The 54,636-nt window shown below is 50.2% G+C and carries 62 protein-coding genes, 3 tRNA genes and 1 pseudogene (1 of these 66 only partly in view); 29 read left to right on the plus strand and 37 right to left on the minus strand.

Features of this window, described 5'->3' with window-relative positions:
• Window positions 1–92: 92 nt before the first annotated feature.
• Window positions 93–355, minus strand: a pseudogene (locus FDX01_RS05825) (integrase); the annotation flags it as partial.
• A gap of 254 nt (window positions 356–609) precedes the next feature.
• Here FDX01_RS05825 and FDX01_RS05830 point away from each other — a divergent pair.
• Window positions 610–828 (plus strand): cold shock domain-containing protein, encoded by a 219-nt coding sequence (locus tag FDX01_RS05830; protein WP_096757531.1) that lies wholly within the window; start codon window positions 610–612, stop codon window positions 826–828.
• 312 nt (window positions 829–1,140) lie between these two features.
• Here FDX01_RS05830 and FDX01_RS24085 read toward each other — a convergent pair whose 3' ends face one another.
• From FDX01_RS24085 to ompC, 3 genes are all read right to left on the minus strand, one after another.
• Complete coding sequence (locus tag FDX01_RS24085) at window positions 1,141–1,440, minus strand: YnfU family zinc-binding protein (protein WP_283205034.1); 300 nt, start codon at window positions 1,438–1,440, stop codon at window positions 1,141–1,143.
• Window positions 1,441–1,617: 177 nt separating this feature from the next.
• A complete protein-coding gene (gene cspA / locus FDX01_RS05840) occupies window positions 1,618–1,830 on the minus strand; it encodes an RNA chaperone/antiterminator CspA (RefSeq protein WP_096757530.1) in 213 nt (70 codons plus the stop codon).
• Window positions 1,831–2,526: 696 nt separating this feature from the next.
• Window positions 2,527–3,702 carry a porin OmpC gene (ompC, locus tag FDX01_RS05845; RefSeq protein WP_117341893.1) on the minus strand — a complete coding sequence of 392 codons (1,176 nt, stop codon included), beginning with the start codon at window positions 3,700–3,702 and terminating at the stop codon, window positions 2,527–2,529.
• A 399-nt stretch (window positions 3,703–4,101) separates the two neighbouring features.
• Here ompC and FDX01_RS05850 point away from each other — a divergent pair, with 399 nt between their 5' ends.
• The 3 genes from FDX01_RS05850 to FDX01_RS05860 all read left to right on the plus strand — a co-directional run bounded on the left by FDX01_RS05850 (window position 4,102) and on the right by FDX01_RS05860 (window position 6,749).
• The gene (locus tag FDX01_RS05850) at window positions 4,102–4,797 is read left to right on the plus strand and encodes a phosphohydrolase (RefSeq protein ID WP_137399404.1); all 696 of its coding nucleotides are present in this window, start codon (window positions 4,102–4,104) and stop codon (window positions 4,795–4,797) included.
• 73 nt (window positions 4,798–4,870) lie between these two features.
• On the plus strand, window positions 4,871–6,301 hold the full coding sequence (locus FDX01_RS05855) for a DNA cytosine methyltransferase (protein WP_137399405.1): 1,431 nt from the start codon (window positions 4,871–4,873) through the stop codon (window positions 6,299–6,301).
• Window positions 6,282–6,749 carry a very short patch repair endonuclease gene (locus FDX01_RS05860; protein ID WP_096757526.1) on the plus strand — a complete coding sequence of 156 codons (468 nt, stop codon included), beginning with the start codon at window positions 6,282–6,284 and terminating at the stop codon, window positions 6,747–6,749. Before FDX01_RS05855 ends, FDX01_RS05860 begins: the two co-directional genes overlap by 20 nt.
• Here FDX01_RS05860 and yedA read toward each other — a convergent pair.
• Window positions 6,741–7,661: a drug/metabolite exporter YedA gene (gene yedA / locus FDX01_RS05865; protein WP_096757525.1), complete on the minus strand. Its 921-nt coding sequence runs from the start codon at window positions 7,659–7,661 to the stop codon at window positions 6,741–6,743. The genes FDX01_RS05860 and yedA overlap by 9 nt on opposite strands.
• Window positions 7,662–7,835: 174 nt before the next feature.
• Here yedA and FDX01_RS05870 point away from each other — a divergent pair, with 174 nt between their 5' ends.
• On the plus strand, window positions 7,836–8,750 hold the full coding sequence (locus FDX01_RS05870) for a DUF808 domain-containing protein (protein WP_170974185.1): 915 nt from the start codon (window positions 7,836–7,838) through the stop codon (window positions 8,748–8,750).
• A gap of 77 nt (window positions 8,751–8,827) precedes the next feature.
• Window positions 8,828–9,007: a DUF2158 domain-containing protein gene (locus FDX01_RS05875; protein WP_170973029.1), complete on the plus strand. Its 180-nt coding sequence runs from the start codon at window positions 8,828–8,830 to the stop codon at window positions 9,005–9,007.
• Window positions 9,008–9,213: 206 nt separating this feature from the next.
• Here FDX01_RS05875 and yodD read toward each other — a convergent pair whose 3' ends face one another.
• Window positions 9,214–9,441, minus strand: a complete 228-nt coding sequence (yodD, locus tag FDX01_RS05880; RefSeq protein WP_096757522.1) for a YodD family peroxide/acid resistance protein — start codon at window positions 9,439–9,441, stop codon at window positions 9,214–9,216.
• A 163-nt stretch (window positions 9,442–9,604) separates the two neighbouring features.
• On the opposite strand from yodD, the gene dsrB reads away from it, so the two are divergent.
• Window positions 9,605–9,793, plus strand: a complete 189-nt coding sequence (gene dsrB / locus FDX01_RS05890; protein ID WP_170974186.1) for a protein DsrB — start codon at window positions 9,605–9,607, stop codon at window positions 9,791–9,793.
• 55 nt (window positions 9,794–9,848) lie between these two features.
• Here the strand turns inward: dsrB and rcsA are convergent, their stop codons facing one another.
• From rcsA to fliF, 14 genes are all read right to left on the minus strand, one after another.
• Window positions 9,849–10,472 (minus strand): transcriptional regulator RcsA, encoded by a 624-nt coding sequence (gene rcsA / locus FDX01_RS05895; RefSeq protein ID WP_135912239.1) that lies wholly within the window; start codon window positions 10,470–10,472, stop codon window positions 9,849–9,851.
• A 281-nt stretch (window positions 10,473–10,753) separates the two neighbouring features.
• A complete protein-coding gene (gene fliR / locus FDX01_RS05900) occupies window positions 10,754–11,548 on the minus strand; it encodes a flagellar biosynthetic protein FliR (protein WP_115258834.1) in 795 nt (264 codons plus the stop codon).
• Window positions 11,549–11,556: 8 nt separating this feature from the next.
• Window positions 11,557–11,826 carry a flagellar biosynthesis protein FliQ gene (gene fliQ / locus FDX01_RS05905; RefSeq protein WP_115258833.1) on the minus strand — a complete coding sequence of 90 codons (270 nt, stop codon included), beginning with the start codon at window positions 11,824–11,826 and terminating at the stop codon, window positions 11,557–11,559.
• Between the two features lie 9 nt (window positions 11,827–11,835).
• Window positions 11,836–12,573, minus strand: coding sequence for a flagellar type III secretion system pore protein FliP (fliP, locus tag FDX01_RS05910; RefSeq protein ID WP_115258832.1), 738 nt, complete (start codon window positions 12,571–12,573; stop codon window positions 11,836–11,838).
• Window positions 12,573–12,950, minus strand: coding sequence for a flagellar biosynthetic protein FliO (gene fliO / locus FDX01_RS05915; protein WP_135912238.1), 378 nt, complete (start codon window positions 12,948–12,950; stop codon window positions 12,573–12,575). Before fliO ends, fliP begins: the two co-directional genes overlap by 1 nt.
• Window positions 12,950–13,363, minus strand: coding sequence for a flagellar motor switch protein FliN (gene fliN, locus FDX01_RS05920; RefSeq protein WP_096757515.1), 414 nt, complete (start codon window positions 13,361–13,363; stop codon window positions 12,950–12,952). The genes fliO and fliN overlap by 1 nt, the downstream gene beginning before the upstream one ends.
• Window positions 13,360–14,364, minus strand: a complete 1,005-nt coding sequence (gene fliM / locus FDX01_RS05925; protein ID WP_115258830.1) for a flagellar motor switch protein FliM — start codon at window positions 14,362–14,364, stop codon at window positions 13,360–13,362. Before fliM ends, fliN begins: the two co-directional genes overlap by 4 nt.
• Before the next feature lie 4 nt (window positions 14,365–14,368).
• Window positions 14,369–14,836, minus strand: a complete 468-nt coding sequence (gene fliL, locus FDX01_RS05930) for a flagellar basal body-associated protein FliL (RefSeq protein WP_115258829.1) — start codon at window positions 14,834–14,836, stop codon at window positions 14,369–14,371.
• Between the two features lie 104 nt (window positions 14,837–14,940).
• The gene (fliK, locus tag FDX01_RS05935; protein ID WP_137399406.1) at window positions 14,941–16,155 is read right to left on the minus strand and encodes a flagellar hook length control protein FliK; all 1,215 of its coding nucleotides are present in this window, start codon (window positions 16,153–16,155) and stop codon (window positions 14,941–14,943) included.
• Complete coding sequence (gene fliJ / locus FDX01_RS05940; RefSeq protein ID WP_115258827.1) at window positions 16,152–16,595, minus strand: flagellar export protein FliJ; 444 nt, start codon at window positions 16,593–16,595, stop codon at window positions 16,152–16,154. Before fliJ ends, fliK begins: the two co-directional genes overlap by 4 nt.
• A gap of 21 nt (window positions 16,596–16,616) precedes the next feature.
• On the minus strand, window positions 16,617–17,987 hold the full coding sequence (gene fliI / locus FDX01_RS05945; RefSeq protein ID WP_115258826.1) for a flagellar protein export ATPase FliI: 1,371 nt from the start codon (window positions 17,985–17,987) through the stop codon (window positions 16,617–16,619).
• On the minus strand, window positions 17,987–18,694 hold the full coding sequence (gene fliH, locus FDX01_RS05950) for a flagellar assembly protein FliH (protein WP_115258825.1): 708 nt from the start codon (window positions 18,692–18,694) through the stop codon (window positions 17,987–17,989). Before fliH ends, fliI begins: the two co-directional genes overlap by 1 nt.
• Complete coding sequence (gene fliG, locus FDX01_RS05955) at window positions 18,687–19,682, minus strand: flagellar motor switch protein FliG (protein WP_048211311.1); 996 nt, start codon at window positions 19,680–19,682, stop codon at window positions 18,687–18,689. The genes fliH and fliG overlap by 8 nt, the downstream gene beginning before the upstream one ends.
• Window positions 19,675–21,345, minus strand: coding sequence for a flagellar basal-body MS-ring/collar protein FliF (fliF, locus tag FDX01_RS05960; protein ID WP_115258824.1), 1,671 nt, complete (start codon window positions 21,343–21,345; stop codon window positions 19,675–19,677). The genes fliG and fliF overlap by 8 nt, the downstream gene beginning before the upstream one ends.
• A gap of 216 nt (window positions 21,346–21,561) precedes the next feature.
• On the opposite strand from fliF, the gene fliE reads away from it, so the two are divergent.
• Window positions 21,562–21,876: a flagellar hook-basal body complex protein FliE gene (gene fliE, locus FDX01_RS05965; RefSeq protein ID WP_045444321.1), complete on the plus strand. Its 315-nt coding sequence runs from the start codon at window positions 21,562–21,564 to the stop codon at window positions 21,874–21,876.
• A 54-nt stretch (window positions 21,877–21,930) separates the two neighbouring features.
• Here the strand turns inward: fliE and yedF are convergent, their stop codons facing one another.
• The gene (yedF, locus tag FDX01_RS05970) at window positions 21,931–22,164 is read right to left on the minus strand and encodes a sulfurtransferase-like selenium metabolism protein YedF (protein ID WP_000790504.1); all 234 of its coding nucleotides are present in this window, start codon (window positions 22,162–22,164) and stop codon (window positions 21,931–21,933) included.
• The gene (yedE, locus tag FDX01_RS05975) at window positions 22,161–23,429 is read right to left on the minus strand and encodes a selenium metabolism membrane protein YedE/FdhT (protein ID WP_346284008.1); all 1,269 of its coding nucleotides are present in this window, start codon (window positions 23,427–23,429) and stop codon (window positions 22,161–22,163) included. Before yedE ends, yedF begins: the two co-directional genes overlap by 4 nt.
• Before the next feature lie 122 nt (window positions 23,430–23,551).
• On the opposite strand from yedE, the gene yedD reads away from it, so the two are divergent.
• On the plus strand, window positions 23,552–23,965 hold the full coding sequence (yedD, locus tag FDX01_RS05980; protein ID WP_096757505.1) for a lipoprotein YedD: 414 nt from the start codon (window positions 23,552–23,554) through the stop codon (window positions 23,963–23,965).
• Between the two features lie 40 nt (window positions 23,966–24,005).
• On the opposite strand, the gene amyA is transcribed toward yedD, so the two are convergent.
• The 4 genes from amyA to fliD all read right to left on the minus strand — a co-directional run bounded on the left by amyA (window position 24,006) and on the right by fliD (window position 27,756).
• A complete protein-coding gene (gene amyA / locus FDX01_RS05985) occupies window positions 24,006–25,493 on the minus strand; it encodes an alpha-amylase (protein ID WP_137399408.1) in 1,488 nt (495 codons plus the stop codon).
• A 71-nt stretch (window positions 25,494–25,564) separates the two neighbouring features.
• Window positions 25,565–25,933 (minus strand): flagella biosynthesis regulatory protein FliT, encoded by a 369-nt coding sequence (gene fliT, locus FDX01_RS05990; protein WP_137399409.1) that lies wholly within the window; start codon window positions 25,931–25,933, stop codon window positions 25,565–25,567.
• Window positions 25,933–26,340, minus strand: a complete 408-nt coding sequence (gene fliS / locus FDX01_RS05995) for a flagellar export chaperone FliS (protein WP_137399410.1) — start codon at window positions 26,338–26,340, stop codon at window positions 25,933–25,935. The genes fliT and fliS overlap by 1 nt, the downstream gene beginning before the upstream one ends.
• Window positions 26,341–26,355: 15 nt before the next feature.
• On the minus strand, window positions 26,356–27,756 hold the full coding sequence (fliD, locus tag FDX01_RS06000) for a flagellar filament capping protein FliD (protein ID WP_137399411.1): 1,401 nt from the start codon (window positions 27,754–27,756) through the stop codon (window positions 26,356–26,358).
• Window positions 27,757–28,011: 255 nt separating this feature from the next.
• On the opposite strand from fliD, the gene FDX01_RS06005 reads away from it, so the two are divergent.
• The 9 genes from FDX01_RS06005 to sdiA all read left to right on the plus strand — a co-directional run bounded on the left by FDX01_RS06005 (window position 28,012) and on the right by sdiA (window position 36,470).
• Window positions 28,012–29,274, plus strand: a complete 1,263-nt coding sequence (locus FDX01_RS06005) for a FliC/FljB family flagellin (protein ID WP_137399412.1) — start codon at window positions 28,012–28,014, stop codon at window positions 29,272–29,274.
• 79 nt (window positions 29,275–29,353) lie between these two features.
• Window positions 29,354–30,556, plus strand: a complete 1,203-nt coding sequence (gene fliB, locus FDX01_RS06010; RefSeq protein ID WP_137399413.1) for a flagellin lysine-N-methylase — start codon at window positions 29,354–29,356, stop codon at window positions 30,554–30,556.
• Window positions 30,557–30,752: 196 nt separating this feature from the next.
• Window positions 30,753–31,472 carry an RNA polymerase sigma factor FliA gene (locus tag FDX01_RS06015; protein ID WP_096757498.1) on the plus strand — a complete coding sequence of 240 codons (720 nt, stop codon included), beginning with the start codon at window positions 30,753–30,755 and terminating at the stop codon, window positions 31,470–31,472.
• Between the two features lie 57 nt (window positions 31,473–31,529).
• Complete coding sequence (gene fliZ, locus FDX01_RS06020) at window positions 31,530–32,081, plus strand: flagella biosynthesis regulatory protein FliZ (protein WP_096757497.1); 552 nt, start codon at window positions 31,530–31,532, stop codon at window positions 32,079–32,081.
• 100 nt (window positions 32,082–32,181) lie between these two features.
• A complete protein-coding gene (gene tcyJ / locus FDX01_RS06025) occupies window positions 32,182–32,982 on the plus strand; it encodes a cystine ABC transporter substrate-binding protein (RefSeq protein WP_170974762.1) in 801 nt (266 codons plus the stop codon).
• A gap of 107 nt (window positions 32,983–33,089) precedes the next feature.
• Window positions 33,090–34,076, plus strand: a complete 987-nt coding sequence (gene dcyD, locus FDX01_RS06030) for a D-cysteine desulfhydrase (protein ID WP_137399415.1) — start codon at window positions 33,090–33,092, stop codon at window positions 34,074–34,076.
• 21 nt (window positions 34,077–34,097) lie between these two features.
• On the plus strand, window positions 34,098–34,766 hold the full coding sequence (gene tcyL, locus FDX01_RS06035; RefSeq protein ID WP_115258812.1) for a cystine ABC transporter permease: 669 nt from the start codon (window positions 34,098–34,100) through the stop codon (window positions 34,764–34,766).
• Window positions 34,763–35,515: an L-cystine ABC transporter ATP-binding protein TcyN gene (tcyN, locus tag FDX01_RS06040; RefSeq protein ID WP_137399416.1), complete on the plus strand. Its 753-nt coding sequence runs from the start codon at window positions 34,763–34,765 to the stop codon at window positions 35,513–35,515. The genes tcyL and tcyN overlap by 4 nt, the downstream gene beginning before the upstream one ends.
• A gap of 232 nt (window positions 35,516–35,747) precedes the next feature.
• On the plus strand, window positions 35,748–36,470 hold the full coding sequence (gene sdiA / locus FDX01_RS06045; protein ID WP_117341909.1) for a transcriptional regulator SdiA: 723 nt from the start codon (window positions 35,748–35,750) through the stop codon (window positions 36,468–36,470).
• Window positions 36,471–36,536: 66 nt separating this feature from the next.
• Here the strand turns inward: sdiA and FDX01_RS06050 are convergent, their stop codons facing one another.
• Window positions 36,537–36,761 (minus strand): DUF2594 family protein, encoded by a 225-nt coding sequence (locus FDX01_RS06050; RefSeq protein ID WP_096757491.1) that lies wholly within the window; start codon window positions 36,759–36,761, stop codon window positions 36,537–36,539.
• 458 nt (window positions 36,762–37,219) lie between these two features.
• Here FDX01_RS06050 and uvrY point away from each other — a divergent pair, with 458 nt between their 5' ends.
• The 6 genes from uvrY (at window position 37,220) to FDX01_RS06080 (ending at window position 40,761) form a co-directional block, all read left to right on the plus strand.
• Window positions 37,220–37,876 carry a UvrY/SirA/GacA family response regulator transcription factor gene (gene uvrY, locus FDX01_RS06055; RefSeq protein ID WP_096757490.1) on the plus strand — a complete coding sequence of 219 codons (657 nt, stop codon included), beginning with the start codon at window positions 37,220–37,222 and terminating at the stop codon, window positions 37,874–37,876.
• Window positions 37,873–39,705 carry an excinuclease ABC subunit UvrC gene (gene uvrC, locus FDX01_RS06060; RefSeq protein WP_096757489.1) on the plus strand — a complete coding sequence of 611 codons (1,833 nt, stop codon included), beginning with the start codon at window positions 37,873–37,875 and terminating at the stop codon, window positions 39,703–39,705. The genes uvrY and uvrC overlap by 4 nt, the downstream gene beginning before the upstream one ends.
• Before the next feature lie 55 nt (window positions 39,706–39,760).
• Complete coding sequence (pgsA, locus tag FDX01_RS06065; protein WP_096757488.1) at window positions 39,761–40,309, plus strand: CDP-diacylglycerol--glycerol-3-phosphate 3-phosphatidyltransferase; 549 nt, start codon at window positions 39,761–39,763, stop codon at window positions 40,307–40,309.
• Between the two features lie 151 nt (window positions 40,310–40,460).
• A tRNA-Gly gene (locus tag FDX01_RS06070) sits at window positions 40,461–40,536 on the plus strand.
• Window positions 40,537–40,588: 52 nt separating this feature from the next.
• A tRNA-Cys gene (locus FDX01_RS06075) sits at window positions 40,589–40,662 on the plus strand.
• 12 nt (window positions 40,663–40,674) lie between these two features.
• Window positions 40,675–40,761, plus strand: a tRNA-Leu gene (locus tag FDX01_RS06080).
• Window positions 40,762–41,002: 241 nt separating this feature from the next.
• On the opposite strand, the gene FDX01_RS06085 is transcribed toward FDX01_RS06080, so the two are convergent.
• Entirely contained in the window at window positions 41,003–41,743 is a 741-nt protein-coding gene (locus tag FDX01_RS06085) for a hypothetical protein (RefSeq protein WP_137399417.1), read from the minus strand.
• An 80-nt stretch (window positions 41,744–41,823) separates the two neighbouring features.
• Here FDX01_RS06085 and FDX01_RS06090 point away from each other — a divergent pair, with 80 nt between their 5' ends.
• From FDX01_RS06090 to FDX01_RS06115, 5 genes are all read left to right on the plus strand, one after another.
• Window positions 41,824–43,026 carry a site-specific integrase gene (locus FDX01_RS06090; RefSeq protein ID WP_137399418.1) on the plus strand — a complete coding sequence of 401 codons (1,203 nt, stop codon included), beginning with the start codon at window positions 41,824–41,826 and terminating at the stop codon, window positions 43,024–43,026.
• A 376-nt stretch (window positions 43,027–43,402) separates the two neighbouring features.
• Window positions 43,403–43,774 (plus strand): hypothetical protein, encoded by a 372-nt coding sequence (locus FDX01_RS06100; RefSeq protein WP_227524228.1) that lies wholly within the window; start codon window positions 43,403–43,405, stop codon window positions 43,772–43,774.
• A 25-nt stretch (window positions 43,775–43,799) separates the two neighbouring features.
• Window positions 43,800–44,309 (plus strand): hypothetical protein, encoded by a 510-nt coding sequence (locus FDX01_RS06105; RefSeq protein ID WP_137399419.1) that lies wholly within the window; start codon window positions 43,800–43,802, stop codon window positions 44,307–44,309.
• A 93-nt stretch (window positions 44,310–44,402) separates the two neighbouring features.
• Window positions 44,403–44,837 carry a DUF2787 family protein gene (locus FDX01_RS06110; protein WP_137399420.1) on the plus strand — a complete coding sequence of 145 codons (435 nt, stop codon included), beginning with the start codon at window positions 44,403–44,405 and terminating at the stop codon, window positions 44,835–44,837.
• 699 nt (window positions 44,838–45,536) lie between these two features.
• The gene (locus FDX01_RS06115) at window positions 45,537–45,929 is read left to right on the plus strand and encodes a hypothetical protein (protein ID WP_021536923.1); all 393 of its coding nucleotides are present in this window, start codon (window positions 45,537–45,539) and stop codon (window positions 45,927–45,929) included.
• Window positions 45,930–45,991: 62 nt separating this feature from the next.
• Here the strand turns inward: FDX01_RS06115 and FDX01_RS06120 are convergent, their stop codons facing one another.
• The 9 genes from FDX01_RS06120 to FDX01_RS06160 all read right to left on the minus strand — a co-directional run.
• Window positions 45,992–46,453 (minus strand): hypothetical protein, encoded by a 462-nt coding sequence (locus FDX01_RS06120; protein WP_021536924.1) that lies wholly within the window; start codon window positions 46,451–46,453, stop codon window positions 45,992–45,994.
• Window positions 46,454–46,623: 170 nt separating this feature from the next.
• Complete coding sequence (locus tag FDX01_RS06125; protein ID WP_032634193.1) at window positions 46,624–47,511, minus strand: GTPase; 888 nt, start codon at window positions 47,509–47,511, stop codon at window positions 46,624–46,626.
• A complete protein-coding gene (locus tag FDX01_RS06130) occupies window positions 47,504–47,911 on the minus strand; it encodes a hypothetical protein (protein WP_021536926.1) in 408 nt (135 codons plus the stop codon). Before FDX01_RS06130 ends, FDX01_RS06125 begins: the two co-directional genes overlap by 8 nt.
• A complete protein-coding gene (locus FDX01_RS06135) occupies window positions 47,904–48,830 on the minus strand; it encodes a WYL domain-containing protein (RefSeq protein ID WP_137399421.1) in 927 nt (308 codons plus the stop codon). The genes FDX01_RS06130 and FDX01_RS06135 overlap by 8 nt, the downstream gene beginning before the upstream one ends.
• A gap of 262 nt (window positions 48,831–49,092) precedes the next feature.
• Window positions 49,093–51,684, minus strand: coding sequence for a hypothetical protein (locus tag FDX01_RS06140; RefSeq protein WP_249360888.1), 2,592 nt, complete (start codon window positions 51,682–51,684; stop codon window positions 49,093–49,095).
• A gap of 68 nt (window positions 51,685–51,752) precedes the next feature.
• A complete protein-coding gene (locus FDX01_RS06145; protein ID WP_137399423.1) occupies window positions 51,753–52,355 on the minus strand; it encodes a hypothetical protein in 603 nt (200 codons plus the stop codon).
• A 31-nt stretch (window positions 52,356–52,386) separates the two neighbouring features.
• Window positions 52,387–52,575 (minus strand): helix-turn-helix domain-containing protein, encoded by a 189-nt coding sequence (locus FDX01_RS06150; protein ID WP_137399424.1) that lies wholly within the window; start codon window positions 52,573–52,575, stop codon window positions 52,387–52,389.
• A 162-nt stretch (window positions 52,576–52,737) separates the two neighbouring features.
• Window positions 52,738–53,859, minus strand: a complete 1,122-nt coding sequence (locus FDX01_RS06155) for a site-specific integrase (RefSeq protein ID WP_137399425.1) — start codon at window positions 53,857–53,859, stop codon at window positions 52,738–52,740.
• 160 nt (window positions 53,860–54,019) lie between these two features.
• Window positions 54,020–54,636 carry the 3' portion of a hypothetical protein gene (locus FDX01_RS06160; protein WP_109863215.1) on the minus strand. Its footprint extends 559 nt past the window's final position, so the window shows 617 of its 1,176 coding nt (coding positions 560–1,176); its start codon lies off the right edge, out of view — the gene reads right to left on this strand; it ends in the stop codon at window positions 54,020–54,022.

Raw genomic sequence — 54,636 nt, forward strand, 5'->3', positions numbered from 1 at the left:
AATTCAAACACTTACAGCCCCATCATTCAAGGACACACATCACACTTGGAATTACTTGGAATATTCTCCGGTAAAGGGGCGTTCAGTGTCGGTCAAAGTTTGACCTTTCTGTCGTAGATGAGCACCTGTCCTTAAGTCTTGTGTCCAGAAAAAAGCTGTTTATCTCGACTATCTCCTCGTAATCTGAAATCCCTTTAGCCTTAAGGTCATGAAAGGTGAAATCGGTCAAAATGCCTGACACTTGGCCTGCATGGTTTCTTGTCTATACCTTCATTTCGTTAAAACCTTTGTACATGTACCGATTACCGTACTGGTTGCTGATCTCGTAGGCTGATTTTGGTCGCTGTCGGGCTTTTCTATCGCAGCCCGCTACTCTGAAAATATTTCCAGCCAGCTAAAAGATCAGTTGACTGCTACAATACCGGGAGAGTCGAACGGCAAAGAATATTTTGCTTATTATCACTGTCCGTGCCTTAATGAACTCATCATTTCGATATACAGCAAACGTAAACATTTTATCGGCCAGTCCTCATTACCAGGTACTATCGCTGATACTTTTTTTAGTCTATACGTTTGTTGTTCCCTTCATCATGTGAAATTGGAGTAATTATGTCCTCAAGAATCAGAGGCTTGGTAAAATGGTTTAAGGAAGACAAAGGTTTTGGTTTCATCTCTCCGCTTGATGGAAGCAAAGATATCTCTGTTCATGTTTCGGAACTTCAGGGCGATCATTTTAAAACCCTGTTTGAAGGACAGAAGGTGGAGTACACAATTTATAACGGTAACAAAGGTCCCGCTGCTTCTAAAGTAATACTTTGTGATAAATAGATATACGCGATCGGCAATATAGCTAAGGCGTTAGGTCTGAGAAGGTAGAATTGTAAGCTTTTCTGGAGGAAAAACCTTTTAAAATCAGGCTGGTAACTTTTACATCTTTACAGGTGTGCAGAAGCGCAGACCTCCCGTATGCACAGTATAAAAGTAACCGTTAATGGGCTGCATAAACAGTAAAGAGCGCTTATGCTCAGACGGTCTACAGCAGCATCATTGCTTTGAGTTTTTATTTGCCTAAAAACATTGTTATATGTGAGGGCGTTTAATTAATTTAACGCTCATCCTATCTGCAAGAAGGCATCTGCATCATTTTAATGACTTGAACAAAGTACTGCAAAACGGGCAGACAAGTTGAGAACCTTTTTGGACACGACTAAAACTATGTTCTGAATCTTTTGAACAACTTGGGCATGTGCATTTGACTAAGTAATTACGATTAGTTTGTATTTTTTTTACGAGTGGACATAGGGATTTCCTGCTGCAAGGGATTATAACGATACATGACGATTTTGAAATTATTTGGAATACAATTTCTTTTGGCAAATAAACTACAGGTATAGTCTGTAATGAGGCTGGTAATATATGAATGAAATATATTCGCCGCATTATCTGGATTAAAAATTTAAATTATTAAGCCATGCAATAATATAGAGTGCCAGTGTTATTATAATTACACTAATAATAAACCCGCACTGGGCGGGTTCATTTTATTATCAGTAGAGATTAACTACTCAGACTATTGCCTTCATCGCTATCGTAAGCACTACTGATAACTAGCGGGCATTACAGTGGAGTGACGTTTCCAGCTGCAGGGCCTTTAGCGCCATTTTCAATGGTGAAGGAGACTTTCTGACCTTCATCAAGTGTTTTAAAATTGTCGCTCTGGATAGCAGAGAAATGTACGAATACATCTTTGCTGCCGTCATCAGGAGTGATAAAGCCAAAACCTTTATCTGCGTTAAACCATTTTACTAAACCAGTCATTTTATTAGACATAGATATTTCCTTAATTTATGAGCCACATAAGTGCGGCGACGATGGCCTGTATTTAGAGAGTTACTTATTTGGCACTTAGGAGAAGACTCATGAAGAAGGGATATCTGTAGATAGCTCTTGAACTGAGGACTGCTTTCATAAGGTCTGTTTTCCAAACCGATGTCGCTATTAAGACATATTAAAATTAATTCAGCAAGGTATATGTTATTTATTTTAACCATTTAAACGCCTGGGTGGCTGAATGGCTGACTGATAAATTCCAGAATATAACTAGTGTGGGTGCTACCTGGCACGCGACAAGAGGCATTACACCCTACTCATTTAAAGTACCCGTCCTTCTGCCACTGTGGAAAGCCTATCATTTTGTTGTTGGCTTTTACGATCACTTCCACATCGCCATCGCTGACGTTAATCAGATTGGTGGATTAGACGTGCAGAGTTGGCGCGGATTTCTCTGCCCCTATCAGCGGTCACGAAAATCGGAGTGGGGCAACTCCACCAAGGGAGAAAGTCCTCCTCTAGCCGCCATTATTCAAACGGTTAACTCAATTCCTCTCACGGCAGGTCTCACCGATGTTTTTTCTTTGAATATCCTCACAAGTTTGTCTCTGTATTGCCTGCCTGGCGCGAAAATACGCTTCGTATAAACAAAAAGCCCGCTTCATATGAAGCGGGCTTGCTGCGTATTGAGCAGAATTAGAACTGGTAGACTAAACCAAGGGCAACGATGTCATCAGTTGCGATGCCATTACTTGCATAGAAGTTGTCGTCTTCGTCCAGCAGGTTGATTTTGTAATCAACATAGGTGGACATGTTTTTGTTGAAGTAGTAAGTCACGCCAACATCCACATATTTGACCAGATCTTTGTCGGTGTAACGAGGGGTGCCATTGCTATTGTGATCCCAGCCGCCTAAGTCAACACCTTTAGATTGCAGGAAGGAAACCGCAGGACGCAAACCAAAGTCGAACTGGTACTGAGCGGTTACTTCAAAGTTCTGGGTTTTGTTGGCAATACCGCCTTCTAATCCATCTCCTTTACCATATGCAGTCATATTGCGAGTTTCAGCATACATGGCCGCCAGGTAAATGTTATTAGCGTCATATTTTGCACCGATGGTCCACGCATCAGCGGTTTCACCGCCAGCATAGCTATTGGCATGACTACTGTCGCCACGGCCACGTGCAACCTGGTTGTCAGTACGATCGGAACTGGAATATGCAGCACCCAGGCTTAAACCGAAGTCGAAATCGTAAGAGGTGGACATACCGAAACCGTCGCCATTTTCACGCGCCAATTTACGGTTCTCACCATTGCCGGTACCTTCGCCGGAGCCCGCGCTTTCGTTGTTACCTTGATACTGCAGAGCAAAGTTCAGACCTTCTACCTGACCAAAGAAACCTTTGTTACGGTAGGTTGCCACGCCGTTGGTGCGGCCGGTCATATATACGTCGGTCTGAGTGTAGGTATCGCCACCAAATTCTGGCAGCATATCGGTCCAGGCTTCTACGTCGTAGACCACGCCGTAATTACGGCCGTAGTCGAAGGTACCGTTTTCACCAAAGCCTAAGCCGGCAAAGCCCAGACGAGTCCAGGAGTTTGCGCCTTCGCCTTCAGCATTGTTGGCCATAACCTGATATTCCCACTGACCGTAGCCGGTGAGCATATCGTTAATCTGGGTTTCGCCTTTAAAGCCCAGACGCGCATAGGTCTGATCGCCGTCGCTGCCAGCGTCATCAGAAAAATAACGCAGGCCATCGACTTTGCCGTACAGATCCAGTTTGTTGCCATCTTTATTATAGATTTCTGCCGCATTTGCTGCGCCTGCAGCTAATAATGCCGGGAGAAGAAGTGCCAGAGCTTTTCTTTTCATTATGTATTCCCTTATGATAATAATTGATGTGAATATGTAGTTCTATCCAAAAGACTACGTTTTGATACTATTCTATGAAGTTCATTTATTTTAAAATATAACGTGTAACAAATCTATTTAAAAGATTTCAAAATATTTCTGTTTGGGTTTTTGTTATTTATTTAATATGTTTACGTGTTTCATATTTACCATGTAAATGATTTATTTATCATCAGGTTATGAGTTTGATGTTAATTATATTGAATTTTGATTTTATATAAATTTAATATGTTAATGTTGATTGTATTTATAATTTTTAGATTCTGGTCCTGGTCCATAATGATTAATCATTTGATGTTATAGAATGGGTGGGTTAATTTATACGGTGTATATATGGCCGTAGCGCTCGCGAGGAATAGCATGGATTTACAGTACTGGCAGTCGCAATTTGAAGCATGGTTACGTGAAAATCACCTCGGGCAGGATGCAGCCCATGACATCTTTCATTTTCGTCGTGTGTGGATGACGTCACAACAGCTGGGTGCTGATGCAACCATCGACTGGCTGGTGGTGCTGACAGCCTGCTATTTTCATGACCTTATCAGCTTGCCGAAAAACCATCCTGACCGACATCGCTCGTCGATACTGGCGGCGCAGGAAACCTGCCGCGTATTGACACAGTTTTTCCCCACATTTCCAGAAGACCGGCTGCCGGCGGTAAGTCATGCCATTGAAGCACACAGTTTTAGCGCAAAAATTTCGCCAACCACGATCGAGGCCAAAATTGTTCAGGATGCTGACAGACTTGAGGCGTTGGGGGCCATTGGCTTAGCCCGCGTATTTGCGGTTTCTGGTGCACTGGGGGTGGCATTGTTTGATGCGGAAGACCCTTTTGCACAACGGCGCGAGCTCAACGACAAGCAGTATGCACTCGATCATTTCCAGACCAAATTATTGCAACTGCCGCTGACGATGCAAACGGCGCAGGGACGGTATTTAGCGCAGCATAACGCTGATTTTTTGCTGACCTATATGGCGAAATTAAGCGCCGAGTTAAAAGGGGAGTATGAGGAGCTGGATCTCACCGCGATTCAGCCCTTTAAGGCGCATCGGTAGCCTGCACAGCTGAAACGTAAACACCTCTGTTTTATGTTAACCTGTCGCTAATCCATTTCGGCCGGTTAAATGTATGCAGGAAAATTTTTCAGTAACAGGCACCATAAACCTGATGACAGAGGATACCGGGATCGCCGTGCAGGTGATGTTGGCTAAGCTGCTTGAGATTTACGACGTGAAAACGCTGGTGGCTCACCTTAATGGCGTCGGTGAGCATCACTGGAGCCCGGCCATCTTTAAACGTGTGGTGGCGAACGAGACATGGCACCGCCTGAGCGATCGTGAATATTTCCACCTGAAGACCTTGCTACCGACACCGCCGGTGCATCATCCGCAGTATGCTTTTCGTTTTATCGATCTTTTCGCCGGAATTGGCGGTATTCGCCGCGGCTTCGAAGCGATCGGTGGACAGTGCGTGTTTACCAGCGAGTGGAACAAGCATGCGGTGCGTACTTACAAAGCGAATTACTATTGCGATCCTGACCAGCACCATTTTAATGAAGATATTCGCGATATTACGTTAAGCCATCGTGCCGGGGTGAGCGATGAGGAGGCGGCTGAACATATCCGCCAGCATGTCCCTCAGCATGATGTGCTGCTGGCCGGCTTTCCCTGTCAGCCGTTTTCGCTGGCAGGCGTCTCCAAGAAAAATGCCTTAGGTCGCGCGCACGGTTTTGCCTGTGATACGCAAGGTACGCTATTTTTCGACGTGGTCAGAATCATTGATGCCCGCCGTCCGGCAATCTTTGTGCTGGAAAACGTCAAAAACCTGAAGAGCCATGACCAGGGGAAAACGTTTCGCATCATTATGCAAACGCTGGATGAGTTAGGGTATGACGTGGCGGATGCGGCGGAAAACGGGCCGGACGATCCTAAAATTATCGATGGAAAACACTTTTTACCGCAGCATCGCGAACGTATTGTCCTCGTGGGCTTTCGACGCGATCTGAATCTTAAAAATGACTTTACGCTACGGGATATTGTCACCCGCTACCCGCAGCGACGTATTACGCTGGCCGAGCTGCTTGAACCGACCGTTGACGTGAAATACATCCTGACGCCGGTGTTGTGGAAATATTTATATCGCTACGCGAAAAAGCATCAGGCGCGGGGGAACGGCTTTGGCTACGGCATGGTATATCCTGGCAATCCGCACAGCGTAACGCGCACGTTATCTGCGCGCTATTACAAGGACGGGGCAGAAATATTAATCGACCGTGGCTGGGATATGGTGCTGGGTGAACAGGATTTTGACGATCCGCACAACCAGTTGCACCGACCACGTAGACTTACACCTCGAGAGTGCGCGCGCCTGATGGGATTTGAGTCGCCTCAGGGTTATCAGTTCCGTATTCCGGTATCTGATACCCAGGCCTATCGCCAGTTCGGCAATTCGGTGGTGGTCCCGGCATTTGCGGCGGTAGCCCGACTGCTGGAGCCAAAAATCAAACAGGCCGTCGCGCTGCGTGAGAAAGAGAGTCTGCATGGCAGACGTTCACGATAAGGCCACGCGCAGTAAAAATATGCGGGCAATCGCGACCCGCGATACGGCGATTGAGAAACGTCTGGCCAGCGTATTGACGGAGCAGGGGGTAACGTTTCGCGTGCAGGATGCGGCGTTACCTGGCCGCCCTGATTTTGTGGTGGATGACTATCAGTGTGTTATTTTTACCCATGGTTGTTTCTGGCATCACCACGAGTGTTATTTATTTAAGACCCCCGCGACGCGCACGCAATTCTGGCTGGCTAAAATAGGCAAAAACGTCGAACGCGATGCGCGGGATCGCGAGAGACTGCAGGCACTTGGCTGGCGGGTACTCATTATCTGGGAGTGCGCCATACGAGGGCGAAAAAAACTCAGCGATGAGGCGCTGTCCGAGCGCGTGGTCGAGTGGATCTGCAGCGGTGGCGCTACCGCGCAGATCGACACCCAGGGTATTCATTTACTGTAACGACTTTTCCGACGGTGCGGCGACCGCGTCTGCTTTGACCGGGAACAGGTATTTACCCAGCGTCACCAGCACCACGGCAAAAACAATCACTCCGAGTGCCAGCCACTCGATGAACGCCAGGCTTTCACCTCCCAGACCGGTACCTAATAAGACGGCAACAACCGGGTTGACGTAGGCATAGCTGGTTGCCAGCGCCGGGCTCACGTTACGGATCAGGTACATATATGCGTTGATGGCGATAATGGAGCCGAACAGCGCCAGGTAAGCGACCGCCATAAACCCAGAAAAAGATGGCATTGTAGTCAGCTTTTCCCCGGAGATAAGCGAGGCCCCCATCAGCACGATACCGGCGGCGAGCATTTCAATTGCACCGGCCATCATACCCACGGGTAAGGTAATGCGGGAACCGTACACGGAACCGAATGCCCAGCTCATTGAGCCAATCAGGATCAACACTGCACCCCAGGGGTTACCACTCAAATTCCCGCCGCTGTTAAGCATAATGATCCCGGCCAGTCCGATAGCGATGCCCATCCACTCCAGCTTGCGGGTTTTAATGCCAAAGAAATAGCTGAAGCACAGCGTAAACAGTGGGACGGTGGCGACCACCACGGCAGCGATGCCGGAAGGGACGTTCTGGTGTTCGGCGACGGTGACCAACCCATTTCCCACAGCCAGCAGCAGAATACCGATCAGTGCGGCATTGAGCAGCGGGCGTAATGGCGGCAGTTTGTGGCCGCGCAGAAGTAAAAATGCGGTTAACAAAATCCCTGCAGACAGAAAACGCACGCCGGCCATCATGAGCGGCGGCCAGCTCTCAACGCCAATACGGATAACGAAGTAGGTGGAACCCCAAATGATGTATAGCGCGAACAGCGCACTGAAAAGCGGTAACAATTGCCTGAAACGCATAATCCCTCACGGTGGAAATAAAAAGGCGCAACATAGTAAACGTCAAAACTATCGTGCTGGCGAGATTTATAATTGCCCGTTGTTGTTAAAAATTTGTTGACCATAAAGGTGAGTTTCAGCATCACGTTTTTTACTTCATACTAATGACGGAAAAAAATAATATTGAGGGTGAAAATTTTGGCAGGAAGTAGCTTACTGACCTTACTCGATGACATCGCCACGCTGCTTGACGATGTCTCCATGATGGGAAAATTGGCCGCAAAAAAAACCGCGGGCGTTCTGGGAGATGACCTGTCGCTTAACGCGCAGCAGGTATCGGGCGTACGGGCAAACCGTGAACTTCCGGTCGTCTGGAGCGTGGCAAAAGGATCTTTCGTCAACAAAGTTATTCTTGTGCCGTTGGCGTTACTGATCAGTGCCTTTATTCCCTGGGCGATTACCCCGTTATTAATGATTGGTGGGGCGTTCCTCTGTTTTGAAGGCGTGGAAAAAGTCCTGCATACGCTGCAGGCGCGCAAACATCAGGAAACGCCGGAAGAACGCCAGCAGCGTCTGGCAGAGCTGGCGGCGCAGGACCCACTGACCTTTGAGAAAGATAAAATCAAAGGGGCCGTACGTACCGATTTTATTTTATCTGCGGAGATTGTGGCGATTACGCTGGGAATTGTGGCCGATGCGCCGTTGCTCAATCAGGTTCTGGTGCTGTCAGGGATCGCTTTAGCGGTGACCGTTGGCGTATACGGCCTGGTTGGCATTATCGTCAAGTTGGACGACATCGGCTTCTGGCTGGCTGAAAAGCGCAGCGCGGTCGCTCAGGCGCTGGGTAAAGGCTTGCTGGTGGTGGCGCCCTGGCTGATGAAAACGCTGTCGGTGGTAGGAACTCTGGCGATGTTTTTGGTAGGGGGCGGCATTGTCGTCCATGGGATCGCGCCGTTGCATCATGCGATCGAGCAGTTCACCCAGCAACAGAATCCATTCATTTCAATGATGATTCCGACTCTGTTAAACCTTGTATTGGGCTTTATCATTGGTGGCATTGTGGTACTGCTGGTGAAAATGGTCGCAAAACTGCGCGGTGTTTCACACTAATTTTTGTTTACCTGATTATGCAAAAAGGCTGCTTGTCGTCTAAGGTGAAAAGGTTTCTCTTGATACAGGGGGCAGGTATGGTCTTTTCTGTCAGTGAGGAAGTCACCGTGAAACAGGGTGGCCCACGCATGATTGTCACCGGATACGCTAGCGGCATGGTCGAGTGTCGCTGGTACGATGGCTTTGGCGTCAAACGGGAAGCATTCCGTGAAGATGAACTGACGTCCGGTAAAGGGCAACAACGGCAGGATGCCTGAACATTACGTTCAGGCGTAAGTGAGTGATCTCTCAACCATTAGTTATATTTATCATTTTGGTGAGAATTATTTACTTGTCAGGCAAAAAAATTGTAGATAAGGTTGGCCTCACATCAGATTTCCTGGTGTAACGAATTTTCAAGTGCTTCTTGCATAAGCAAGCTTGATCCCGACCCACTGAGGGCCGGGATTTTTTTCGCCTGAAGTCAGCGATTGATTTCCGTCACGCTAAAATCGTGGATATCCAACTCAAACGCTTCGGCTAACTCATGCCATGTATGGTAATCACGACCGTCAACACTGACGCGATCCGGGTCATCGCGGCTGCGATGAATCTCGCTCTCGCAGATTTCGTTGATTGCCTCCAGCAGCGCGTCTACATCAACGCTGACCTCACGTTTGGCCGTCTCGCTGTACTCTTTCGCGGTTTTCATTCACCTACCTCTCAACCGTTACGGATACCGGGTGTATGCAGCAAAATCGCTGACGCACACTTTCTAAGTATAGACCGTCGAGAAAACCCGCAATCGCGCGCGCCAGGCGCTGCCAGAAAATAGAATTTGTTCTACACTGGCACAAAGCCACAGGAGGAAAATGATGAAGGTGAATGATCGGGTTACAGTCAAAACGGACGGCGGTCCTCGTCGGCCTGGCCGGGTACTGGCAATCGAGGAGTTTAGTGAAGGCACCATGTACCTGGTTTCGCTGGAAGACTACCCGCTCGGTATCTGGTTCTTTAACGAGTCAGGTCATCAGGATGGTATTTTTGTGGAGAAGGTAGACTAATCATACCGCTTGTGTCTTGATGCTGACTGGTGACATTCCCACCAGTCAGCACATACTAGCGCATATTCACAAAGATACCGTTGGTGACGTTATCGGTGAGTCGAACGACGTGATAGATCACCTGTTTATTATGCGTTTTGATCTTTCGTTTTATATTCCCCTTATGGGATGAGACGGTTTTTGCTTTGATATTCATTTGATCGGAAATCTGAATGGTTCCCTGACCCTCCATCCACATGCGTAACATGCTGGACTCGGTGCGGCTTAATGACAGTGTCGGCAGATTGACATCGACAACAATATCCACATCCTTTTTAAGAATATCGCCAAGCAATTCGTCCAGTGAATCCGGTTTAATCGACTTTGAGCTGATTAATAAATTTTTTCTGACCAGGAGATATTCATCAAAATGGACGTTGGCAATAGCCATAAATACGATAAATAATGTACTGGGATGCTGATTAATGATCTGCTTTATTTGCTGACTGTTAGCCGGATCGTGGATGAAACAGTCTTCATTAATAAACACCACAGCAGGTTGATGTGCGTCACAGGCGATACTGAGTTCATCAACGGTTGAAATACCGTTGATTTCCTTTTTTTTCACCCCCCGGCTTACCAGATACCCGGTCAACCCTAACCGGGTGTAACTGCATAAATCCATAATAATCGTTGACATGGCATACCCTCACTCAATGCGTAACGATAATTCCCCTTACCTGATTATTTCTGCACAACTAAACGGAATAATAACAACCCAAGATGACGCTTTTACTGCTTGTTTTCAGGCGGATTTACTATCCCGTAAAGTTGCGTATAATTTGCCAGGAAACTTCTTAAAGTAAAGTAAATGTTGCGTTCTGTGAGTAAGGCAAAAACAAATAAGCCGCGGCAGCGTTATCCTGGTAGATGTGGTCTATTTTTTAATTTCGGACAATCCTTAGTAAAACAGGATAAATACTATGGGTTATTATTTGTGGGCATTTCACTGATGATATCGGCAAGTAAATTAAAAATTTCGCTGAATAATCGTTCGCAGAATGGGGCAATTAATGGCATTAATGCGGCCATTAAAGAAATACCTACCGTCAGGGTCAGCGGAAAGCCAATGACAAAAACGGAGAGCTGGGGAGCCATACGATTTAACAATCCGAGCGCGAGGTTGAGCGTGAGCAGCAGCGTCATCACCGGCAGCGCCAGCATCAGCCCGTTGAGAAATATTAAGCTGCCCGCGCGCGCGAGGGCGAGGAAGGCATTACTGTTTACCGGGTGACCGCCGATCGGCAGGGTATGAAACGTGTCTACCAGCAGTGAGATCAACCATAGGTGACCGTTAAAGGTCAAAAACAGCAGCATGGCAAGTAAATCCATCAGTCGTGCCAGCACGGGCATGTTCAGTCGACTGCCGGGGTCAAAGAATGTGGCGAAAGAAAGCCCCATTTGCAGGCCAATTAACTCACCGGCCGTACGCACAGCAGCAAATGCAAATTGCATGGTGAAGCCTAACGCAATACCGATCAGGATTTGCTGCATCGCCAACCATAAAGCCGCGATGGAGAAAATTGGCACGTCATTGGCAGGTAGGGACGGGGCGATAACCACCGTTATCATCAGGCCCAACCCCAGCTTTACCCGCTTAGGTATCGCACGCTCACTGAGGATGGGTGCCGTAGAAATGAGTGCCAGTACACGCAGCAGTGGCCAGAAATACAGGTTCAACCAGTAAAGCCATTGATCGCTCGTCACCTGCAGCATGGCGGCGTCTACCCGATGATATAGGGGATATTGCTGAACAGCGTACGCACATAGTCCAGCAACAGGTTAAGCATCCACGGCCCGGCCACAATAATAGCGACAAAGACCGCGACAATTTTCGGAATGAACGATAGCGTCATTTCGTTAATTTGGGTTGCCGCCTGCAGGATGCTGATAATCAGCCCCGTCACCAGTGCAACCAGTAACAACGGTGCGGCGAGGGCAAGAGCGACTTTCATCGCCTCGGTGCCCATCATCATGACCGATTCAGGTGTCATTTCGCGCCTCTAACTGTAAAAACTTTGCGCCAGCGAACCGACAAGCAGTTGCCAGCCGTCAACCAGCACAAACAGCATCAGCTTAAACGGCAGCGCGATGGTGGCGGGCGGTACCATCATCATCCCGAGTGCCATCAATACGCTGGCGATCACCAGGTCGATTATCAGGAAAGGAATGAAAATCGTAAAACCTATCTGGAAGGCGGTTTTCAGTTCGCTGGTGACATAGGCTGGCAGCAGAATTCGCATCGGCACTGCTTCCGGTCCCTGCAACGGTCCGCTGTTTGCCAGACGCGCAAACAGTGCCAGATCGGCTTCGCGGGTCTGGCGCAACATAAACTCACGCAGCGGCTGTGCGCCTTTCTCTATCGCTTCCTGCATGGAGATCTTCTCTTCGCTGAACGGCTGATATGCGTCAACGTAGATTTTGTCGATCACCGGGGACATGATGAAAAAAGTCAAAAATAGCGCCAGTCCAAGTAACACCTGGTTTGGCGGGGCGGACGGGGTTCCCAGCGCGTTACGTAACAGACCGAAAACGATGATGATGCGGGTGAAGCTGGTCATCATCAGCAAAATGGCGGGCAGGAACGTCAGCGAGGTGATAAATACCAGCGTTTGTACCGGTAACGTCCAGCTTTGTCCGCCGCCGGGTAGTGGCTGGCTAACCAGACCGGGAAGCTGGGCCGCGGCCACTGGGCTAAACAGCCACAAGCCGAGCAGCGTGAGGGACAACAAACGGCGCATCAGGATCTCCCAGGACGCTTAAGCAAACTCTTCATCATGGACTGGAAATCCGCCGGGGGGGCCGGGTTCTCGTCGGGCACCACGGACGTAGGGGGCAGGGTATGCAGCACGTTAATCTGCGATGCGGTCACACCCAGCACCAGACGTGCGTCCTCAACCTCAACAATTACCACCCGTTCGCGCGGTCCCAATGAGGTGCTGGCCGTGACTTTCAGTCCGCGTGTACCGGCCCCTTTGGATGCAAAACCCAGGCGTTTAATGACCCAGGCCGCGGCGAGGATCAACAGGATTATGCCCAGCAGGGCGCCGCTGACCTGCACCAGCGGTGAGCCGGGAACGGCGGCGGGCTGAGAGACGGTAGCCTGGGTGTTCATCATTAACGGCTCAGGCGGCGCATACGTTCAGACGGCGTAATAATGTCAGTGATACGCACGCCGTATTTATCTGCGACGACAACCACTTCGCCCTGAGCAATCAGGTAACCGTTGATCAGAATATCCAGCGGCTCGCCCGCCAGACCGTCCAGTGCGACGACGGAGCCTTGCGTCAGGCGCAACAGCTCTTTGATGGTCATGCGAGTGCGGCCCAGTTCGACGGTCAGCTTGACCGGAATGTCCATGATCAGGTCGATGTCCTGCAGTGTACCGCTGACGTCCCCGCCGCCTAACTGCTGGAATACCGCATCTACCGAACTTTTAGCCGTGGTCGTTGTTTGCTCATTTAACGCGTCAGCCCACAGATCGTCCAATGCACCAGTGTTCTCATCGGACGGATTATTCATGTCACTCATTTGGGCTGTTCCTCATTCAGCGAATTCAAAATCGGGTTGATCAAATGTTCTACGCGTAACGCATACTGACCGTTTACGGTGCCATATTGGCTGGTCAGCACAGGCACGCCGTCCACATGAGCAATAATGCGGTCGGGTTTTTCAATCGGCAGCACATCGCCGGGTTTGAGCTTTAAAATCTGCGACAGACGCAGCGGAATGTCGGCAAAGTTCGCCACCAGCTCCAGCTCTGAATGCTGAACCTGACGCACCAGGTTATTACGCCAGTTCTGATCCTCATTGCGCGAGTTTTCCAGCGGCGGGTTAACCAGCAGCTCGCGCAACGGTTCAATCATGCTGAAGGGCAGACAGATGTTAAATTCACCGGTCAGGTTGCCAATTTCAACGTGGAACGGCGTGTTCACCACAATGTCGTTTGGTGAGGTGGTGATATTGGTAAATTTCACCTGCATTTCCGAGCGCACGTACTCCACTTCCAGCGGATTGATCGCTTTCCAGGCGTCGCTGTAGCTTTCCAGCGCCAGCTTCAGCATGCGGTTGATCACGCGCTGCTCGGTATGCGTAAATTCGCGACCTTCCACCTTCGTCGGGAAGCGTCCATCACCGCCAAACAGGTTATCGACGGCGATAAACACCAGACTCGGCGAGAACACCACCAGACCCGTACCGCGGAGCGGTTTCAGGTGGATCAAGTTCAGGTTGGTTGGTACCGGTAAGTTACGCGCAAACTCGTGATACGGCTGGATGCGGATCGCACCCACGGTAATATCCGGGCTACGGCGCAACAGGTTAAATAATCCCATCCGGAACTGGCGCGCGAAGCGTTCGTTGATGATCTCCAGCGCTTGCAAACGCTCGCGAACAACGCGGCGTTGGGTGTTGGGATCGTACGGACGAATATTGCTTTCGTTTGCAATACCGGAAATAGGTTCGTCTTTGGTGTCGCTATCGCCGTTAAGCAATGCGTCAATTTCAGCCTGAGAAAGAATACTGTCGCCCATGTCTTTACCGCAGAATAAAAGCTGTATAAAGAACGTCGGTGACAACCTGTTTCGGCTGCCCGACAACGAGCGGAGTCGCGAGCGTCTCTTTGATGGCGGCGATCAACTGCTGTTTACCTTGCTCGGTGGCGAGCGTGGCGGCATTCTGACGCGAAAACAACAGCAGCAGACGGCTGCGAACTTCCGGCAGATATTCGCTCAGGCGCGCGCGCGTCGCTTCGTCTTTCATACGCAGCGTGACCCCGATATACAGCACGCGATCCGCATCACCCAGATTGACGGTAAATGTATCCAGCGCAAAAAACACCGGGGCTGGCGGTGGGGCCGGTTCCGCGCTAACGCTGGCGGACGGCTGCTGCTGCATACGCCAGTAGCTATATCCCGCAGTTGCGCAGGCGGCGAGGGTAATTAACACCAGCAGAGGGATCCAAATAGCGCGTTTACTCTTTTTGTTAATCGCGGAGTCAGTCATCAGATACGGGCTTCCTGTTTCGGTACAGCTTATGGGCTGATTATCCCGTGTCCTGTCCCCGACAAAGCGTGGAAAAGACGCGGATAATCATGCTACCTCTGGCGTTAGGCGAAGATGTCTACTGCGCCGTCACCGCGCGCGGCGGCTTGCAGCGAGGCCGGGGCGGCCAGAGCGGCGTCATCTTCGCTGGCAAAAATGTCTTGTCCCTGAGTGCGTCCCGCCTGTTGCTGCTGAGCAGAAGACTGCTGCTGGCCAGCGAAGCTTTCGCTGCTGATGCTGCTTTGCCCCAGTTGGATCCCACTTTCAGCCAGCTGAGTCCGCAGCATCGGCAACGCTGCTTCCAGCGCGGCACGCACGTGGCTATGTGGTGACACCATTTGCAATTGCGCCTGGTTGTCATCCAGCTTGAGGGAGATTTGCACCTGGCCCAGGTCCTGTGGATGTAAGCGCAGTTCCGCGCTTTGTTGGCCCTGACGGGTGAACAGCGTGACGTGCTGACTTAGCGATTGCTGCCATTCGTGGCTACCCAGCGGGGCGCTCAGCACCGGTGCGGCTGCAGGGAGCGGCTGCGCGTGCGTTTGCGCCCCAGCCGGTGGCGTAATTGCCGCGCCAACGCTTACCGGGGAAGGAGTGCTTTCCATCTCCGCGTGGGCGGTTGCCGCCGCCGTCAGTGGGGTTAAAGTAGGATTACGTGTCTGGTCAACGCCAGCGGCGTGCATCGCGCCATCCGCTTTACCTTTTTTCACCTCACCCGAAGTTAGTTCGACGCGGTTATCCGCCGTCCCGCCGGACGAATTGCCGCGCAACAGTGTGGCCAGGGTGGAGTCTGCCGGGGCGGATGCGGTTTCACCGACGGGCGTGGTGATGGGCTGGCCCGGCAGCATCGCAAATAGCGCGCTCAGGTTCGCCAGATCCTCATCGCTGAGCGTGGTGGTCTTATCATCGTGTGGCGCGGCTTTGCCTGTCGCCGTCAGGGTATTCACCTTCAGCGACGGCGTGAGTGCCGACAGCAATTGCTGGGCATCGGTCAGGTCGGCAAGTGTCGCGTCCGTGATCCCGCCTTTTTGTGCCAGCAGATCCGTAATTTTCGCCGCCTGGCCGTTATCGCCCTGTGCTTGCAGCAACCCTTTTTGCAGTTTGCCACCCGCAGCCTGAAGATCGGCCAGCGACAGCGGGGCATCTTTTCCCTGTGCGTCGCCCGCGCCTAATGCGCCAGCCAGTAGGGCTAAAAAATTCTCGGGTGAATCAACCGCCTTTCCTGATTGAAGCCCTGCGGTGACGTCGGTGTCGGTAGTAATCAGTTGGGGTAACGTAATCATTCGGGTTTCCTCATAGCTGCGCGCTGAGCAAATTCATCCATTTTTTTCTGATCCAGGCGGTTTTCAGCCAGTAAAGCCGCCGTGGTCTGTCGGTCCTGTAGAGTTTTCCAGGCCTGCAGTCGTTGTTTTTTATCGCGCCAGCTGCTCAGCGCCAGGTCAACTTTCTGCGTCCACTGATTCAGCTGTTGGCGATGCTGGTCTATTGCTTTTTCCAGCGTCTGAATAAATTGCTGGTAGTTGATCCAGCGGTTACTGGTGATCCCCTGACCCATATCGCTATTAAGATTGGTGCGATACTCGTGCTGGTAGTCGATCAGCATCTTTAACTGTTCTTCTGCCTGCTGACAGCCGCGCCGCATTTCGCCTAATAAGATAGCGGCGTCATCGACCTCTTTTTCAGCCAGATCTTTTAGTGTTGCCAGTGCACCATGTTGTGCCATGACCTATGCTCTCCTGCTTAATCACACCCCAGGGAAAATCAGATCCAGCGCCTGCAGGGAATCTTCCCAGTCGGCCCGTTCAAAGATCCCTTGCTGTAAAAATGCCTCCAACTGCGGCCATAAGGTGATGGCTTTATCCAGCATCGGGTCGCTGCCTTTGGCATATGCGCCCACGCTGACTAAATCACGGTTACGCTGGAAACTGGACAGCAGCTGTTTAAAATTACGCACCCGCGCATAGTGTTTTTCGCTGATGAGCGAGGTCATTGCACGGCTGATTGAGGCTTCGATATCAATGGCCGGATAATGACCCGCTTCCGCCAGGTGACGGGACAGCACGATGTGTCCGTCGAGGATCGCACGCGCGGAATCGGCAATCGGATCCTGCTGGTCATCGCCCTCAGTTAGCACGGTATAGAATGCGGTAACCGAACCGCCGCCGTGAATACCGTTCCCGGCACGTTCCACCAGCGCCGGTAATTTGGCGAACACCGATGGCGGATAGCCTTTGGTGGCGGGCGGTTCACCGATAGCCAGCGCGATTTCACGCTGTGCCATTGCGTAGCGGGTGAGGGAGTCCATAATCAGCAGGACGTGCTGCCCGCGATCGCGAAAATCTTCGGCAATACGCGTGGCATAGGCGGCGCCCTGCATACGTAATAATGGGGAGACGTCCGCAGGGGCGGCAATCACCACCGAGCGTGCGCGACCGTCGGCACCGAGAATATTTTCGATAAAATCTTTTACTTCACGACCACGTTCGCCAATCAGCCCAACGACAATGACATCGGCTTGGGTATAGCGCGCCATCATGCCGAGCAGGACGCTTTTACCCACACCGGAACCGGCGAACAGGCCCATACGCTGGCCGCGACCGACGGTTAGCAACGCATTGATGGGCCGCACACCGGTATCCAGCACGTGCTCAATGGCGGTACGTTGTAGCGGGTTAAACGGTGGTGTAATTAACGCCCCGGTTTCCGTGGTGTCGGGCGCAGGCAGACCGTCGAGTGGTTTTCCGCTGCCGTCGAGCACGCGACCAAGCAGGGCGGGGCCCAGCGGCAACTGCTTGCCACTTTGCAGGCCTTCACCGGCAATGTTTTTTGCGTAAACACGTGCGCCAGGCAGAACGCCTTCGACTTCTTCGAGCGGCATCAAAAACAGACGCTGGCCGTTAAAACCGACCACTTCGCTTTCGACTTCCTGAGTGTCGTTGCCGTTTTGACGCTCAATCACGCAGGTGGCGCCCAGCGGCAGCTGTAAACCTGTAGCTTCCAGCACCAGGCCGGTGGCGCGGGTCAAACGCCCGTAGCGTCGTACCGACGGCAGCAGCGACATTTTCTCTTCGAAGTTATCCAGCGAGGTGAGCCAGCGGGTCAGACGGGTGGTCATTACACGACTCCCGGTGCGGCCAGACGGCAGAGTTCCTGCCAGCGCGTAGCGACGCTGGCATCCAAATCGCCTTCGTCGGCCGAGACTTTACACCCGCCATGATGCAGGGTTGGGTCGCCGCGCAGTCGCCAGCCGTGCAGGCTGAGGGTGGCGCCGAGCATCTCTTCCACGCGTTGGAGATCGTCCGGATGCACGCGCAGTTGGGGTTTGCCGCTAAACAGTGGTTCCTGCTGCAGCAGCTGTTGGATTTGTTTAATCAGCGCGGCGTTATCGACGATCGGCGTCTGGCCAATCACCTGACGAGCGGCTTCCAGCGCCATTTGCATCAGGCGCGAGGCAATCACGCTGTCCAGCGCATCCAGCGTATTTTGAAACTCGCTCACCAGTTGCTGCATGCGGGCGTGAATCGGCGCATGCTGCGCCCGGGCCTGCGTCTGACCTTGCTCCAGCCCCTGCGCTAACCCATCCTGATAACCCTGCTCATGGCCTTTTTGCCGACCTTCTGCCAGGCCGGCGTTATAGCCTTGTTCATGCGCCTGCAACTGCAGTTGTGCCAGCTTTTGTTCAAGCTGTTGTTCAGCGGACAGCTGTGGTTCTTCTGTGTCGTCCGTCGGCAAGGGGCTGCTGTCATCGGCCAGCACGAACGCCGCCATCGGTGGCGCGAGGTCGTCCGGGGTCCAGACTTTCCACGGCAGGTCGTTAGACATAGGTATCCTCGCCGCTGCCGATCACCATCTCGCCGGTTTCCGCCAGGCGACGCACAATCAGCAGAATCGCTTTCTGTTCGTTTTCTACCTGCGACAGACGTACCGGACCACGGTTGGCGAGGTCATCGCGCAGAATATCGGCGGCACGTTGCGACATATTGCGCAGGAACTTCTCGCGTAGAGGCTGTTCGGCACCTTTCAGGGCGATCAGCAGCGACTCGGAATCCACTTCCTGCAGCAGGCGCTGGATACTGCGGTCGTCGACGTCCACCAGGTTTTCGAACAGGAACATCTCGTCGATAATTTTCTGTGCCAGTTCGCCGTCGAATTCGCGCACGGCGGTAATGACCGCTTCTTCCTGCTGCGTTTTCATCAGGTTGATAATCTCTGCTGCCGTTCTCACGCCGCCCATTTTGCTGCGCTTCAGGTTCTGGCCGTCGAGCAGGCCGTTCAGCACTTCGGTCAGCTCCGCCAGCGCGGCCGGCTGCACGCCGCCGAAGGTGGCAATACGTAACATCACATCGTGGCGTAAACGCTCGTCGAACAGCGCCAGAATATCGGCCGCCTGGCCCCGTTTGAGGTGTACCAGAATCGTGGCGATGATCTGCGGATGCTCGTCGCGAATAAGGTCGGCGGCGCTTTGCGGCTCCATAAAGTTGAGCGTTTCGATGCCGCTGGTGGTATCGCGGGTTTCCAGAATATCTTCCAGCAGGCTGGAGGCGCGCTCTTCACCCAGCGCTTTCACCAGCACCGAGCGCAGATATTCGTTGGCGTTAATGTTCAGCGCCGCAAACTGCTCGGCTTCTTGTTCAAACTCGGCCAGCACCTCGGTGAGTTGCTTGTTGGAAATCTGGCGCACGTTGGCCATCGCCGTACTGAGGGCCTGCACTTCACGCGTGGAAAGATGTTTAAACACCTCCGCCGCGCGATCTTCGCCAATGGTCATCAGTAAAATGACGCTTTTATCGGTGCCGCTAAGATTACTCATGTTCGTTATTCATCCACTGGCGGATGACCAGCGCCACAACGCGCGGATCGTTATCTGACATTTCACGAATACGCTGGCTCATGACTTCTGCGCCCAAGCGCTGGTTCGTACGACGCTGCTGGGTCTGCTCGTCTTTGCTGAGACGAACTTCTACCGCTTCTTCGGTTTCCTGACGAACGCGCGTTTGTTCCTGCGCGACTTTCGCCTCTTCGCTACGGCGGACCAGTTGCGGACGAACGGCTTTACGCCACAGTATCCAGGCCACCAGCAGTACCAGTAACCAGCGTCCGGCAATCATCAACTGCTCAATAAAGGACTGCTGTTGCCAGAATGGCAGCTCGCCGCCCGCGTCGTCGGTTGCCGTGAAGGGTGAGTTCACCACGTTCAGGGTATCGCCGCGCTTGTCGGAGAAGCCCATGGCTTCGCGGGTCAGATCCTCAATTTGCTTCATCTGATCGGCGCTCAGCGGCAGCGGTTTACCGTCCGGCAAGGTTTTATAATTGATCACCACCGCCACGGAGAGACGCTGCACGTCGCCGACGTTCATTTTGGTATGACGAATGGTGCGGTCGACTTCATAGTTGCTGGTTTCATTGCGCTGAGTACTACGTGGGCCGGTATTCGCGTTATTGGCTGTCTGCGTGGTTTGCGCATTTTGCTGATTAGCCGGTGGTGTATTGATAGGCGCAGTATTCGCCGGTGCAGGCTGATTCGACAGGGCGCCCGGTACGCCGCCCGGTGCGCCGCTTCCTATCTGCTCGCTGACGTTGAGCTGGCGCGAACGCAGTACAGCCTGCGATTCATCACCATTCGGGCTGTACTGTTCTTCGGTTTGCTCTTTATTGGCAAAATCCAGCTGTGCGGTGACCTGCGCATGGACGTTACCGTTACCGACGATCGGTGACAGGATCGATTCGATACGACGCTGAACGCGGCCTTCGACGTCGCTGGCGTATTTCAGCTGCGCATCGTTCAGGTCACGACTGCTGGTGTTCGACTGGGTTAACAGATGACCGGCCTGATCGACCAGCGTGACGTTACCCGGCGGTAAACCGGCCACGGCGCTGGAGACCAGATGGGTAACCGCGCTAATTTGACCTTCATCCAGCGCCCGACCCGGTTCCAGATTTACGGTAACGGAGGCGGAAGGGGATTTTTGCTCACGGACAAATAATGAAGGTTTCGGCATGGCCAGATGGACGCGGGCGCGTTTAACCGGTCCGAGCGTTTCAATGGTGCGGGCCAGTTCGCCTTCCAGTGCTCGCTGGTAATTCACCTGTTCGCTAAACTGGCTGATACCAAACTTTTCCTGGTCCAGCAGTTCAAAGCCCACCGCGCCGCCTTTCGGCAGACCTTGCTGGGCCAGACGCAAACGCAGCTCATGTACTTTATCCGCGGGAACTTCGATGGCGCCGCTTCCCTCGGTGAAACGATAGGGCACGTTCATCTGCGTCAGTTGGGTGACGATGGCGCCCCCGTCCTGATCGGAGAGGTTGCTGAACAGCGTGCGGTAATCTGGCGCTTTGGCCCACAGGACCATCGCCACGACGATCGCGACGGCAGCCGCGCCCGCCACAATCAGAGGGATTCTGGGATTCGCACGCAGGCGATTTAACCACTCGAGAGGTTTCAGTGGGGTTGCAGTCGATGCTGTCGCACTCATCTCGCACCTCGTGGATTATCGTGGACGGCGTTTTTTGCAAAGTGGAACAAGACTCACTCCCGGGTCAGCAAACTCGAAAAATTGACCGTCACATTATTTGCGGTTTTAAATTTTTCTATGCGCCAAAAACCGGGGGTTTTTATCGTTATTTAGCGCCTTTATCTTATTGACGAGCTGGTAATCTCTGCTACGTAAAAAATCATCCAGGGGATCAGAATGTCGGCAATACAGGGGATTGAAGGGGTCATCAGCCAGCTACAGGCCACGGCGACGTCAGCAAAGATGCAGGATATGCAGCCACAACCGACCGTGAGCTTTGCCGGTCAGCTGCATGCGGCGTTGGACCGCATCAGTGATGTACAAACCGCATCTCGCGTGCAGGCAGAAAAATTTACCCTGGGTGAGCCGGGCATTGCGCTGAATGATGTGATGACCGATATGCAAAAAGCCTCGGTCTCTATGCAGATGGGGATTCAGGTGCGTAACAAGCTGGTGTCGGCGTATCAGGAAGTGATGTCCATGCAGGTGTAGGGACAACGTGCAGAAAATGTAGGCCGGATAAGCGCAACGCTATCCGGCGAACTGTTACTTCTGAATCAAATAACGAATGGTTGGCCCATCCTGCTGAATATCCAGCACCGTATAACCGTGATTACGCGCATCCAGCGGAATATTATTGATCGACTGCGGGCAGTCACTCACCACTTCCAGAATTTCACCTTTCTTCAGCTGCGGCATCGCTTCCAGCGTGGCGACAGCCGGGTAGGGACACGGTTCACCCACCATGTCCAGACGGTAATCAGGGACGATATTTTTCATGCGGATTCCTTAGCAGGCGTTAGCCCTGCACGGCGGAAGAAACGTTTTTCCCAGCCAATGATGAGCATCAGTGCGGCAAACAACAGCAGATAGGTCACCAGCAGGCCGCCGAGCGGACCGAAGGTGTTGAGCAGGTTCACTTTATCCCAGCTGGTGGCAAGCGCCGGGGCGAAGTCATCCCAGTAGTAGGCCAGGATAGTCGAGCCGATTACGTTGCCCAGACCGACCCACCAGTAATGCACCTGGCCTTCCACCGCGCGGTACATCCAGCCGGTTTCACACCCGCCCGCCAGCACGATGCCGAAGCCAAACAGCAAGCCGCCGATCACCGCGTTGGGACCGGCCCACATGATCTTCGCCTCCACGCCCAGTTGCACATAGCTGAAGATCCCGATGGCGCTGACCGCCATGCCGAAGATAATGGCTTTTGCCATATGGGTGCGCCCGGAAATCCACAGATCGCGAAATGCCGAGGTAAAACAGATTTGCGCCCGTTCAATCAACAGACCGAATCCCACGCCGAACAGCATGGCTAACCCGAGCTTGGGTTTATCCATGGCGGTGAGCAGCGCCCAGCCGATCATGCCGATAAACACCAGCATTCCGAGGCGAAAACGCCGACGCGCCTGCTCCGGTTTTTGCGTCAGCGGCGAGGCGGCAGAGACTTTCTGCATTTTGACCGGAATACGGAAAATCGGCAGCAGGGTGAAGCGTGCGCCAAACCATGAGCCAATTGCCGTGGCCAGCGCAAAGAACCACGCATGCAGGGAGAACTGTGGGATCCCGGTGAAGAACGCCGCGAGGTTACAGCCCATCGCCAGACGCGCGCCGAAACCGGCGATCATCCCGCCGATAATGGCTTGCATAATGCGCACCCGGCTACGCGGCATACGTAATTTCACGTTGTTGGCCCACAGTGCTGCCGCAAAGCAGCCGCCGAACATGCCGAGGATCATCATGCCGTCGATACGGGTTAACGGAGAGCCTTCGAGGTGGATCAGTTTGTAGTAACCCCACTCTTCGGCATGAACGCCAAATAACTGCAGGACTTGACCGCCCCAGCGAGTAAATTCGCCGGTTACCGCCCAGAAGGTTCCCGTAATGCCGAAATAGTAAGTGGAGAGAATACCCGCCGCGATGACCGCAGGGGCAGGGGCCCAAAATTTAATTAACCAGGCCTGTTTGAAGTGTTGCCATGACATGCGTTGTGCCTCTGAACTCAGAAGGTATGTAACAAGAAGTGTGGATATTACACCGATCCACATTTTTGCCTATCAGTAATAAGAAGTAATCCCGACGGGATCAATCTTTATCCGCCGCCGCGAAAGGCTGGCGACATCAGGGGTTTAATGCCACAATCCCCTTTTCTTCGCATGCAGGATGAATGATGAAAAAATTAGCAATCGTTGGTGCATTTCTGCTTCTTAGCGGATGCGCCGAAGTTGAAAATTATAACGAAGTGGTAAAAACGCCCGCGCCCGCCGGTCTGGAAGGCTACTGGCAGTCGAAAGGTCCGCAGCGCAAGCTGGTGAGTCCGGAAGCTATCGCCTCGCTGGTGGTGACCAAAGAGGGCGATACGCTGGATTGTCGCCAGTGGCAGCGGGTGATTGCGCTACCGGGGAAACTGACGATGCTCTCCGGCGATCTCACCAACGTGACGGTGAAGCGTGAGCTGTATGAGATTGAGCGCGAAGGTAATACGCTGGAATATGACGGGATGACGCTGCAACGGGTCGATCGCCCAACGCAGGAATGCGCCGAAGTGTTACAGAAAACGCCGTTGGCCACGCCGCTGCCGTAAGCGTTAAACCCCGGTAGCCCGCTGCTACCGGGGAAGTCCATTACAACACCTCTTCAATCACCCACACGCTGACGCTGCCGCCGTTGCAGAAAAATGTCGCTTCGCCGTTTTCATCGGTGACCACGCTTTCCTCGCGGTTTCCCAGATAGTCACGCCAGGTTTTATTGCCATAGTTCGCGCCAAGCGTAATGCTCTTCTCGCCGTCGTCACCGTTGGACAACACCACCACACAGCCGGGGTCGTCGTCGGTGCCGCTACGGCTAAAGGCGATACAATTCGGATGATCAAAATACAGCGTTTGTACGCCGTGGGCGAAACGCTGACGGGCCAGAATCAGTTCATCAAGCTGCTCAATGATCGGCATGTCGATGGGATAGGTTTGTCCATCCCCGCCGGTATCTTCATAGTGCGCGCCGTACAGATCGGGGTAGAACACCGACGGCACGCCGTTTTCGCGCAGCAGGATCAGCGCGTAGGCCAGCGGCTTAAACCACGGCTCGACTGGGGCCTCCAGCGCCTGTAGCGGTTGGGTGTCGTGATTGGCGACCAGCGTCACCGCATGGAACGGATCGGCTTCCACCAGCGTATCGGTGAAGATCTGGCTCATGTCATAATCGCGTCCCTGACGTGAAGCCTCGTGAAACTTCATTTGCAGGGGGGCGTCGAACAGCATGGTTTTCCCCTCCACCTGGTTGATGTAGTTTTGCAGTTTGTCGACTTCGTGGGACCAGTATTCGGCGACGATAAACAGCGGCTTGGGGGCTACCTCCTGCACGTGTTCGATCCACTCTTTATAAAACCAGGCCGGAATATGCTTGACGGCATCGAGGCGAAAACCGTCGCACTGGGTTTGCTCCATCACCCAGCGTGCCCAGTATTTGATCTCCTCGGTGACGGCGTGGTTACGAAAATCAATATTTTCGCCCATCAGATAATCAAAGTTGCCGAGTTCGTCATCCACCTGATCGTTCCAGCCTTCTCCGGTGTAATCATTGACGATTTTGAAAATGCCGTCTTCGGTGGGGTTCTCAATATGGTCGATGCCGCTGAAGCATTTGAAGTCCCAGACAAACTGCGAGTACTGACCCGCGCGGGCCGGGAAGGTGTAGCGCGTCCAGGCCTCGCATTCGACAATCTCATCGTCAATCTGCGTGCGGTCATCGGCGTTTACGCGCTGGACGCGAATGCATTCTTTCTCATCGGCCCCCATTTTGTGATTGACCACCACGTCCAGCAGTACCGCAATGTCGTTGTGCTTTAACGCGTCGATTGCTGCCAGTAACTGATTTTTATCGCCGTATTTGGTGGCGACGGTGCCTTTTTGGTCGAATTCGCCTAAATCAAACAGATCGTAGGAGTCATAGCCAACGGAATAGCCGCCGGACGCGCCTTTATAAGCAGGAGGCAGCCACACCATATTGATGCCGATATCGTTGAGGCCGCCTGCGCGTGCGGCCAGTTCGGGCCACAGTTGCCCGCCCTCAGGGTAATACCAGTGGAAGTACTGCAATAACGTGGGATTTTTCATCTTCCGTGCTCCAGACGCCGTTTGGCTGACCTCTGGAGTATGGAAGATTATTCAGGCGAGACGGGAAAAAATTACGGCGTGGTGGGGGCGTCGGGTACCAGCAGCATGCCGGAAAGACGGCCATAGGCATTATTCAGCGTTTTCTGCTTGGTTGACTGACCGATCAGACCGCTCAGTTCATCCAGCCTCTGTTGCAGCAATGCTTTAAGTAACTGCTCGTTATCCAGCGTCTGTTTAATATAGCCAGCCACGATGTCCTGAATACTTCGCGTTATGCCTGGTGGAGTTTCGTCTTCCATGACCACTTCAATACTTTGCAGATAGCTAACTTCCTGTTCCAGTAAAAGGTCCCATTCACCGCGCTGTGCCAGCTCCAGCAGCGAATGACTGAGTAGCGCGATGCGCTGCCAACGGTTGACGAACTCCACGGCTGAGGTCATTAACGAGACTCCTGGGAAGATGCTTTGGGGGAGATCTGTTTCCAGGCATCCGCAATGTTGCTGAGCAACCCTTCGACTTCTTCAATGGCCTGACTGTCATTGCGCAAGTTAGCTTGCAGCAGGCGGCGGATCATATAGTCATACAGCGCTGACAAATTGGTGGCGATTTCACCACCATTGTCCTGATCCAGTCCCGCTTTCAGGCCATTATCGATGATATTAATGGCCTTGCTTAAGGCCTCGCCTTTGGCGACGATATCACCCTGCTGCATAAACAGGCGAGCGCGCACCAGGGCGCTGTTCGCGCCATCAAACAACATTTCGATCAGCTGATGCGGGCTGGCGCTCATTACGGCGCTTTCCACACTGACCTGTGCATAGGCTTTGGTACCGCTCGCGGTATACATGCTTACCTCGTGTTATCAGGATTTATTCATCGCTGTAAATTGTTGGCCCAGATAGGTACTGGTGTTATTCAATTTGCTCATCATGCTATCAAGCTGGGTAAACTGTGCCGTGTAGCGCGCAACCATGTCATCAATACTGGCGCTGACGGAGAGATATTGCTTGGTCAGTTTTTTCAGCGTTGAGTTAATGCTGTCCTGCGCACTGTCGATAATGCCGTCATCGGCCAGATAGCTTTTTACTTCGGCGGCAATCTTGGTGGTGATCCCGGTTTCTTTACCATCGCCTGCCAGCAGTTCACGTACTGAAGCGGTGTTTTCGTCCAGCGCTTTTTTCAGCTTGGTATCATCGATGGACATCTTGCCGGTTTTGCCATCTTGCTTGATGCCGATTTCATTCAGGGTTTTAAAGGCACCTTCGCTGCCCGAGTTAGCAAATTGCGCCCGGATACCGGTCTGGATCGTACGTACCACGCTATCGCCTACCAGTGCGCCGTTGTCTTTATCCTGACCTTCCGCGCCCTGATCAACTTCTTTATACTTGGTCAACGTATTAAAGGTGTCGATCAGTGAGTTATAAGCATCGACCCAACCTTTGATAGCTTCCGTCGCTTTTTCATTGCTTTTAGTGACAGTTACCCGCGCGTCGGTGACTTTTTTGGTCAGTTCCAGCGTCACGCCCTGTGGGGCATCAGTCACTTTGTTGCTCTGTCGCTCAATAGGAATGCCGTTCATGGTTAACTGGGCATTTTGCGCTTCAACCAGTTCACTCATTTTACCGGTGCCGGTTTTGCTGTCGTAAGCCAGCAGATCGTTAAGCTTGCTGTCGCCGTCAACAGAGATGGTCATCTTGCTGTCCATACCTTCGGCGGCGGTCAGTACCAGTTTGAACTCACCGTCTTTCACTTTCACGATACTGGCGGAGATACCGCTGTCGGTATCGTTAATCGCCTTACTGATATCTTCCAGTGAGGTTTTATCCTGTGAAAGCTTAATTTCCAGCGGCTCTTTACGGCCCGGTTGTTCAATCTTAATGATACGTGTGGCAGATCCGTCACCCAGTGAATCTTTGTTTGAGGCAACCGTTTTGGTACTCAACGATTGCGCCTGGGCCAGCTGCGTTACGCTGATGGTATAAATTCCCGGTGCTGCGCCTGCCTCCGTGGTCACTTTCAGATCTTCGGTACTGCTGGTCACGTTACTGCTTCTGAACAGTTCGGGTTTATTTAATGCGGTATTAGCCGTCTGAAATTTTTCCAGCGCACTCTTTAACGTACCGTAGGCCGTCAGGCGGGCGGTATTATCGGTCTGTTGCTGAGTAATAGGATTTAAACGTTTTTTCTCAGCAATAGTCAGGTTGTTTAGCAACGTGTCCAGTGGTAAGCCTGATCCTACGCCCAGTGATGAAAATGAAGGCATGCTCGATTCCTTGTGATTGCAAACATTTGTTCTATGGCTTATCGGCAATCTGCGCGCAAAGTTTAATGATTGTTTTATGAAAATAATGCGCGGAATAGTGGTGCATATAGCGGGTATTTCACGGGCTAAGAAAAAAGAGGGCAGAAACTAAAAATTTTCTAAAGTTCGAAATTAACGTGCCGATACATGGGTTACGGTCAGAAACCGTGGGCAACAGCCCAATAACATCGAGTTGTAATTGATAAGGAAAAGATCATGGCACAAGTCATCAATACAAACAGCCTGTCGCTGTTGACCCAAAATAACCTGAACAAATCTCAGTCCGCTCTGGGCTCCGCTATCGAGCGTCTGTCTTCTGGTCTGCGTATCAACAGCGCCAAAGATGATGCTGCTGGCCAGGCGATCGCTAACCGCTTCACCTCTAACATCAAAGGTCTGACTCAGGCGTCCCGTAACGCTAACGACGGTATCTCTGTTGCCCAGACCACTGAAGGCGCGCTGTCTGAAATCAACAACAACCTGCAGCGTGTTCGTGAACTGTCCGTCCAGGCCGCTAACGGTTCTAACTCTGAGTCTGACCTGACTTCTATCCAGGACGAAATTAACCAGCGTCTGGCAGAAATTAACCGCGTTTCCGAGCAGACCGACTTCAACGGTAAAAAAGTTCTGAACCAGGACGGTCAACTGACTATTCAGGTCGGTGCAAAAGATGGCGAAACCATCACTATTGATCTGAAAAAAATCGACAAGGCAAGTTTAGGATTAGATAAGTTAGATGTAACTAAAGTTGCTTCAACCGTTAAAGATAAAGCTGTCGTTAACATGGATATTACCTTGGAAGATGGTAATTTCGATGACAAAAAGGCTGCTACACCGATCACTGCTAATTTAGAATTATATAAAGATACAAACGGTGCAATCTTCGCTAAAGATACTGTAGCTAATAAATATTATGCAGCGAAAGTTGATAATAACGCAGGTAAAGTTACTTTCGATAGCACGGCCGAAAGTACTCCTACAGGGACAACCACTAAAGTAGACTCCATTAAAAAGGATATTACAGCATCTACTACTGGTTTTGCTGATGGTGAATCCATTATCAAATATACTGAAAATGGTAAAACTGCATTAGCTAAGCAAGTAGTCAATAGCGCAACTGGTGAAGCAACCTTCTTCAAAGCAACGGTTGATGCAACGACTGGCGCGCTTGGTTTTGCGACAACAGCATCCGCTTTGGATATTTCGGTTGATCCTCTCGCAAAAATCGACGATGCACTGAAAACTGTTGATGCTTTTCGTAGCCAGTTGGGTGCTGTGCAGAACCGTTTTGAATCTGCCGTAACCAACCTGGGTAACACCGTGAACAACCTGTCCTCTGCCCGTAGCCGTATCGAAGACTCCGACTACGCGACCGAAGTGTCTAACATGTCTCGTGCGCAGATCCTGCAGCAGGCGGGTACCTCTGTTCTGGCACAGGCTAACCAGACCACGCAAAACGTGCTCTCTTTACTGCGTTAATCCATCGATTGGGTTACTCAGTCATTAGAGACAATAAAGGCAGCGAAAGCTGCCTTTTTTCTATACTGGAGTCTGAATAATGCAAGAAATTACCGTTACTGAACCCAATTTTGTGTCTACGTTTCAGTGCACCGGCACACAATGTCGCGATCATTGCTGTAAAGGCTGGAATATACATCTGGACAAGGCAACGGTGAATAAATATCTCTCCAGCAAAGATGATTATATAAAGAAGATCGCCAAAGAGAACATTATCCTGCTTAAAAAAGAGGTGACTACCTGGGGAATGGTCAAACTTGTTGAAGATACGGGAAACTGTCCTTATCTGACCGAGGACAGCCTCTGTCAGGTACAGAAAACGCTGGGGGCCAAGGCATTAAGTACCACATGTAAAACATTCCCGCGTATTGAACGTATTTATAAAAATGATGTGAGAAAATCGCTGAGTCTGTCGTGCCCGGAAGTGGCCGGTATGATACTTACCGATCCCAATTCAATGATTCTAAATGAAAAAAGAATTATTAAGTCTAAGACTTATTCTATGCCTGCACTTTCTCAACAACAGAAGTTGCTTAATCTTTATTGCTTAAGCCTTATCGATCAGGCCGGTCGTGATATCAACGTTGGTTTTTATGCATTGATTAAGTTTACGTTGTTTATCGAAAAGTTCAAGACGGTTGATAATACCGCTCTGGCAGAGATTGAACCCGTTTATCATGCACTTTTGACTCAGCTTCAGTCGGGCGAGTTAAGAGAAGAAATGTCAACACATGCTACAGACAGAAATATAAAATTATCGTTAGTGCTTTTACTCCAGGATTATTTTCGCAGTCTCCCGGTAAGTCGGTCTAGTGGGGTGTTAAAATATTATATTGAGTGCTTACTGAGAACGTTGACTCAAGATGGTACCCATTCTGTCGATGAGGGTGTTGCGAAACTTGAAGCTACATGGCAGCAGGTTTATGAAGAGCAGCATGCAACGGGTTTCGATCTTAAAAACTTTATGTTGTACAAAGTATGGGAAAACAATTTCCCAAATCAAAAAAACGCTGATCCATTACGTACACTCTATATGATCAGCGTCGAATACTACTTTATCAAAATTCTGATCGCGGCGAGCGCCTACGAGAGAACATACCTGGAGAAGGAAGATGCGATCAATATCGTCTACAGCTTCCATTCGCTAAGCCAGCATAATCCGACGATACATGAAAACTTCCACAAGCACATCGAGACCGTGCGTACAGGCGATGACCTGTCGATGATTCATCTCTTGACATAATTCTAACGGGGATGCGCCAAAACGCATCCCTCGCAAGCTAACTATTTGATTTATTTTTGATTATTAGTGATGAAAAATAACGTCATCAGCTACATAAGTGAAATAACCCTTCTTTTATAGCCTTATTCCTCCGATAGAACCCCCTGCAGAAACGGATAATCATGCCGATAACTCATTTAACGCAGGGCTGTTTATCGTGAATTCACTGTATACCGCTGAAGGTGTAATGGATAAACACTCGCTGTGGCAGCGTTATGTACCGTTGGTGCGTCACGAAGCATTGCGCCTTCAGGTGCGCTTGCCGGCGAGCGTAGAACTGGATGACCTGCTACAAGCGGGCGGCATCGGGTTATTGAATGCAGTTGACCGATATGACGCTTTGCAAGGAACGGCATTTACCACTTACGCAGTGCAGCGTATTCGTGGGGCTATGCTGGATGAACTACGTAGCCGGGATTGGGTGCCGCGTAGCGTTCGGCGCAATGCCCGCGAAGTGGCACAGGCGATGGGACAACTGGAGCAGGAACTCGGGCGTAACGCGACGGAAACCGAAGTGGCGGAGCGTCTGGCTATTCCTGTGCAAGAGTATCGTCAGATGTTGCTTGATACCAATAACAGCCAACTCTTCTCCTACGACGAGTGGCGGGAAGAGCATGGCGATAGTATTGAGCTGGTGACGGAAGAAAACCAGCAAGAAAACCCGTTACAGCAGTTGCTTGATGGCAATTTACGCCAGCGCGTGATGGATGCGATTGACGCATTGCCGGAGCGTGAAAAGCTGGTGCTGACGCTGTATTACCAGGAAGAGCTGAATCTGAAAGAGATTGGTGCTGTTCTGGAAGTCGGTGAGTCACGGGTTAGCCAGTTGCACAGTCAGGCCATCAAACGTCTACGCACCAAGCTGGGTAAGCTATAGGGGGTAATCATTGCCCCTGAACAATGCCGCATAACGAATTGACTACCAGGAGTTCTCATGACGGTGCAGCAATCAAAAAGACGGCCTCTAAGCCGCTACCTCAAAGATTTCAAACACAGCCAGACGCATTGCGCCCATTGCTATAAGTTGCTCGACAGGATCACGCTGGTCCGCCGCGGCCAGATTGTGAATAAAATCGCTATTGCCCGGCTCGATATGTTGCTGGACGCCGCTGCCTGGGAGCAGGAGAAAAAAGAGTGGGTGGCGTTATGCCGTTTTTGCGGTGATTTACACTGCAAGGAACAGAGCGACTTTTTTGACATTATCGGGTTTAAACAGTTTTTGTTTGAACAAACCGAAATGAGCCACGGCACGGTGCGCGAATATGTGGTTCGCCTGCGCCGTCTCGGTAATCATCTGACCGAACAGAACATCTCCCATGACCTGCTGCAGGAAGGCTTCCTCGACGAAAACCTCGCCCCGTGGCTGCCGGAGACCAGCACCAATAATTACCGCATTGCGCTGCGCAAGTATGAGCAGTTTAAAGCGCATGCACCTGTCGGCCAGATGCAGAAATCCTCCTGGACAGCCAGTTCTGATATATATTAAAAACGAATAAGGTGTAACGGAGTCGTGTTTGTAAATAGCGGTAAACGCTCTACACTACTGTCATAAATGATAGTCACTAATGACAATATTCGGGGTAACTATGAAATTAGCACGTCTGGGACGTCAGGCTCTGATGAGTGTAATGGCTGTGGCACTTGTCGCCGGTATGAGCGCAAAAACCTTTGCGGACGAAGGTCTGTTAAATAAAGTGAAAGAGCGCGGTACGCTGTTGGTTGGTCTCGAAGGGACCTATCCCCCGTTTAGTTTTCAGGGTGATGACGGCAAGCTGACCGGTTTTGAAGTCGAATTTGCCGAAGAACTGGCTAAACATCTCGGGGTGAAAGCGACGCTGAAGCCGACCAAGTGGGATGGCATGCTGGCTTCTTTAGACTCCAAACGTATTGATGTGGTGATTAATCAGGTGACCATCTCTGACGAACGTCAGAAAAAATACGATTTCTCTACCCCGTATACGGTCTCTGGTATCCAGGCGCTGGTGAAAAAAGGCAACGAAGGCGTGATTAAAACCGCGGCAGACCTGAAAGGTAAAAAAGTCGGTGTCGGTCTGGGTACTAACTACGAAGAGTGGCTGCGGCAGAACGTGCAGGGCGTCGATATCCGTACTTATGATGATGACCCGACCAAATATCAGGATCTGCGCGTCGGTCGTATCGATGCGATTCTGGTTGACCGTCTGGCCGCGTTGGATCTGGTGAAGAAAACCAAAGACACGCTGGCCGTGACCGGTGAAGCCTTCTCCCGCCAGGCATCCGGCGTGGCGCTGCGTAAAGGTAATGACGATCTGCTGAAAGCGGTCGATGCCGCCATTGTAGAGATGCAGAAAGACGGTACCCTGAAAGCCCTGTCTGAAAAATGGTTTGGGGCGGATGTGACGAAATAATCGTCATCCGAATAAAAAAGGCGCCTTTAACAGCGCCTTTTTTTATTTCATTGCGCCTGAACGTGCATAATAAAAAGAACATCACAACAACGAATACCGGAGGCTGTATGCCGCTGCATAATTTAACGCGCTTTCCACGTCTGGAATTTATTGGCGCGCCAACGCCGCTCGAATATCTCCCGCGCTTCTCTGATTATCTCGGACGCGACATTTTTATTAAACGCGATGACGTCACGCCAATGGCGATGGGCGGCAATAAGCTGCGCAAGCTGGAGTTCCTGGCGGCAGATGCGCTGCGCGAAGGGGCCGACACGCTGATTACCGCTGGGGCCATTCAGTCGAACCACGTGCGCCAGACGGCGGCGGTGGCAGCAAAGCTCGGGCTGCACTGCGTGGCGCTGCTGGAAAACCCGATTGGCACCACGGCAGAAAACTATCTCAGCAACGGTAACCGTCTGTTGTTAGATCTGTTTAATACCCAGGTTGAAATGTGCGACGCGCTGACCGACCCGAATGCACAACTTCAGGCGCTGGCTACGCGGATTGAAGCGCAAGGGTTCCGACCGTATGTGATCCCGGTCGGTGGGGCGAATGTGCTGGGTGCGTTGGGCTATGTTGAAAGTGCGCTGGAAATTGCCCAGCAGTGCGAGGGCGCGGTAGCGCTGTCCTCTGTGGTGGTTGCTTCAGGCAGCGCGGGCACCCATGCGGGTCTGGCGGTGGGGCTGGAACAGCTGATGCCCAACGTCGAGCTGATAGGGGTGACCGTTTCGCGCAGCGTCGCCGATCAAAAGCCAAAAGTGGTGACCCTGCAGCAGGACGTGGCTCGTGAACTGGAACTGACCACCTCGGCGGATATTCTGTTATGGGATGACTATTATGCGCCGGGTTACGGCACGCCAAACGAAGAGGGCATGGAAGCGGTGAAACTGCTGGCGCGTCTGGAAGGCATCTTGCTGGATCCGGTATATACCGGCAAAGCGATGGCGGGCCTGATTGACGGTATCAGCCAGAAGCGCTTTAAGGATGAAGGTCCGGTCCTGTTTATTCATACCGGTGGGGCACCTGCGCTGTTTGCCTACCATCCTCACGTGTAATGGCAAGGTAGAAAAACGCTAATGCAAGAAAGTATCCAACTGGTGATTGATTCACTGCCCTTCCTGCTTAAAGGCGCGGTATTTACGCTGCAGCTGAGTATCGGTGGGATGTTCTTTGGTCTGGTGCTGGGGTTTATCCTCGCTCTGATGCGCCTGTCGCCGCTGCTGCCGGTGCGCTGGCTGGCGCGCGTCTATATTTCTATTTTTCGCGGCACACCGCTGATCGCCCAACTGTTTATGATCTACTACGGTCTGCCGCAGTTTGGCATTGAGCTGGACCCGATCCCGGCGGCGATGATTGGTTTGTCGCTGAACACCGCGGCGTATGCGGCGGAAACGCTGCGTGCGGCCATCTCCTCGATTGATAAAGGTCAGTGGGAGGCGGGCGCCAGTATTGGTATGACGCGCTGGCAGACCATGCGCCGGGCGATCCTACCGCAGGCGGCGCGCGTGGCTTTACCGCCGCTGAGCAACAGCTTTATCAGCCTGGTAAAAGACACCTCGCTGGCGGCGACAATCCAGGTACCGGAACTGTTCCGTCAGGCGCAGCTGATCACCTCACGCACGCTGGAAGTGTTCACCATGTATCTGGCGGCCTCGCTGATTTACTGGGTAATGGCGACAGTGCTGTCCGCACTGCAGAACTATTTTGAAGAACAACTGAACCGCCAGGAGAGAGAGCCGAAATGAGTGCGATCGAAGTCAGAAACCTGGTGAAAAAATTTCACGGGCAAACGGTGCTGCACGGTATCGATCTTGAGGTAAAACCCGGTGAAGTTGTGGCGATTATCGGGCCTAGCGGCTCAGGGAAAACCACGTTGTTGCGCAGTATTAATCTGCTGGAACAGCCTGAGGCGGGCACGATTAAAGTCGGTGACATTACCATTGATACGGCGCGTTCACTCAATCAGCAGAAAGGGTTGATTCGTCAGCTGCGCCAGCATGTGGGGTTTGTGTTCCAGAACTTTAATTTGTTTCCTCACCGTACGGTGCTGGAAAACATTATAGAAGGTCCGGTGATTGTGAAGGGAGAGCCGAAAGCCGAAGCAACGGCGCGCGCACGTGAGTTGCTGGCAAAGGTGGGCCTGGCGGGTAAAGAGACCAGCTATCCGCGTCGGTTATCCGGTGGACAGCAGCAGCGCGTGGCAATTGCCCGGGCGTTGGCCATGCGCCCGGAGGTGATCCTGTTTGATGAACCAACGTCAGCGCTCGATCCTGAACTGGTTGGCGAGGTGCTGAATACCATTCGTCAACTGGCGCAGGAAAAACGCACCATGGTGATTGTGACGCATGAAATGAGCTTTGCGCGCGACGTTGCTGACCGGGCGATATTTATGGATCAGGGGCGCATTGTGGAGCAGGGACCTGCAAAATCGCTGTTTACCACGCCCCAACAACCGAGAACGCGTCAGTTTCTGGAAAAATTCTTAATGCAATAATAACCCTACGGTGCTCACCGAAATAGATTTTTGGTGAGCACAAGCCGCATAACTATTTATTATTACTGCTTTATTATTAACGCTGCGTCGCATCAACCTGCTCTGATTATGCGTAATACTCAAGTAAATCCATTCTTGTCCGATAATCTGCATATATAAAATACATTTATGTGTTAGTTTGTTTCATTCTCATTTGTGATGATTATCAATCTCAGGGACATGACCACTTAGTATGCAGGATCACGATTTCTTCACCTGGCGACGGAGCATGCTGTTACGCTTTCAGGAAATGGCGACGGCAGATGACGTCTATACCGAATTACAACATCAGACACAGCATCTGGAGTTTGATTTTTACGCTCTCTGTGTTCGTCACCCCGTGCCGTTTACCCGACCTAAGACGGCGCTTCATACAACCTACCCCAAAGCGTGGGTGGCACATTATCAGTCCGAAAATTATCTCGCGATTGACCCCGTGCTTAAACCAGAAAACTTCAGGCAGGGCCATCTTCCCTGGGACGATACCTTATTTCGCGATGCACAACCGCTTTGGGATGCGGCGCGTAATCACGGTTTACGCAAGGGGATGACGCAATGCTTAATGCTGCCGAACCGGGCGCAGGGCTTTCTTTCTGTCTCGTGTGCGAGCGTGCGTAATGGCCGCTTTGCGCAGGATGAGGTGGAACTCAGAATGCAATTGCTGGTAAGGGAGAGTCTCTCCGTTCTGACGCGACTGGAAGATGATATGGTCATGGCGCCAGAGATGCGGTTTAGTAAGCGGGAGAAAGAAATACTGAAATGGACCGCAGAGGGAAAAACGTCGGCAGAAATAGCGATGATCCTGTCGATTTCTGAAAATACCGTGAACTTCCATCAGAAGAATATGCAGAAGAAGTTTAACGCACCAAACAAAACGCAGATTGCCTGCTATGCTGCAGCGACCGGGCTTATCTGAATAAGTTGTCGTTCTGAGTGTCAGACGCAAAACCGGCTGATTGCAATGCTATCAGCCGGTTTCTTATTACTGGCGGTAGGCCTGTTTAATTTGTTTAACAGTGTTGGAAAATACCGCAGCCTGGGATTGATCTTCAATCTGCGCGATTTGTTTTTCCATCTTAAGAATCACGCGGCCTGCATCGGCTTGTCCCATTGCCTGCAGCATCAGCGTTAACATGGCTTTCAGGCAGGTGACTTCGTTAGCCAGTTCTTGATTATTCTCAGCAGTGGAAAAATCAGGCGTACTCATTTATTTTCCTCGTTATGTCTCTATGAAAAAGTGCGATGGCAAATGTTAAGGCGGCGGAGTATACCATAAGCGCGGCTAAAAATATCAGTGGCTGTTTTTCGCACAAACATTAACCGCGACATTAAAATAAACAAGATGTTGCAGTGCATATATTTTCTCCATTCTTTGTATATTTCGAGTTTTTTACTCGTTAATTGTTGTTACAACTTTGCCCGCCTATTTAGCATTCAACTGAAGAATATGATTTTTTTGTCACCATTTTGAAACAGCGATTCGTATATAACCCCGGCAGAACGCCGTCAGCAGTGAATGTTTCCACGCGGCGTACAATCTAATTTCCAAAAACGAGAGCAAAATCGGAAGACGGATGTTTTTTACATTTCAAAGTTGAGATAAAACCCGTTAACATAGGACCGATTAACTATCGGTAGCGTTATCCCTATTCTGGAGATATTCCTTTGATCAACGTTTTTCTTGTTGATGACCATGAACTGGTGCGCGCAGGGATACGACGCATTCTTGAAGATATAAAAGGCATTAAAGTTGTCGGCGAAGCGTGCTGCGGCGAAGATGCTGTGAAATGGTGTCGCTCAAATTCCGCCGACGTCGTGCTGATGGACATGAATATGCCCGGTATTGGTGGGCTTGAAGCAACACGTAAAATTGCGCGTTCTACGGCTGACATAAAAGTGATCATGTTGACCGTTCATACTGAAAACCCATTGCCCGCAAAAGTCATGCAGGCCGGGGCCGCAGGTTATCTGAGCAAGGGCGCTGCACCTCAGGAAGTGGTTAGCGCCATTCGCTCCGTCTACTCCGGACAGCGCTATATTGCTTCTGATATCGCTCAACAGATGGCACTCAGCCAAATTGAGCCGGAGAAAACGGAAACACCGTTTGCCAGTTTGTCTGAACGCGAGTTGCAGATTATGCTGATGATCACCAAAGGCCAGAAGGTCAATGAGATCTCGGAGCAGCTGAATCTCAGTCCGAAAACGGTGAACAGCTATCGCTATCGAATGTTCAGTAAATTAAACATTCACGGCGACGTAGAGCTGACTCACCTGGCAATTCGCCATGGCCTGTGTAATGCGGAGACGTTAACAAGCCAGTGACCGAACAGTTTGATGCCAAAGCGTTCCTGAAAACCGTCACCAGCCAGCCCGGCGTTTATCGTATGTACGATGCCGCCGGGACGGTTATCTATGTCGGTAAAGCCAAGGATCTGAAAAAGCGGCTTTCCAGCTACTTCCGCAGCAACCTCGCGTCGCGTAAAACTGAAGCGCTGGTGGCGCTTATTCAGCAGATTGATGTGACGGTGACGCATACTGAAACCGAAGCGTTGTTGCTTGAGCATAACTACATCAAGCTGTACCAGCCGCGCTACAACGTGCTGTTACGCGATGATAAGTCTTACCCCTTTATCTTTCTTAGCGGTGATACCCACCCGCGCCTGGCGATGCATCGTGGGGCTAAGCATGCCAAAGGCGAATACTTCGGTCCATTCCCTAACGGCTATGCCGTGCGTGAAACGTTGGCACTGCTGCAGAAAATTTTCCCAATTCGTCAGTGCGAAAACAGTGTCTACCGCAACCGCTCGCGCCCTTGTCTGCAATATCAGATTGGCCGCTGTCTCGGTCCCTGCGTCGCCGGTCTGGTGAGCGAAGACGAGTACGCGCAGCAGGTTGACTACGTCCGCTTGTTCTTGTCCGGCAAAGATGATCAGGTGTTAACGCAATTGATCGCCCGGATGGAAAAGGCCAGTCAGAATCTGGAATTTGAAGAGGCCGCGCGTATTCGCGACCAAATTCAGGCCGTCCGTCGTGTCACCGAAAAACAGTTTGTTTCCAACACCGGGGATGACCTTGACGTTATCGGCGTGGCGTTTGATGCCGGGATGGCCTGCGTGCATGTTTTGTTTATCCGTCAGGGAAAAGTGCTGGGTAGCCGCAGCTATTTTCCTAAAGTACCGGGGGGAACGGAACTGGGCGAAGTAGTCGAGACCTTTGTCGGACAGTTTTATTTACAGGGCAGCCAGATGCGCACTTTGCCCGGTGAGATCCTGCTCGATTTTAATCTGAGCGATAAAACGCTGCTGGCCGATTCGTTGTCTGAGCTCGCTGGGCGGCGGATTAACGTCCAGACGAAGCCGCGTGGCGATCGCGCGCGCTACCTGAAGTTGGCGCGTACCAATGCTGCAACGGCGCTGACCACCAAACTGTCTCAGCAGTCCACCATTACACAACGTTTGACGGCGCTGGCATCGGTGCTGAAGCTACCGGCGGTTAAACGCATGGAGTGCTTCGACATCAGCCATACCATGGGCGAGCAGACGGTAGCCTCCTGCGTGGTTTTCGATGCTAATGGACCACTACGTGCTGAATACCGCCGCTATAATATTACCGGCATTACCCCCGGCGATGATTACGCGGCGATGAATCAGGTGCTGCGCCGCCGTTATGGCAAGGCGATTGAAGCAAGTAAGATCCCGGACGTTATTTTGATCGACGGTGGCAAAGGTCAACTGGGGCAGGCGAAAGCGGTATTTGCTGAATTGGATGTGCCCTGGGATAAAAGCCATCCGCTCCTGCTTGGCGTGGCAAAAGGGGCGGATCGTAAAGCTGGCCTGGAAACGTTGTTCTTTGAACCGGAAGGTGAGGGGTTCAGCTTGCCGCCAGATTCGCCTGCGCTGCACGTGATTCAACATATTCGCGATGAATCACACGATCACGCTATCAGCGGACACCGTAAAAAACGGGCGAAGGTGAAAAGCACCAGTACCCTGGAAACCATTGAGGGCGTTGGACCAAAACGTCGACAGATGCTGCTAAAGTACATGGGCGGTTTGCAAGGGCTTCGTAACGCAAGTGTCGAAGAAATTGCAAAAGTGCCGGGTATTTCGCAAGGTCTGGCAGAAAAGATCTTCTACTCGTTGAAACATTAGGCCCTCTGTAGCAACATAGGGGTAATTTCACTGACAACAGATAGTTATCCGTCATATGCAATTTAATATCCCTACATTGCTCACGCTGTTTCGCGTCATTCTGATCCCATTCTTTGTATTGGCGTTTTATCTGCCATTTACCTGGGCTCCCTTTGTTAGTGCGCTGATCTTCTGTATCGCGGCGGTTACCGACTGGTTTGACGGATTTCTGGCACGCCGCTGGAACCAAAGTACGCGTTTTGGTGCCTTCCTCGATCCGGTCGCCGATAAAGTGCTGGTGGCTATCGCCATGGTGCTGGTAGCGGAGCACTACCACAGCTGGTGGGTAACATTACCTGCTGCGACGATGATCGCCCGTGAAATTATCATTTCAGCACTGCGCGAATGGATGGCCGAGCTGGGGAAACGCAACAGCGTAGCCGTGTCATGGATCGGTAAAGTCAAAACCGCCTCACAAATGGCGGCTCTGGCGTGGTTACTGTGGCGGCCAAATATCTGGGTTGAATACGCCGGGATCGCGCTTTTCTTCGTTGCTGCGATACTGACATTGTGGTCAATGTTCCAGTATTTGAGAGCTGCACGTGGAGATTTGCTTGATCAGTGATCGTTTCGACGCAAATTTCAGCAAACGATCGAAAGTGGTGAAAAATATCGTTGACTCAGTGCGTCAGGTAAGTAGAATGCAACGCATCGAACGGCAGCACAGATTGCCAGACGATAGTAAAATCAAGTGATTAACAAAATTACTTGGTGATGCGGGAATAGCTCAGTTGGTAGAGCACTACCTTGCCAAGGTCGGGGTCGCGAGTTCGAGTCTCGTTTCCCGCTCCAAATTTAAAACATCGGCAATATGCGGGTGTTGGCTGAAAAGCCTGAAGATTTCGGCGCGTTAGCAAAGCGGTTATGTAGCGGATTGCAAATCCGTCTAGTCCGGTTCGACTCCGGAACGCGCCTCCAATTTCTTCCCGAGCCCGGATGGTGAAATCGGTAGACACAAGGGATTTAAAATCCCTCGGCTGTAAGGCTGTGTGGGTTCAAGTCCCACTCCGGGCACCATGGGAAAGAATAGAATAATCAAAGCAATAAGCAGTGTCGTGAAACCACCTACGGGTGGTTTTTTTGTGCCTGAAATTCACGCCCTGTGCATATCCTGTGCTCACGGGGTGCAATGAGCCGCAATCTCCAGCCTGGCAATGCCGAATCGAACGTGTCGCCTCCAGCATAGAGAACCAGGCCGCTTTGCCTGTTTTCCGGTACTCTTCCGGGAAGGGTGCCCTGCTGAGCAAGTTGTAATGCTCTAGCCGCCCTTAGTACAAAGTTGCTTAATTCGTGCAATCACCTCATCTCTGTACTTCTGGTGTCCGCGCATAGCCCTTGGATGGGCAATTCTGAAACAGATTGTATTACCTGTTTTGAACTCCCACAGCTTCCCCGGAATGACTGAAGAAGTCTCATAACCGCCTAGCTCAGTAAGCACCTGTTTAATGATGTAGTCTGTTCTCCGGGCTCCGGATGCAAAGATCATGAAATCAGGCTCAAGGTGTTTAATTTGTACCGCCAGCAGCTTCAGCGAGGCTAATATGACTTCCTGCACTTCATTTTGAGGGCGATTGAGAGGGGTCAGTCCGTCGTAATCCCACGCCAGTAGATTGGCATACACGATAGCCTGAGGAGGAATATTAAGCTCCCGGGCCAGCCGGAAATGATATTGCGTGAAGCGGCTACGTGATTTGAGGTTTGTGGTGCCATCATTTTGTACCGGAAGATGATTCCTGTAACGATCTACAGCTTCTTCAACCACTTGCCCGATGGTGACGTCAGGTATAAGTCCCAACACCCGTGATATCGTATTCTTACCATTCAGCGTATTCCAGCCTGCGGTTTCACGTCCAACCAGCATGATTTTTATCGGTGAATGCCAGTATTCTTCAAACGGCACGGGTAAAAAGACGCCTGAGTATTTATCTTCATTCAGGTTAAATGACTGGGCGTCAACTTCCTGTAATATCCGTTTGTACGCGTCTAATAGCCTTTCCATTCTTCAATCCTGCCCCGTAATAAAAACACCTTCAGATATATATTATTTTCATGATATCAATCAGATACATGAGGATAAATATGCAAAAATCCTTCCGATTCACCAATTCATCCATCAAAGCCCTTCCGGCAAACACAGATACCAGATCTACAGAGCTTGAGGTATCTGATACCGAGGTCATTGGCCTCAAATGCCTCTCAGGTCGAACGGGTAACAAACGTTTCCTCCTGCGCTACACATTCCACGGTACCAAAAAAAGTATCAGTATTGGCAGATTCCCTGAAATTGATGTGGGGACAGCCCGTCAGATAGCTCGTCGTCACAAGGAGGCGATTGCACTGGGAAATGACCCTAAGGCAGAGCGCGATAATTATCGTGCGATGCCAACGCTTAGTGAGTTTTTTCACCTGACCTATGTTCCGTTCATCAAGCGCCATAAAAAGTCCTGGGATAAGGATGTTCAGCGTTTCACGCAATACATTGAACCTCGTCTGGGGAAGATACGTTACTGCGACCTTCGGGCCCGGGAAATCCAGCAGGTGCTTTTCGACATGCTTGAGGGCCGTATTCACGGCCAGCAGTATGCACCGTCTACCTGTAACAGGGCGCTGGCTATTCTGAAAACTATGGGGCGTTATGCGCTACGACAGGATGTCCTGGAGAAGAATGAAGCCGATAAGATCCCTTTGCTGAAGGAGAATAATCAGCGGACGCGCTTTTTTGACGCTGATGAGATCAGGAGGATCCTCGACGCTGCGGCACGATATCCCAATAAGGCTGCCGGGGGACTAATAGCCATGCTGTTGTTAACCGGTACCCGCAAATCAGAAATGCTTAACGTCATGCACAAACATATTGATCGGGATAACAGGTCCTTGTTCATTCCTTATACTAAGAATGGTCGCAGCAGAACTGTGTATCTCAGTGATGTCGCGTTGTCGATTATTGATTCGATCCCACGGGCTGGCAGCAACCCCTATCTGTTTGCCGTAAAAGATAATGGAAAGCCGATATCTGAACCCCGGTGGGCCTATGAAAAAATACTGGCAGAGTGCGGGATAGATAAAAGTGAAGTCTGTTTCCACACCACGCGCCATTCCGTCGCATCATTACTTGTCTCCAGTGGACAGTACAGTCTGTATGACGTTAAAGCCCAGTTGGCGCATGCCAGTATTCAGAGTACGGAGCGCTACGCAAAACTGACACCAGAGCGAATGCGTCAGACCGGGCAGGGTGTTACCGACCTTCTATTAACCCCCGTAGCTACCAGTAAAGAACAGTGATTTTAGCGTCCCTTAAACGTGGAGAATGATTATGCCGTTAAATTGCCCTAAGTGCGGTAGTCGGAATACAGTCACAGAAACTGCCGGAAATATAGCAAAGGTGACTCGCGATGACCGGTTTCTGACATCGACATCCGGTTATATTAGCCTTGAGCAATTACCAGAATTGCTTAAAGAAATCATCAGGGCGATACAGCGTCTATTTGGATTCCTTGAACAGCGTGAAAGGAATAATGCGCCAGTGCTTATCTGCAAGGATTGTGGATATTATGAAAGAATATAGATGACCACTGAAGGCAATTCCAGATTCTTTACCCTGTCTATGTAACCCCGATACTAAAAACGTATCGGGGTTTTTGTTTATGAGGATTATTCAATGAAATTTATCTCGAACTGGCAAGACCTGCCGTCGCTCCTTCTTCCCGATTCAGTTATGACTGTCTTGAGAAAAGAACTGATACTTCCATTTGATGATGAACTTTCCGCAATGAATTTTTGGGGCGAGGTGGGTGTAACATTAATGTACATTGAACCCGGTGATGTTCCCGAAGATATTAAACGACACGTACTGGATGTAATTCATCATTTAATTGCAAACCCTGAGTTCGTGGTCCATCTGACAGATGAATATTACTTGATGCTATCAATTACAGAAGATAATGGAAATGGTATTTATCTGCTATTTCATCCGGAATGCCCTTTGAAGGGGATTGACACATTAATGTCTATGGCGGAATCCCGTTTGTAAATCAGATTAAAATCAGGAGATGAAAATGAGAAAATCAAAGTCAGAGAAAAATAATAATGAACACGAGAAGCTGGAGTTAAATAATGATTTAAGTGATATTGAAAAAGGTACCACTGAAGATAGCCAAATATTACCTGAAGAGAGTTATAAGCTGCTAATTGAATCAGGTCAGGCGGAAAAAATCAGCCCTAAAGCCAGCGGTATTCTGACATGGCAACTGGCTATGTCTGAAACGGATAATGAACTTTACCTGCGTCTCATGGCAAATGGCAGCGGAGGATTGTTCTCTAAAGACTGGGTCCCACTTTCTAAGATTGAAAGTGTACTCGAAGTTCAACCGACAACGGGCTTCACATCAGGCGTATTCAGATCATTATTTAAAGGAGCAAGTGCCAATAATGCCGGTTTTCTGGCTGCTGTTTTACGCTCCCCGGATATATGTCTGCTTGAGGCGCACCCTGAGAAGTTGTTTACGCATGTTTTATATGCTGACTGGCGGGCGCGTCTTAAAACACTCGGTAAGGTTGGCGATTGAGAAAGGATTGCGAAGAATTAATTCTTTACCAGAACTGTTATACAACCAGAAACTACTACACACCTCTACTCACCTTTTACAGGAAAATCTATTATGCAAACCCAGTATGTCTTAAAACAGGCAGGATTAACGCTGCCTGTCACTAAATTATTTCAGCAGCACATCGTTACGCTTCTGGCAGAACAATCTCAGCAAACATCGGTCAGGGCAGTAGTCATTAATTTTCGTGACCCGGACTACAGTGCAGAATCCGGCGGATTTCATCCGGTTGAAATGCGGTTCATCCGCCAGGATAACGAATGGTATTTCGATTATGTCACAGACTTTAGTTACATGGGACGAGTCTATCCGGAGCTGGAAAAGGAAATGGACTTTTGTTGGTCAGGTCAATACGTCTTCCATTATCTGGCTGGGGATATTTCATTGGTATCTGAGAAGAATGAACTCTGGTCTTTGTGGGAGGGTAATTTTATGGATTACCTGTCTATGGGGATTTACCGGGTAACGGTAACTGTGGAAAGTTGTTGACCTGTTATGAACAGGAAGAAAACGGGCATCTTTGTAATCCTCTTCATGCGCAGTAAATCGCAGCATGATGATGATACTGGTTGTACCGGACCGTTCGCATAAACATGTGCAGACACGGGGGATCTCAGATCCCTCGTGGTTTTACCAACATTCCCCCTAAATGACCAATCAGGGGGATGTCTGTTAATCATTACCCCAACGGACGTTTTACACCCTTAAAATTATGTCGATATTACAGTTGGTTAGACGCAATTGTGAGTGAGGGTTCTTAATTTCAAATCCATAAAGGTACGGACTATGCACCGAACACGAGGCGAGAAAATAGCCGAGAGACTGGGATGGATCTTACTTCAGCTTTATACGGGCAATACCCTGTCAGTCGATGACATTTGCCAGCAGTTTTCCGTGTGCCATCGCACAGGGCAGCGTGACTTATTGAGAGTGGAAACCGTAACAGAGGTGATTGCACCCGGCAAAGTGCGACTGGCCCCTCTGATAAGAGAGCGCGTCAGACAGGGTATCTGAGGGTTTTTTATTAATGCCAGATAATACAGACCGGCTGAAAGCAGATATTTTTGGAACCCCCTAAGAACGAGGTATCGAAATATTTTTATCAACCAGGACATAACCTGTCCCTCCCTCATATTACCCTTCGTCTGAAATATATATCACACGCATAATTTACCGAGGCTTCATATCATGAAAAAGATTGTTATTACATTTTTTGTTATAGGATTTTCTACCACCTCGTTTGCAGCCAAAATATCGCTTGAAACGGCAGGGCTCTGCTATGAAGCGACCCGACAATCAACAAAAATGGCCATGCTATTAGACCCGGACGCTGCTGAATATAAACATCTCAATAACAATACGAAAGAGTTATTCGGAACGCTGTCGGGGGGCGTGGGAGAAAAGGATTCAAAGAAAATACGGGATGCCTGGAAAACCGTCCTGGATAATGCCGGAATGGAAGGTCGCATGGCTAAATCTGATGGATATCGGGAAATGAACCGATATCCACAGGAGGTGATTATGCAGGAAGCCAATAAATGTGTCCGTCTGGCTCTTAAAGCAGGACTTGTTAAACTCTGAGTCCTTAAGAATAATATCGGGAGCATAAGCTCCCGTATTCTTCAGGCACAATATAATGCCAGTCAGATTTTTCGTTTTTCCAGATGACACTGATAAGATGTTCCACCTTGGTCGGCGATAAACCAGTCTACCGCTTCTCCCGTAAGTCTGTTAATCGAGACATGTGATACACCCCCCCAATTTTTTTTATCTCTTGAACCCTCGATCACATACTCTATTTTTTCATCAGTGATTATGGGATGTACAACCCGGAACCAGGTATCATCCCGTCCTTGTGGTTCGCCATCAATATCAACAATTACGGCTTCAGTAAACCAGGAAGTACTTTTCCCGTTAGCAACACACGTACTACCTGAATTGGCACTTATGTTGAAACAGAGTTTGTTTTGTGACAAATAGGGGCTCGGCCAAATACTTGCAGAGTCATCCCCACTTTTGTCTTTAGGGCTGCACGCAATAAGGGATGATTCAGCCAGGGCAGGCAAGCTTACGAGTAGGGATAACGCAAGATATTTAAATTTCATGGGGGGAGATGTCCTTATAGGTGGTTCTGCTTCCAGGTGCAAAGCGAAACCACCATTCTTAGCTTTACAGATATAATTTGAAAACCTTGTGGGATCTTCGGGTTAGGTTGTGTCTCTTAACCTGAGATAACTTACACGGGAGCCATCGCCCCCGCTATGTTTTTATATATTCAGCCGAAAATCCAGTTCCAGGCCTTTTTTAATCCACTGACTACGGCCTTTTTGGCGGCTTTTACGACCACGCGCAAAGGCACTGGCAGGGTATTATCAATAATATCATCAAGAACGCGATCAACGGTATCACCAAATCCTTCCGTTGCCTCTTCTGTAACTGTACGGGTTTTGTGCTCGTCTCTCACCTGAGAAGCGACGCCGCTTTGAGCGTGCTTTGGGAGCGCACGAACCATTGCCTCCACCAAATGGGTCACATTGTATCCCTCACTGGCGGCGACAGCGATCACCGGATGGTCAGTAAACCCAAATCGCTGTGTGATATATGCTTCTTTATCGAGGATATTTTGCATCTGGGATGGAGAAGGCCGGGCGTTGACAACATCCCACTCACGGAATGGCTCAATTTTGTCGACCTGATTAAGCACAAACAGTGTTTTAGCCTCACCGCCAGCAGGGGCCAGCACATTTTTGTAGAAATGTTCATCCGCAGAAAAGGCGCGATCATCGCCTTTAATCACCCAGAGAACCAGATCCAGCTGTGGTAACAGATCACGATAAAGTTGTTCATATTCAGCGTCACGCTCAGCATTTTCGCCCACACCCGGAATATCAATCAACCGCACTGAGCGTTTGCCAAACTGGATGCGCATTTCCTGCGTTTCACGGGTACAGGCGGCCACATCGCTGACTGCACAAATATCACCCTTAAAAATCGCATTACATAAGCTGGACTTCCCGGCTCCGGTCTTTCCCATAATGCCAATGACCGGCTCATAACTGATAACGTCATTGATGCGTCGGGCAATACTGTCCCTGATATTTTCAGGTAATATTTCAAGAGCATCCTTCACAGGATTTCGATTTTTAGTTTCTGTATTATTCATCTTGAGCACCATTCTCCATTCTCGCTTTAATTAACGCACACTCGTAATAAGAAATAATTACTTTTAGCAAGGCATTCACTTTTTCCAGATCACGGGGTGCCGCGTAACCGACGATCCCTTTTTTCATAGGGCTGAAGCGTTCCTTGCGGGAAAGGTTCATTGCGGCCAGTTGATCATCAATACCGTGCATTAACAAATGACCGTTTTCACCAGCACTGAAGTGATTGCAAATCATCTCGGCATGCCTGAGTAGGTTTTCGGGAACTACATTGAATGGCGCGTCAAGCCAGGCTTTAAGATGCGCATTCTGTTCATTATCATTGGCGTCAAGAAGACCGCTGAGTAAGTCCGTTGCTATGTTTTCGAAAAAATTCTCGAGCGCTTTTTCATCTTTATTCATTAGAGGTATCTCCGGTTGATTCCGTACTTTCATTCTGCTCGTATCGTTTCAGGGCAAGGCGTATGTCTTGCGTAACCTGATTACGAATCGATGCTGGTTTTAGAACTTCAACCTCGGGCATCCAGTATTTGATGAGAGGGATAATTTGGCCGAAGTGAGCCACCCGTGAAATCACGAGCAAATCACCGCTTGCGGAAGTGTGAATAATTTCCTGACCCGGCAACAGCGCGCGGCGCAAGAACCACGGGGCTACACGTGCAGAAACTGACATCAGTACTTCAGTAAGCTCTGCGCCATACCAGATACTTTCCGCATTCTCGATTTGCAGATGAATCTCCGGCGACATGGTAAACGACACGTTACTGGGGAGAACCTTTTTCATGTCTGAAATGACGAAACTCTTCAGCACTCCTCCCTCAATCGCAGCGAGATACCAGATCCCTCTGTCACTGACGAGACGATAGGGCTCAATGGTGCTGTAGCTTTTCGCTTTATATATGAAGCTAATTTTTTGACTGCCGCGAATCGCGTCTGACAATGTATTCAACGTAGACATAAAAAGCCCGCAATTTTCGTAGGGACGTTGTTTGATCAGAAACGGATTATTTTCGGCATTGCCCAGCAATATGCCTAACAGACGGTCATCCCAGCGTGGAAATAACCCCTCAATACCCAGAATACGCGTAAAGCGGCGCAAGTCCGTATTGCTGCGCTGTCCCAGAACGCCAACGGGAAGGTGATATTTCTTACCACTGCGAAGAAGGTTGAGATAAGCCAACCGCTGCGTGAGGTCACGCCGGATGGTTTTATCACAGACATTAAACTCTTCAGCGAGCCCACTCACCGTGACCGATTCACCGTTGTTAAGGCGAGTCAGTATCAATCCAAGGCGATACCCAAGTTTGTCATGCTTATCCATTCAGGCATCCAATCAATTGAAGCTAGAAGGATATTTTCAGTAGGGTGCTGGACAAGATGAGTCCAGGCTGAAGCAGGTTTTCTAAAAAATAAAAACCATAAAATTCAGTGATATATTTTTAGCATGGTTTTTGTGGACTCAACCTGTCCATATTGTGGTGATTGCGGGAAGCAGTTTTATTACCGGTGCTTCATTATCCCCAAACAGTAAAGCCCACGACAGGAAGCGTGGGCTTAGCAAACAGGTATTCAGCGTGAAGGATTTACAAAACTACCGAGGGCAATGCGAAGCCAGGATATTTCAGCTTTATATGGTCCATCAGGCGAGTCATTCGGGAAGTCAGAGAACCAAAGATAATGGGTGGGAGCTTAGCCCGACCTGCATTTTTAACATCACTGGGTGTCACAGAGTAGCCTGCTTCGACCAGCCATGCAGCTATCTCAACACTGGTTTGTCGCTTTCTGTCGTCCGGCGTGAGCCCCCATTGATGTTGAGCCAGGGCCCGCAGGAAAAGGCGAACAAGGACATCATCGCTTCGATTTTGTCCTACTTTTAGTTTCAGTGGGGTAAAAACGTTTCTGCAATAGAGGAAATCACACCAGTCTTCCCAGTCGGCTTCATCTTTCAAAGCATGTGTCTGCCGCCAGTCATCGAATAGCTGGCGTTGCTTAAGTGCCTGTGACATATCATCCCACGGACGGGAATGCATTAATAAATGCCCTTCATTCATAGTGGGTGTTATCAATTGGCGTTTGAAGTCGAATTCCAGGTTTAACCTGATCTCGGACTCAACAGCGACCAGATCGCTTTCATTCAACCACATATCACGGGTTGAAATGAGAGACCCTCTGCGTAGTTTCTGACCCGGAGCCCTGTTTATATAGAGGTCTACCATATAGCGGTTATAGTCGTCGCGTGGAATATCGACAGGTGGTTTAACACCTGCGCGAGCATGGACGATAGGGTAACCTTCTGATGCTTTATAGGTTAACTGTCCCCGGGTTTTCATGGCGACAAGCTGCCGGACCTGATGTTTACAGGTCAGCATGGACGAACCCGGATCCGCAATGTCGCATAACGTCTGAAAACGTGAGGATAGTGGACCAGACATATCGATATTCTCGAGAGAGGCATCTGTCAGAAAACCATCGGTAGTCACACTGACCACGGTTGCATTTGTCGGGAGTGCGTTCATCAGCTCTCCTACCACAGCGCGAACAAATCCTGTGACATGTGCTGCAAAGAATGGCTGGGTGACTGCGGATGGTGGTAAGGGGCTATTCAGTCCACGGGCAGTATCAAACGCAGTCTTCGCGTGAAGACCCTGAGCGAGTTTTCCATACAGTGAATTACCGATTTCTTTCCAGAACTTCTCCTCCAGAGAGCCTTTATCATGATGATTACGGTTTTCACGGACCTGCTGCACAAAAGGTAAAAACACCGAGCATTCCTGTTTTCGTAGATTTGTAGCATCATGCGGTTCATCCATGCGCCATGGAACGATGATGCCTTGCTGAATTGTAATTTCTGCACCCAGTGACAAAGCTAGGGCAATTTCAGGTGCTGTAGCCCACGATTCACCAGCTAGCGGGAAAAATAGGCCAAACTGCTCGGTTCTGACAGGCAGGCAGGGAAACCGTACTGAGTCTGGAAATTGAAAACTGACAAGTGCAAATCCCATGACATGACCGCAATAATCTTCAGGATTGCGGCTATGGAAAATATTATCGTAATCAGGCTGCAAAATATCCAACAGCCCAGTAGTGTAAGCACCTGCTAAATCGTAGTCATACCATTCCCTTTCCGGGGTAATGCCCATCATGTAGCATTCGTTACGACCGCCGTGATAGCAGTTTATGGGGAAGGTTTCATAGAGTTCTCTCGCAGGTATACTCTGCCTTGTCTTCACCGTTCTGAACCCCTGTGTATCGGAATTCCAGCACTGTTTCGATACCGTTCGGGTGCCCATGCAAATTTCAGAAGATATGCCGCTTTCATCAATGGTTTTGAGAAACCGGGAAACAGCCATCGCACCAATCGTGGTGGGGACTCGCTCAATCATCAGACTTTCAGTGCAGAACGATTTCACCTGTAAGGCATAGCGCACGGCAATTTCGGCATCACGAACTGCATAAGCTTCGAAACCGCGTCGATCGCCTTTTAAATACTGGCGCATATCGCTGATTGAATAAGGGGCTGGAATGGTTAGTTTCGGCAGACCAAGTAATTGGCCACATTCCGCCAGCCCCATCCCACCCGGAGTTATCAACAACGTATCGGTGAACGTCACATTGCTGCAACGGGGCGGGCTGGTCCGTTTATCAAACGTGATGAGGCTATTTTTTTCACGACGATTTTCGACTTCATCAAAATCAATACCGTAGCGGTTTTTAAAACTGCTAACTGTACTGCGAATTCCTTTCAGCAGTATTTTGTGATCGCTCCAGAAATCGGAAAACGAGGCAACATCAGCCCGCAGGAAATGAGCATACAGCGTAATCGAACCCGGCCATTCGTTAATCAGCTCATTCTTCAATAGCGGCGTCAGGGTTTTCGCGAGAAAGTTTTTCAGCGACAGGCGATCTTTTTTGTGGGCGCTGGCGGGGTACAGGATTCCGGGAACACCCGTTCCATCAGGCAGCACGACATAACTCTGATAAGACAGAATGTCGTTTTGCTTTGTCTGTGGGTTATAGACATATTCAGTGTCAAAGCCGATATCAAGATGTAACTGGCTGCTGACGTCCAGCCGTTTTTTTGATTTTTGCGGTATTAACGGGAAGCTATCAAGTGTTTTAGCAGGTCTGGAGCCAGATTGCGTCACGCCAGCCGCATTCGCGAGCAGTGCATTCATGTCAAACATAAGTGTTTTTCTTATTCAGGTGAGCGGTGTCACTATCGACACCGCTAATTAAGGGGAAATCAGGCAAGGGCTGTGCGAATATCCGCAAAAAGTTGCTCTTTATGTCCATCATCAATGGTCGCGACGAATGAAACGAAGTTATCGTTTACCTTGATAACCACGCCATTCGGGGTCTTTTCTACCATCGGCAGGAGTCGCGAGGAGAGAAGGCAATTTGCATGTAACCAACGGAAGCTCATTGATTCATATTCGCGACCGCCAAGAGCGGTAGCCAGTTCCTGAAATGCATCATCAAGAGTGTCAGATTTGGCTGATTCACTGACGAGGGTGCCGCCATAGCGGTTAATCAGCATCAGTATAGCCTGCTCGTCTTTCTGAAACAGGCTGATGCCGTATACGAATCTCAGTCGGGCAATGCAGTGATTACCTTCGTAAATAGCCTCGTCAGACAGACCGCTTTTGAAAATGCTGGCATAGACGGTAAATGCGGCTTTCGCAGCCTCGTCCGAATCAAAATGCTCAATGTGCAGTGCGCGGCTTGCCCGGCCAATAAAGTACAGGCGGTTTTCAACGATACCGATGCCACTGACATCAGAGACAGGGATGATCTTATCGCTTGAGTTCACCAGGTAATCAGTGCTGAGTGTTGTTGAGGTTGTCATAATTTTTTCGCCTTATCAGGAAGTAATGTTATTAACGTGAAATTTGGATGTTCGTGAGTTGCTGCCGTTCCCAGGCCTCCACCTCAGCTACGGGAAAGCGGATGGCTCGACCCAGTCGGATAAACGGAGGGAGCTTGGTCGGGTTACGGGTGATGTCGCTGGCAATCGTGCTGGGTGAAATACCCCAGCGGGCGGCAAGTTGCCTGGAGTTGATATACATGAGTTGTGCTTCCTGTTCTCGGGTTTATTGAACCGGTTATTCGGTCCTGCAACTTGCTGCCGGGCCTGGCAGCACAGTGCGCACATCAACGATATGCGCACAGCTAACCAATTTCATTCACAGCTCATATCGTCAATATTTTTTCTTATTGAACTAAAGTTTTTACTCATATTTATCAATAACCTGACTGGCAATGCTCTGCATTGCCGTGGTGTTGTGGAAAGCATAACGCCGGGTGACCGAGAGCGAATGATGATTCAGCAGGCGGGAGGTCATGTCGATGTCACCGGTTTCGTGCAGCACACGAGTCGCAAAGGTCCGGCGGAGATCATGTATACGTAAACCACTTATTCCAGCATCCCGGCATATACGGGAAAAGGTTCCACGCGGATAACCCAGTGGTCTGGTGGTATCTGTAATTTGCGGAAAGATATACGTTGTACTGAGTGCCAGTTGTTGTTGTTTTCGAATCAGATTAAAGGCAGGAGTTGCAAGTGGGCAGGTAAAGGGGTGCCCCGATTTGGTATCGGGCAGGATCAGCTGATTCTGTTCAGGGTACCAATAATCCCAATTCAACGTACAGACTTCACCAATACGCATGCCGGTATAGAGCGCAAGCAGGATCGCATCGGCGGCCGGGGTTTGCAGGTTTTTTGCAGCGTCTATAAATAACCGGATCTCGTTGTCAGAAAGGGTGCGATAGCGAATATTATTTTCTTTAAGATAGCGAACATGCCCCATTGGGGAGTGGGTGATCCAACCGGCTCTGACAGTAAGAGTGTATATTTTTGACAGAATAGCCAGAATGCGGTTGATGGTTGCCGGGCGCAATTGTTCTCGAAGAGATGCGGCATACAACTCTATTTCGCCAGCAGTAATATCGTGCAGCTGACGGCTACCCCAACTGGGCAGGATATAGCGATGGAGTTTGGAAAGTTCAGACTGGGGGCTTTTTTTATACAAGCGCATATCAGGAAGCCACAGGCTATTAACAGCATGCTCAATAGTATGCGAATAGGATTGCATTTGAAGCCGGTGCTTATCAGTCAGCAGTTGTTGAACGTATTGACGGGCAGCATCCACACTGAGAAGAGGGAAAGTACCGAGGGTTTCGTAGATGCGTTTGTTTTTAATTGTACAGCGAAGGGCGAGTGTGATCCGTTTTGGATATACGAGTGCCCTGAGATGGGGACACATAGTATCGCGGTATTCCTGACACCCGGCAGGTGGATGAGGTAGCTGAGACAGTGATTTATGGCTGAAGCGGATATCGATAATGGGCATTGTATCTCTCCTGTAAATTTTCCAGGAAAAAATACACAATAATCATCTGTATGGCTTTCACAGCTCATCGTGTGAATTTTTACGGGAGAGAGGTGAGGTAAGTAAAAATGACAAAGCAGGCAATGACGTGCACCGTTCTATACAGTCATTGCTTCTGTGCTTATTTGTTTTTTGCCCTTTCGAGAAGTTTTTTTGTATATTCGGTCCTGCCCAGTGAGCTTATATTATTGGTTTTCGAGTTGAGATTTCTGGATGTGGATTTAAAATTAAGTGATCCTGTTATTTTCTCGTTGCTACCTTCAAGAAAAGAGATTAATTCATTAGCGGTAGGAGCCCATTTCGGGTTGATGAGCAAAGCTATATAAATATAGAGCTTACGAAAGAGTTGTTCAGTATCTTTTTTATAGCCTGTCAAATTGGCTTTGCCGAACGGGATCACATTTTTTACAATGAATTCATCAGGACAGGTAATCGTAATATTGTATTGGTTTTTTGATATGACAGGGACCATTACGATATAAGGTAGTATCGCTAATGTAATTAACGGAACCATCTTATGATGATGAAGTTTAGTGGTACATATAATATCTTTGCGCTGCATGGAATCAAGAGTTGAAATGATTAAATGAAAATAATTTTTTGCACAAAAAATAGAGAATACCAACCAGGAAACTCGCATGCGTTCCTCACGCTCCTTGCATTTATTGCACATTCCAAAGTTCTCACGTTCGTTGCGGCTCTTAGCCTTAAGGAGCAGGTCTTTGGGAATGCTATTCA

The organism is Citrobacter sp. wls613 (assembly GCF_005281195.1).
Classification (GTDB): domain Bacteria; phylum Pseudomonadota; class Gammaproteobacteria; order Enterobacterales; family Enterobacteriaceae; genus Citrobacter; species Citrobacter gillenii.

Excerpts from the sequence above, each read along its gene's own strand:
- FDX01_RS05830 (WP_096757531.1), top strand. The coding sequence starts at position 610 with ATGTCCTCAAGAATCAGAGGCTTGGTAAAATGGTTTAAGGAAGACAAA.
- FDX01_RS24085 (WP_283205034.1), bottom strand. The coding sequence starts at position 1,440 with ATGCGGCGAATATATTTCATTCATATATTACCAGCCTCATTACAGACT.
- cspA (WP_096757530.1), bottom strand. The coding sequence starts at position 1,830 with ATGTCTAATAAAATGACTGGTTTAGTAAAATGGTTTAACGCAGATAAA.
- ompC (WP_117341893.1), bottom strand. The coding sequence starts at position 3,702 with ATGAAAAGAAAAGCTCTGGCACTTCTTCTCCCGGCATTATTAGCTGCA.
- FDX01_RS05850 (WP_137399404.1), top strand. The coding sequence starts at position 4,102 with ATGGATTTACAGTACTGGCAGTCGCAATTTGAAGCATGGTTACGTGAA.
- FDX01_RS05855 (WP_137399405.1), top strand. The coding sequence starts at position 4,871 with ATGCAGGAAAATTTTTCAGTAACAGGCACCATAAACCTGATGACAGAG.
- FDX01_RS05860 (WP_096757526.1), top strand. The coding sequence starts at position 6,282 with ATGGCAGACGTTCACGATAAGGCCACGCGCAGTAAAAATATGCGGGCA.
- yedA (WP_096757525.1), bottom strand. The coding sequence starts at position 7,661 with ATGCGTTTCAGGCAATTGTTACCGCTTTTCAGTGCGCTGTTCGCGCTA.
- FDX01_RS05875 (WP_170973029.1), top strand. The coding sequence starts at position 8,828 with ATGGTCTTTTCTGTCAGTGAGGAAGTCACCGTGAAACAGGGTGGCCCA.
- yodD (WP_096757522.1), bottom strand. The coding sequence starts at position 9,441 with ATGAAAACCGCGAAAGAGTACAGCGAGACGGCCAAACGTGAGGTCAGC.
- dsrB (WP_170974186.1), top strand. The coding sequence starts at position 9,605 with ATGAAGGTGAATGATCGGGTTACAGTCAAAACGGACGGCGGTCCTCGT.
- rcsA (WP_135912239.1), bottom strand. The coding sequence starts at position 10,472 with ATGTCAACGATTATTATGGATTTATGCAGTTACACCCGGTTAGGGTTG.
- fliR (WP_115258834.1), bottom strand. The coding sequence starts at position 11,548 with ATGCTGCAGGTGACGAGCGATCAATGGCTTTACTGGTTGAACCTGTAT.
- fliQ (WP_115258833.1), bottom strand. The coding sequence starts at position 11,826 with ATGACACCTGAATCGGTCATGATGATGGGCACCGAGGCGATGAAAGTC.
- fliP (WP_115258832.1), bottom strand. The coding sequence starts at position 12,573 with ATGCGCCGTTTGTTGTCCCTCACGCTGCTCGGCTTGTGGCTGTTTAGC.
- fliO (WP_135912238.1), bottom strand. The coding sequence starts at position 12,950 with ATGATGAACACCCAGGCTACCGTCTCTCAGCCCGCCGCCGTTCCCGGC.
- fliN (WP_096757515.1), bottom strand. The coding sequence starts at position 13,363 with ATGAGTGACATGAATAATCCGTCCGATGAGAACACTGGTGCATTGGAC.
- fliM (WP_115258830.1), bottom strand. The coding sequence starts at position 14,364 with ATGGGCGACAGTATTCTTTCTCAGGCTGAAATTGACGCATTGCTTAAC.
- fliL (WP_115258829.1), bottom strand. The coding sequence starts at position 14,836 with ATGACTGACTCCGCGATTAACAAAAAGAGTAAACGCGCTATTTGGATC.
- fliK (WP_137399406.1), bottom strand. The coding sequence starts at position 16,155 with ATGATTACGTTACCCCAACTGATTACTACCGACACCGACGTCACCGCA.
- fliJ (WP_115258827.1), bottom strand. The coding sequence starts at position 16,595 with ATGGCACAACATGGTGCACTGGCAACACTAAAAGATCTGGCTGAAAAA.
- fliI (WP_115258826.1), bottom strand. The coding sequence starts at position 17,987 with ATGACCACCCGTCTGACCCGCTGGCTCACCTCGCTGGATAACTTCGAA.
- fliH (WP_115258825.1), bottom strand. The coding sequence starts at position 18,694 with ATGTCTAACGACCTGCCGTGGAAAGTCTGGACCCCGGACGACCTCGCG.
- fliG (WP_048211311.1), bottom strand. The coding sequence starts at position 19,682 with ATGAGTAATCTTAGCGGCACCGATAAAAGCGTCATTTTACTGATGACC.
- fliF (WP_115258824.1), bottom strand. The coding sequence starts at position 21,345 with ATGAGTGCGACAGCATCGACTGCAACCCCACTGAAACCTCTCGAGTGG.
- fliE (WP_045444321.1), top strand. The coding sequence starts at position 21,562 with ATGTCGGCAATACAGGGGATTGAAGGGGTCATCAGCCAGCTACAGGCC.
- yedF (WP_000790504.1), bottom strand. The coding sequence starts at position 22,164 with ATGAAAAATATCGTCCCTGATTACCGTCTGGACATGGTGGGTGAACCG.
- yedE (WP_346284008.1), bottom strand. The coding sequence starts at position 23,429 with ATGTGGATCGGTGTAATATCCACACTTCTTGTTACATACCTTCTGAGT.
- yedD (WP_096757505.1), top strand. The coding sequence starts at position 23,552 with ATGAAAAAATTAGCAATCGTTGGTGCATTTCTGCTTCTTAGCGGATGC.
- amyA (WP_137399408.1), bottom strand. The coding sequence starts at position 25,493 with ATGAAAAATCCCACGTTATTGCAGTACTTCCACTGGTATTACCCTGAG.
- fliT (WP_137399409.1), bottom strand. The coding sequence starts at position 25,933 with ATGACCTCAGCCGTGGAGTTCGTCAACCGTTGGCAGCGCATCGCGCTA.
- fliS (WP_137399410.1), bottom strand. The coding sequence starts at position 26,340 with ATGTATACCGCGAGCGGTACCAAAGCCTATGCACAGGTCAGTGTGGAA.
- fliD (WP_137399411.1), bottom strand. The coding sequence starts at position 27,756 with ATGCCTTCATTTTCATCACTGGGCGTAGGATCAGGCTTACCACTGGAC.
- FDX01_RS06005 (WP_137399412.1), top strand. The coding sequence starts at position 28,012 with ATGGCACAAGTCATCAATACAAACAGCCTGTCGCTGTTGACCCAAAAT.
- fliB (WP_137399413.1), top strand. The coding sequence starts at position 29,354 with ATGCAAGAAATTACCGTTACTGAACCCAATTTTGTGTCTACGTTTCAG.
- fliZ (WP_096757497.1), top strand. The coding sequence starts at position 31,530 with ATGACGGTGCAGCAATCAAAAAGACGGCCTCTAAGCCGCTACCTCAAA.
- tcyJ (WP_170974762.1), top strand. The coding sequence starts at position 32,182 with ATGAAATTAGCACGTCTGGGACGTCAGGCTCTGATGAGTGTAATGGCT.
- dcyD (WP_137399415.1), top strand. The coding sequence starts at position 33,090 with ATGCCGCTGCATAATTTAACGCGCTTTCCACGTCTGGAATTTATTGGC.
- tcyL (WP_115258812.1), top strand. The coding sequence starts at position 34,098 with ATGCAAGAAAGTATCCAACTGGTGATTGATTCACTGCCCTTCCTGCTT.
- tcyN (WP_137399416.1), top strand. The coding sequence starts at position 34,763 with ATGAGTGCGATCGAAGTCAGAAACCTGGTGAAAAAATTTCACGGGCAA.
- sdiA (WP_117341909.1), top strand. The coding sequence starts at position 35,748 with ATGCAGGATCACGATTTCTTCACCTGGCGACGGAGCATGCTGTTACGC.
- FDX01_RS06050 (WP_096757491.1), bottom strand. The coding sequence starts at position 36,761 with ATGAGTACGCCTGATTTTTCCACTGCTGAGAATAATCAAGAACTGGCT.
- pgsA (WP_096757488.1), top strand. The coding sequence starts at position 39,761 with ATGCAATTTAATATCCCTACATTGCTCACGCTGTTTCGCGTCATTCTG.
- FDX01_RS06085 (WP_137399417.1), bottom strand. The coding sequence starts at position 41,743 with ATGGAAAGGCTATTAGACGCGTACAAACGGATATTACAGGAAGTTGAC.
- FDX01_RS06090 (WP_137399418.1), top strand. The coding sequence starts at position 41,824 with ATGCAAAAATCCTTCCGATTCACCAATTCATCCATCAAAGCCCTTCCG.
- FDX01_RS06100 (WP_227524228.1), top strand. The coding sequence starts at position 43,403 with ATGAAATTTATCTCGAACTGGCAAGACCTGCCGTCGCTCCTTCTTCCC.
- FDX01_RS06105 (WP_137399419.1), top strand. The coding sequence starts at position 43,800 with ATGAGAAAATCAAAGTCAGAGAAAAATAATAATGAACACGAGAAGCTG.
- FDX01_RS06110 (WP_137399420.1), top strand. The coding sequence starts at position 44,403 with ATGCAAACCCAGTATGTCTTAAAACAGGCAGGATTAACGCTGCCTGTC.
- FDX01_RS06115 (WP_021536923.1), top strand. The coding sequence starts at position 45,537 with ATGAAAAAGATTGTTATTACATTTTTTGTTATAGGATTTTCTACCACC.
- FDX01_RS06120 (WP_021536924.1), bottom strand. The coding sequence starts at position 46,453 with ATGAAATTTAAATATCTTGCGTTATCCCTACTCGTAAGCTTGCCTGCC.
- FDX01_RS06125 (WP_032634193.1), bottom strand. The coding sequence starts at position 47,511 with ATGAATAATACAGAAACTAAAAATCGAAATCCTGTGAAGGATGCTCTT.
- FDX01_RS06130 (WP_021536926.1), bottom strand. The coding sequence starts at position 47,911 with ATGAATAAAGATGAAAAAGCGCTCGAGAATTTTTTCGAAAACATAGCA.
- FDX01_RS06135 (WP_137399421.1), bottom strand. The coding sequence starts at position 48,830 with ATGGATAAGCATGACAAACTTGGGTATCGCCTTGGATTGATACTGACT.
- FDX01_RS06140 (WP_249360888.1), bottom strand. The coding sequence starts at position 51,684 with ATGAATGCACTGCTCGCGAATGCGGCTGGCGTGACGCAATCTGGCTCC.
- FDX01_RS06145 (WP_137399423.1), bottom strand. The coding sequence starts at position 52,355 with ATGACAACCTCAACAACACTCAGCACTGATTACCTGGTGAACTCAAGC.
- FDX01_RS06150 (WP_137399424.1), bottom strand. The coding sequence starts at position 52,575 with ATGTATATCAACTCCAGGCAACTTGCCGCCCGCTGGGGTATTTCACCC.
- FDX01_RS06155 (WP_137399425.1), bottom strand. The coding sequence starts at position 53,859 with ATGCCCATTATCGATATCCGCTTCAGCCATAAATCACTGTCTCAGCTA.